Below are 56,156 nucleotides of genomic sequence, written 5' to 3'. Positions count from 1 at the left end.
CCTTGTTCGAGTAGAGGCTGATCGGCTCGAGGTGCACGTCGGCGACGGCGACGAGGTTGTCGACTCCGTTCTGCTTCTGCCAGTCCACGAGGTAGGGCTCGTGCTGGAAGAAGTTGGCGTCGACATCGCCGGCGACGAGCAGTTCGTTGGGGTCGATCTCACCGGTGACCTCGCGAATGTCGAGCGAGTAGTCGCCGAGTGCACCGCTGTTCACGACCTGCTCGAGGATCTCGACGTGCGGTGTGGAGGAAGCGGAGATGACCAGGGTGTTCTCGTCACCTCCCGACGACCCACAGGCCGCCAGGCCGAGACCGAGGACAACAGCTGCCGAGGCGGCGGCGGTGCGACGCAGGAACATCGTTTCTACCTTCCGTGGTGGAGACCGGTCCGCGGCGCGGTACCGGGTGAAACCGGCAATGGATCACCTGTCGAACGACCGCGCCAGATCTGTGTGATAGCGGTCCGTGACGTTGGGATGTGCCCGCAGTCGCGACTTCAGGGCGTTGAGTCCGTACACAGAATGCAAGGTACCGCCGTGGACGTCGGTACCCACGCCTTTCGCCGCAGCAGCCAGGTCGTCGGGGAGCTCGACAGTGGGCAGCGCCTTGTCGAGACCCGGGTTGAGGAAGAACGGCAGTGACACCCGGTCGGACCCTGCCGCCGGGGGCAGTACCCGATGCACGGTTGCCTTGAGATAGCCGCCGGTGGCGACTTCGAGGAGTTCGCCGATGTTGACGATGAAGTGCCCGGGCAGCGGGTCGACGTCGAGCCAGGCACCGTCACGTTCGACCTGGAATCCGCCGCTGCCGGGTTCGGGGTACAGCAGGGTGAGCGCACCGACGTCCTTGTGGCTGCCGACGCCCTGATTCGTGATTGCCCCATCGTGACCGGGATACCGGGCGATCTTGAGGAGCGGATCGGGTTCGGCGAACCCATCGTCGAAGAAATCGGCTGGGGCTCCGAGTGATTCGGCCCAGGCACGAAGCAGGCGCATCCCGACGTCGCTGCAGCGGGTGATCCAGTCGAGGGACTCTTCGCGCAGGTGCGGCACCTGCGACGGCCACTGATTGGGCCCGTGCAGCACGTCCCACGGGCGCGTCGGATCGATGTCCGTGACGGCGTCACGCTCCGGCCCGATGTCGAGCTGCTCCCGCCAGTCGATGTATCCCTGGGTGTGTTCGCCGCCGACGCGGGTGTAGCCGCGAAAGTGCGGAGAGTAGGAGTTCTCGATCTCGAGTTTGTCGGCCTCGGGCAGCGCGAAGAATTCACGTGAGGACGCGATCAGGCGGCGCGCGCTCGACTCCTCGATGCCGTGTCCGGCGAGGTGGAAGAATCCGATTTCGTGCGTGACCGTCCGAAGGCGGTCGAGGAGCGCCTTGCGCGCGTCGTCGCTCCGACCGAGGTCGGCGAGATCGATGATGGGCAATGTTGCCGAGTCGGGCATGAGATGGATCCTTTCTGGACGCGACGCGCCGTCGCATTCAGGAACGGGTTCGGCAGCGGGTTCATTCCGTGGACGAATGCGGGGCACGGATGACTGCGGGCGGAACCGGAACGTCGAGGAGATCCTGGAATCGCCCCGGGAGGCACCATCAGAGACTGCGACAACAACACGCGGGGGCATGGATGCCTACCCTGCGTGCGCTCACGAACTGCGCGAGATCATTGCCGAACATGGTGGTCAAGGCTAATCCGAGGAACAACCCGAGGGCAAATTGTCTCGTTCACCTCACCCCATGTTGACAGCATGCTGCCGTTTTGACAGACTGTTGTCATCAATGATTTCGACGCACCACGGACAGTTCACCTCGCCCTGTACGACACACTGGCCGACTGGGAGTACGGATACGCCGTCGCGGGAATCAACGATCCCGAATTCCAGAAACGACCGGGACATTTCACGGTGGCCACGGTCGGCGCGACACGCGATCCGATCACGACGAAAGGCGGCCTGCGGATCGTTCCGGACCTGACGCTCGACGAGATCCGACCGAGCGACAGCGCCATGCTGATCCTCCCGGGCAACGAAATCTGGAACACCGATGGCTTCACCTCGTTCACCGACAAGGCCCGCGACTTCCTCGACGCCGACGCCCCGGTCGCCGCGATCTGCGGCGCTACCGGCGCCCTGGCCGCCGCCGGACTCCTCGACGATCGCACCCACACCAGCAACGCCGCCGAGTTCCTCGAAGAAGTCGGCTACGCGGGCGGCGCCCTCTACCGCGACGAACCCGCGGTGGCCGATCGGGGCCTGATCACCGCCTCCGGTGTTGCTCCCGTCCACTTCGCGCGCGCCATCTTCGAACGGCTCGACCTCTACGAGCCGGAGGTCCTCGACGCATGGTTCGCGCTGTACGCGGACCGCAACCCCGTGGGCTTCTACACGCTGATGGAACAGCACCAGTGACCACGCAGGACCACGCCGATCAAGACTTGCTCAGCGGAGTCGCGCTCGCGTCGTTCCACCTCAACGGTCAGTTCCTGGCGCTTGCCGAGACGCTGGTGCGCCCCGTCGGACTGACCGCCGCATGGTGGCAGGTCCTCGGAGCGATCCTGCACGAACCGTTGTCCGTCGCCTCGATCGCACGCGAGATGGGTATCACCAGGCAGAGCGTGCAGCGCATCGCCGATCTGCTCGTCGAGCGCGGCATGGCCGAATACCGGCCGAATCCCGCGCACCGACGTGCAAAGCTCGTGGCTCCGACCCAGACCGGACTCGACGCCGTCACCGCGCTGGACCCCGCTCACGCGGCCGCCGCCGCGCGACTCGCCGAACTGATGGGGAGGGACGAACTGGACGCGGCGCTCGACTCGATGCGGCGACTCAGCGCGGCCCTCGACGCGATCGCCGAGGACTGACCCGGATCAGCGACAGCGCTCAGGAATCAGGAACGACGCGGGAAGTGCCGCACGAGCCCTTCCTGCACCACCGTCGCCACCAACTCACCTTCGAGGGTGAAGTAACGGCCCGTCGCCATCCCCCGCGAACCCGCAGCCACTGGAGACTCCGTGGCGTACAGGTGCCAATCGTCGAAGCGCAGCGGGCGGTGGAACCAGATCGAATGGTTGACCGTGGCGGCAACGATGCGGTCCAGACCCCACGAGAGACCGTGCGTTGTCAGAATCGAATCGAGCACCGTGGTGTCGGATCCGTAAGCGAGCGTCGCGACATGGAGCATCGGATCGTCGGGGAGGTCGCCGTCGGAGCGCATCCACACCCGGTTGTGGTTCAAGCGTTCTCCGGTTCCCTTGAGCACCCACGCGGGGTCGTTCGCGTAGCGCATGTCGATGGGCTTGAGCGCACCGACGAAGTGCGGCAGCTGCTCTTCGAACCCGCGAAGCCGATCGCCGATCGGTGGAAGTGCTTCCGGCATCGGCACTTCGGGCACCTCGACCGAATGTTCGAGGCCCTTGCCCCAGCGCTGGAATGCCACGAGCATCGCGCACAGTTCGCGGCCGTCCTGCACCGCGGTCACCATGCGGTTGGCAAAATCGCGACCGTCACGATGCGAGGTGACGTGATATTCGATCGGCTCTTTGACGTCGCCGCCCCGGATGAAATGGGCATTGACGGCATGCACCGGCCGGTCCCCCACCGTGCGCCCGGCCGCAATGAGACCCTGCGAGACGAGTTGGCCTCCGAACGTACGGGCCCCGGTCTGTTGCGGGTGCTGCCCCACGAAGACGTGCTCCTCGGTCTGCTCGAGATCGAGCAGACCGAGGAGCACATCGAGGTCGCGGGGCGCATCCCCGGTGGACTCGCGGTCTGTCACCGAGTGTCCTTCTCCCCCAGTCGGTGTACGTGGATGAGGTTCGTCGACCCGGACCGTCCCGGAGGCGCACCGGCGACGATGACGACGAGATCGCCACGCTGGTACCGGCCGAGCGACAGCAACGCCAGGTCGACCTGTTCGACCATCTGATCGGTGGTGTCCACCGGTTCGACCGAGAACGTCTCGGTGCCCCATGTCAACGCAAGCTGGTTGCGGATGTGCGGCACGGGCGTGAACGCCAGGAGAGGCAGCCTGGTGTGCAGTCGCGCGAGACGGCGAACGGTGTCGCCCGACTGGGTGAACGCCACCAGAGCCTTCGCGTCGAGGCGCTCGCCGATGTCGCGCGCAGCGTAGGAAATCACGCCGCGCTTGGTGCGTGGCACATGTGTCAGTGCCGGCACATCCGTCGAGTCCGACTCGACGGCGGAGACGATCCGCGCCATCGTCTTGACGGTCTCGATCGGGAACTTGCCGACGGATGTCTCACCGGAGAGCATCACCGCGTCGGCACCGTCGAGCACCGCGTTGGCGACATCCGACGCCTCCGCGCGGGTCGGCCGCGAATTCTCGATCATCGACTCGAGCATCTGCGTCGCAACGATGACCGGCTTGGCGTTCTCCCGCGCGATCTGGATCGCGCGCTTCTGCACGAGCGGCACCTCCTCGAGGGGAAGTTCCACACCGAGGTCGCCGCGCGCCACCATCACTGCATCGAAGGCGAGGACGACGGCCTCGAGGTTCTCGATCGCCTCCGGCTTCTCGAGTTTGGCGATGACCGGGAGGCGAAGCCCGACCCGGTCCATGACCTCGTGGACGAGTTCGATGTCGGCCGGGGACCGGACGAACGAGAGAGCGATGAAGTCGACCCCGAGACGCAGTGCGAACTCGAGGTCGGCAATGTCCTTCTCCGACAGGGCCGGAACGGATACGTTCATGCCCGGAAGGGACACACCCTTGTTGTTGCTGACCGGTCCGCCTTCCGTGACACGGCAGACCACGTCGTTGCCCTCGACGGATTCGACGACGAGGCCGACCTTGCCGTCGTCGACGAGGAGTCGGTCGCCCGCAGCGGCGTCCTCCGCGAGTTGCTTGTAGGTGGTCGACACCCGATCGTGCGTGCCCTCGACATCGTCGACGGTGATGCGCACGATCTCGCCGTTCTCCCACACGGTGCGTCCCTCGGCGAAGCGCCCGAGCCGGATCTTCGGTCCTTGCAGGTCAGCGAGGATACCCACTGCATTGCCGGTGGCTTCGGCGGCCGCGCGGACGCGGTTGAAGTGGCCCTCGTGTTCTGAATATTCTCCGTGGCTGAAGTTGAGTCGGGCCACGTTCATGCCGGCATCGACGAGTTCTCGTAGAACATCGGGATCGGCTGTCGCAGGGCCCATGGTGCAAACAATCTTGGTGCGTCGGGTCACGAGACGAGCCTAGTCCCCTCGACCCTGCGCCACCATTTCGCATCGGTTACCGGCCGGTAGCCGCTGCACTAAGGTTGCAGCGGACGCCCATGGTTGTCGCGAACCTTCCCGGTGAGCATCAGGATTCCGTCGATCAGCGGCCAGATTCCGCCGATCCCGCAGGTCAGCCACGTGACAGCGATCTGTGCGATCGCGATTCCGGGCTGATCGAGATAGAAGCGGCCGGCACCGAACGCGCCGAGCAGAATCTCGAGGAGACCCGCCGTGACCTTGGATTTGTCGGAGAACGGCTCGCCTGTGTAGGGATCGCGGCCATACGGCGCAGACGGGTCGACGAATCCGACCGGAACCCCGTGATATCCGGGCGGCGGACCGTACGCACCGTACGGCTGTGGGTTTCCGTACGGGTCCTGGGGCGCGCCCGGCGGGTTCGGCGGCAAAGCCCCGGGTGTGCCACCGATCGGGTACTGCGGATCGGGTGTGCCGTAGACCGGGCCCGGCATGCCGTACTGCGGCGGAGTGAATCCCTGTTGCGGACCGCTCGGATACGTGGGCGGTGCAGCCGCGCCGAACTCTGCGCTTCCGGGTGCCGGGTAGTCGGACTGCGGGTTCTCCGTCGGCGGCGGGTAACTCGGAGTGGTGCCCCAACCCGGTCCGTTGCCCACGCCCGAGTAGGTGTCCCAACCCGGCCCCGGCGTACCGACGGATCCCCCGAGCGATTCCGCAGTGGGCGGCTGCTCGGACAGCGATGCCTGTGCGGTCGCGTCGTAGTCGAAGGTCCGGCCGAATTCGTGGGTGGCCTCGGCGGCGTTCTCCGTGGGCGACGACTGTGCTGCAGGAGACGACTGTGCTGCAGCATCGGTCTCCTTGCGCAGATCCGGCTTGTCGACGGGATCTCGCCCCGACGTGTCGTCGCGCTTGTCCGAATTACCGGGATCGGGTGTGGTCACTACTTCTCCCCCTTGCTGGAGCCGGGCGTACCGTTTCCGACCTTACCGGCGGAATCGGACTCGTCCGGATCCGGTGTGTCGTCACTCCTCGTCGACTCCGTCTGCCCGCCGACTACCTCTTCGACATCAGCATCCCTGTCACCGGCGTTCTTGTCACCGGCGTCCTTGTCCGAACCCTCGGCTCTCGTTGCACCGGGGTCGAGTGCCTCGGGCGCTTCCCTGCCCTTACGCGCAAATATCACGTATGCGACGGCGAGCACGAACACGATGCCGGAGGTGAAGGTGTTGATGCGGATGCCTGCGATCTCGGTTGCGGTGTCGGCTCGCATGAGTTCGATCCAGAATCGGCCGGCGCAATACCCGGCCACGTAGAGCGCGAAGAGCCGGCCGTGACCGATCGCGAACTTGCGATCGATGAGCACCAGCAGAACGACGACCGCCACGTTCCACAGCAGTTCGTAGAGGAATGTGGGGTGGACGACGAACGCGACCTCACCGGTCGACACGCCGTCGATCAGCCCCGGTGCGCTCCGGCCGGCATCGTCGGTGCGCTCGTAGATCTCGAGGCCCCACGGCACCGTGGTCTCACGGCCGTAGAGTTCCTGGTTGAACCAGTTCCCCAGCCGGCCGATGGCCTGCGCGAGAAGAATCGCGGGTGCGAGTGCGTCACCGAAGGCCGGCAGCGGGATCCCCCGTCGGCGGCAGCCGATCCAGGCGCCGACCGCGCCGAACGCCACAGCCCCCCAGATCCCGAGGCCACCCTCCCAGATCTTCAGGGCATCGATGGGGTCGCCGCCCTCACCGAAGTACTTCTGCCAGTCGGTCGCGACGTGGTAGAGGCGCCCGCCGATGAGACCGAACGGCACCGCCCACACGGCGATGTCGAGGACGGTGCCCGCCCGCCCACCTCGGGCGACCCAGCGGCGATCACCCCACCAGATCGCGACGACGATGCCGACGATGATGCAGAGCGCGTAGGCACGGAGGGCCAACGGACCCACGTACCAGACGCCTTGTGGTGGGCTGGGCAGATAAGCCAGGACTGCTGCAGTCGAAGTCACGACGCCACGGTAGCGGAGCGCACGCCCTTCGCGAGATCCTGTGTCAGGGCCAGCAGCGCATCGGGCCCCTGAGCGACAGCGGTGACGAGCGCCGAACCCACGATGACGCCGTCTGCGTAGCCTGCGATCTCCGCTGCCTGAGCGCCGTTACGGACACCGAGGCCGACACCGACCGGGATGTCCGAATGCGCACGGACCCGGGCAACGAGTTCGGGTGCACGATTGTCGACGGTGTTGCGCGCACCGGTCACACCCATCGTGGAGGTGGCGTAGACGAAGCCGCGGCACTGCTCGAGGGTGTTCACCAGACGCTCGTTCGTCGACGACGGCGCCACGAGGAAGGTGCGTCCGAGTCCGTACTTGTCGGATGCGGCGATCCAGTCGGCGGCCTCGTCCGGAATCAGGTCCGGGGTGATGATGCCGAGTCCACCTGCGGCCGCGAGGTCGCGGGCGAAGTTCTCCACGCCGTACTTCAACACCAGGTTCCAGTAGGTCATGACGACGGCTGCACCACCGGCTGCGCTGATGGTTTCGACTGCCGTGAACACGTCGCGTACCCTGACGCCGTTGGCGATCGCCTCGAACGCCGCTTCCTGGATGGTCGTGCCGTCCATCACCGGATCGCTGTAGGGGATGCCGACCTCGATGAGGTCGCACCCTGCCTCGACGAGAGTGGTCATGGCCTCGATCGACTTGTCGACCGTGGGGTATCCGACGGGCAGATATCCGACGAGTGCAGCACGCTTCTCGGCGCGGCAGGTTGCGAAGATCTCGGTGAGGCGTTCGTGCGGGGCGCTCACTGCGCTGCTCCTTCGGTGCTGGTCTCGTTGTCGGCGGGGAGGTACCCGAACCACTTGGCTGCGGTATCGACGTCCTTGTCGCCGCGGCCGGACAAGTTCACGAGGACGATCGCACCCTCGCCGAGTTCCGGACCCAGCTTCAGTGCACCCGCGACGGCGTGCGCGGACTCGATCGCAGGGATGATCCCCTCGGTGCGGCACAGCAATTCGAACGCGTTCATTGCTTCGGTGTCGGTGATCGCGCGGTATTCGGCGCGCCCGATGTCGTTCAGCCACGAATGCTCAGGGCCTACTCCGGGATAGTCGAGGCCCGCCGAGATCGAGTGCGACTCGATCGTCTGACCGTCCTCGTCCTGCAGCAGGTACGAATACGCGCCGTGCAGCGCTCCATGGCTACCGCCGCCGATGGTCGCGGCGTGACGGCCGGTCTCGACCCCGTCGCCGCCGGCTTCGAAGCCGACGAGCTTGACCGACGCGTCGTCGATGAAGGGGTGGAAGATTCCGATCGCATTGGAACCGCCGCCGACACACGCGACGACAGCGTCGGGCAGACGGCCGGTCAGCTCACGGACCTGCGCGCGGGCCTCGAGCCCGATGATGCGCTGGAAATCGCGGACCATTGCGGGGAACGGGTGCGGTCCGGCAGCGGTGCCGAAACAGTAGTAGGTGTTGTCGGCGTTGGTGACCCAATCGCGCATCGCCTCGTTGATTGCATCCTTGAGCGTGCGCGAGCCGGTCTTCGCAGCGATCACCTCGGCGCCGAGCAGGCGCATCCGGGCGACGTTGAGTGCCTGACGTTCGGTGTCGACCTCGCCCATGTACACGCGGCATTCGAGCCCCATCAGTGCGCACGCGGTGGCGGTCGCGACGCCGTGCTGGCCTGCTCCGGTCTCGGCGATGACACGGGTCTTACCCATGCGCTTCGCGAGCAACGCCTGGCCCAGCACATTGTTGATCTTGTGCGAGCCGGTGTGGTTGAGGTCCTCCCGCTTGAGCAGGATGCGGGCGCCCCCGGCGTGCTCGCTCAAGCGGGCGGCTTCGTAGACGGGCGACGGGCGTCCCGTGTAATCGCGCTGAAGCCGGTCGAGTTCGGCAAGGAACCCCGGATCGTTGCGCTCCTTCTCGAATGCTGCGGTGACCTCCTCGATAACCGCCATCAGCGCTTCGGGGACGTAGCGTCCGCCGAATACACCGAAATGCCCTCCGGCATCGGGTTCATGCGCAGTCGAAGTCGAGACGGCTTCGCTCATCAGGGGAAGTCCGCGACCTTTGGCGGACAGTGCGGGATCGTCTGCAGTCACATGTCCAGTCTGCCCCACCGGTGGTGCATGTTCACCGCCGGGTTGGCGGTCCGTTCCCCGGTACGAAACGCGGGCGGAATCGGCCCTCAGCGCGCCGGCTTCGGGCACGACGGGTGGGTGCCCACCGTGACGAGTTCCGCGACGGCCTGACGTGGGTCACCGCTGGTGACCAGGCCTTCGCCGACGAGCACGGCGTCGGCTCCTGCCCCCGCGTATGCAAGCAGGTCGGCAGGCCCCCGAACGCCGGACTCGGCGATCTTGAGGACCTCGGAGGGCAGCCCCGGCGCGATGCGGCCGAAGGTGTTCTTGTCGACCTCGAGCGTCTTGAGATTTCGCGCGTTGATTCCGATGACGCTGGCGCCGGCCTCGAGGGCGCGGTCGGCCTCCTCCTCGGTGTGCGCCTCGACGAGCGCAGTCATGCCGAGAGATTCGACGCGCTCGATGAGCGAGTGCAGCACCGTCTGCTCGAGTGCAGCGACGATCAGCAGCACGATGTCGGCGCCGTGCGCGCGAGCCTCATGGATCTGGTACGGGCCGACCACGAAGTCTTTGCGCAGCACCGGAATACGCACAGCACGACGCACCGCGTCGAGATCGGCAAGGCTACCGCGGAATCGACGTTCCTCCGTCAGCACGCTGATCACACGGGCCCCGCCTGCCTCGTACGCCTTGGCGAGCTCGGCCGGGTCGCCGATATCGGCGAGCGCACCCTTCGACGGGCTCGCGCGCTTCACCTCGGCGATGACGGCGATACCCGGTTCGAGCAACGCCGCCTTGGCGTCGATCGGCGAGGGCGCGGCAGCCGCGGCAGCCTTGACGGAAGCGAAGTCGACGACCGCCTCCCGAGCGGCGACGTCTGCGCGCACTCCTTCGAGAATCGAGTCGAGAACTGTCATCGTGGCTCGAGTCCTTTCGCCCCATGTCAATCCCGATGTGATCAACTTCATCGGAAGTACTGCCCAGCCTAGTCCGCCCCGCGACGCCACTCAGCGGCGGGTCCCCGATTCGCCCGAATTCGTATCGGGGTCGTTATCCGCATCGTCGTCGTCGGCGGCGATGGTCGGATCGTGCCCCGCATCGATGCTGTCCCACAGGGTCCGCTCGGTCATCGGCTCGTCCGTTTCGGCGCGGCGCGCAGCAGCCTCGCGGCGCGCCGCGGGAGCGTCGTATTTCGAGGACAGGCCCGCCTGCGCACTCGGTGTGCGCCACAGTGCGACGGCTGCGGCGAGTGCCACACACGCACCGACACCGGCGATGATCGCGGGCAGCGGGAAGACCTCGGTGGCCACCACGGTGGCACGGTCGGGCAGCCCGGCGACCTGCTCGGCGGTATCCGGATCCACCGCGGAGGTGAACAACTGCACCACCGGAATCGCCGCCGCCACCGCTACGAGCGCTACTGCGGCGGCCACGACACGCACCGCACGACCGCGCACCGCAAACGCCGCGGCCACGGCAGCTAGCAGTGCCAGGGCGAGCGGCGTGGTCGCGGCTGCCCAAGTTCCGCCGTCCAGGTCCGTGATCCGGTCGGTGCCGAGCCCGTCGGCCGAATCCACCTGCACCCAGGTCATGCGACTCGATGCCCATAGGGCTGCGGCCGCGACGACGAGCAGTACCGCGGCGAGCGCGGTCGACCGGCGCCGGACCGGCCGGGTCGAGCGTTCCGCGGCGGGTTCCGGCTGTGTGTTCTCCGGCTGCACAGGTTTCGGGTCCGTCACTCGTCGCCCCCTCCGAACGGGGCCAGGGTGGCCGCCGCGGCGACCGCGGCGAGCGCGGACATCGCCTTGTTCCGTGCCTCCGTGTCCTCGGCCTCCGGTACCGAATCGGCCACCACGCCTGCACCGGCCTGCACGTAGGCCACCCCATCCTTGACGAGGGCCGAGCGGATCGCGATCGCGGTGTCTGCATCACCCGCGAAGTCGAGGTAACCGACGATCCCGCCGTAGATCCCGCGGCGAGTCGGTTCGAGTTCCTCGATCAATTCCATCGCGCGCACCTTGGGTGCGCCCGACAGGGTGCCCGCCGGGAAGCACGCGGTCACGGCATCGAGGGCGTGCTTGCCGTCGGCAAGATGCCCGGTAACGGTCGACACGAGATGCATGACGTGGCTGTAGCGCTCGATGTGCCGGTAGTCGTGCACCTTGACGGTGCCGGGCTCACACACACGCCCCAGATCGTTGCGACCGAGATCGACGAGCATGAGGTGCTCGGCGTTCTCCTTCTCGTCGGCGATGAGATCTTTCTCGAGGAGGATGTCTTCCTCTTCGTCCTTACCGCGCCAGCGGGTGCCTGCGATGGGGTGTGTGGTGGCAACGCCGTCGGCGACCGTCACGAGCGCTTCAGGGCTGGACCCGACGATCGAGAATGCCGTCCCGCCATCGGCATCGGGGACGTGCACCAGAAACATGTACGGGCTCGGGTTCGAGGCACGCAGCATGCGGTACACATCGAACGGTTCTGCCTCACAATCGATTTCGAATCGCTGAGACAGCACTACCTGGAACGCCTCACCCGCTTCGATGTCGCGTATGAGCTTGCGTACGTCGGAGCAGAACGACTCGGTGGTGCGCTGACGCCGATAGTCGGGCTCAGGTTTCGAGAAGGTGGTGACCGTCGACGACGCGGGAGCGGCCAGGTCGGCGGTCATGCGGTCGAGTCGCGCGACGGCGTCGTCGTATGCCTCGTCCACGCGCTCGTCCGAGCCGTCCCAGTTGACCGCGTTCGCAATCAGCCAGATCGTGCCCTCATGGTGGTCGACCGCGGCGAGATCGGTCGCGAGCAACATGACCATTTCGGGGATCTGCAGATCATCGGCGGCCAGCGAAGGCAACCTCTCGAGATGACGGACGACGTCGTACCCGAGATACCCGACCATTCCGCCGGTGAGCGGCGGCAGACCATGGATGCGATCGGTGTGCAGCAACGAGAGGGTCTCGTGGAGCACCTCGATCGGATTGCCGCCCGACGGCGCGCCGCTGGGTACGTGACCGAACCATGCGGCCTCACCGTCGACGACGGTCAGCGCTGCGGGGCTCCCCGCACCGATGAACGACCAGCGCGACCACGACCGGCCGTTCTCGGCAGATTCGAGCAGGAATGTGCCGGGCCGGTCGGCCGCGAGCTTCCTGTAGGCCGACAGCGGGGTCTCCGCGTCGGCGAGCACCTTGCGGGTCACCGGGACCACGCGGTGCTCGGCCGCGAGAAGCCTGAACTGCGCACGGGAGGTCGTCGTATCGGACCACCCCCCGGCCGACGTGGTCGTGGTGGCTGCGGGAATGGTGGTGGGCTCGCCGGACATGCGCCCATCATCCCAGGCACCATCACGACGGGCTGCGCCGCGGGTCGCTGCGGCGCGTCGGCTGCCCTACGCGACCTGGAACGAGCGCTTCGCCAAACCCAGCCAGAAACCATCGATGACCTGGTCGGGTCGTTGCCCTGGGTCGCCGGACGCGCCGAGCGTGACGAACAGCGGCGCGAAGTGTTCGATTGAGGGGTGGGCATACGGCATCCCGGGTGCACGACGCTGGAAGTCGAGCAACGAATCGACGTCGCCCGCGGCCAGTTTCTCGGCGGTCCAGTGGTCGAACTCTGCCGACCAGCCCGGCGCGGGTGCCTCTGGGCGCATATCCCTCAGGAACGGCAGACCGTGAGTGGTGAACCCGGACCCGATGATCAACACCCCCTCGTCGCGCAGCGGGCGCAGCCGCTCACCCAGCGCCAGCAGACGCTGCGGGTCGAGGCTGGGCAGCGAGATCTGCAGCACGGGTATATCTGCACCCGGATACATCACCGTGAGGGGGACGTAGGCACCGTGGTCGAGACCGCGGTGAGGTTGCTGCACCACCGGCTCGTCGTCCGGCATGAGCGCCGCGACCTTGCGGGCAAGTTCCGGTGCGCCCGGTGACTCGTAGGTGACTTCGTAGAAACGGCGCGGGAACCCTCCGAAGTCGTACACGAGGGGGGTTCCGGTGGTGGTCGCACCGATGGTGAGCGGTGCCGATTCCCAATGCGCGGACACGATCAGGATCACGGTAGGGCGCGGCAGGTTCGACGACCACGCCTCCAATTGGGATACCCACAACTCGCTGTCGACGAGGGGCGGGGCACCGTGGCTGACGAACAGGGCGGGCATCGCGTTCACGAGAACTCCTAAGATTGAAGCTTCAAGTATCATACAGGGAACGTGCCCCCGAACCGATTTCATTCCCCACCGCGGGACACAACCGCCCGGTTTGACAGGCTGGACAGATCAGGATGACCCGAAGAGAGGCTTGTTCGACGATGAGCAGCGACGAACCCCGGTGGCTCGACGACCGACAGCAGAAGGCCTGGCGTTCGCTCGTGGCAGTGATCACGCGGTTACCAGCGGCGCTCGACACCCAGATGCAGCGCGACGCCGACCTCACCCACTTCGAGTATTTCGTCCTCGCCGTCCTATCGGAGGCCCCGGAGCGTCGCCTGCAACTGTCCGCGCTCGCGGAGGACGCCAACGCGTCGCTGTCCCGGCTCTCTCACGTCATCACCCGACTCGCGAAACGCGGTTGGGTCTGTCGCGAAGCCATCCCGCACAGCCGTGGGTCGTATGCCGTCCTCACCGACGACGGGTACGCCAAAGTCGTCGACACCGCGCCCGCACACGTCGACACGGTGCGGAGACTCGTCTTCGACGGTCTCGACAACGAGCAGGTAAGCACCCTCGAGACCATCGGAACCGCCCTACTTACCCAACTCGACAAAGGCATCGCCGAAGGCACCGGCAAAGCGTGAGACCTGCGGTAGCTTGACCGAATGCAAATTCGGCCATTCAACGAGAACGATCGAACCGACCTGCGCGCCTTGTTCGCACGCGCAGGACAAGGATCGCCCACCGAATCACTTTGGGGGCACACCGATTCCGAAGCAGCGGTCTATCTCGATCCGTACATGGACCTCGAACCCGCATCACTGTTCGTGGCCGATCACGGCGGAGCACTCGTCGGGTACCTCACCGGATGCATCGACACCGAGGCATTCCCGAGCGAGGACACACTCATCACCGACTCCCTCCGTCGGCACCGGCCGTTTCGCAGCAGGCAGGCCGTCACATTCTTCGGGCGCAGCATGCTCGACGCGGCCGCAGCAGCAATCCGCCGGACACCGACGGCAGGCGAGATCCACGATCCACGGTGGCCTGCGCACCTGCACATCAACGTCGCGCCGGAGACGCGCGGCAGCGGAGCCGCCGCCGGACTGATGGACGCCTGGTTCGAACGCCTACGCTCGGAACAAGTGCCGGGTTGCCACCTGCAGACACTGGTCGAAAATGTCAGGGCAGCAAGATTCTTCGAGCGAATGGGATTCGCAGCACACGGCAGCACCCCACCGGTTCCCGGACTTCGCTACGAGGGCGCCCGCGTGCACCAACTCACCATGGTCCGATCATTCTGACCACTGGCCGCACTCACCCCAGCGGCGTCCCGCCGACGCCCCAGTTCTCGCGCGGCACCTCGGTAAGAGTCACCCACACCGACGACTCGCTCTTGCCGGCAGCCTCGGCGTAGGCGCGGGTCACCGCGGCAATCACCTCGGCCTTCTTCTCGCTCGTGAGTCCGGGCGTCTGGCTGATCTGGATAAGAGGCATGGACGCACTGTAATCACAGGGAGGGCGAAGCGGTGACGTCGCTGGCGATCGCCGTGTCGGGTTCGCTGTCGATCGAACCCCTATGCTCGCGCCTACGGTGCGAGCAGCACGTCGAGGCCCCGCTCGAAGTCGGCAATCCGACGAGTGAGGGCATGGTGACCGCCGTTGACGAGTTCGGACACCCGCACGATCCCTGCCGTGTCTGCAACTTTGTTGAGGTCACGCGACGTCCAATACCAGGCAGCACTGGCGAAGGCGTTCTCCGGCGCGGCGAGCAACTCGGGATTCGCAACGAAGTCGACTCCCGTGTGCTGGCTCAACTCCTCGTAATTGTGACGGCCGGTGACCTGGATCGCGCCGCGACCCTTGTAGCGCTCTCCGTCTCCGGGCTGGGTGTTGCCGAGATCGGCCCTGCCCTCGTAGGCGCGACCGGACGCATACTCCTCGAAGGTCCTGAAGGAGTCGGATTCGACGGCGAGCTGCGCGATGAACGCCGCCTGACGGATCGGCGTGTCTATGCCGTTGTGCACCATCGCGTCGTTCAGTGGAGCAATGTACTGGTCGATCCTCTCGGCCGGGATTCCCGGCACGATCCGCCTGAGATCGTCCGAGGTGACAGCAGGTGGCCTAGGCGCCTGATCCGCGGAATCGGCCGGGGTAGCCTCCGGTGCATCGTCGGAGTCGTCCGAGGACTCGGCAGGAACGGACGACGGGGAGGCCGACGACAGGGAGGCTCCGGGGCCGGCCCACTCGCCCCCGGCAAAGGCAGGGACCTCCAGCACCTCGAGCAGATTGCCGGGCTCCTCGTACCGAGTGGGCGCCGAGGTCACCGAATCGGCATTGGCGTCGGACGTACCGAGTCCTAGGACGGCGGTGCTTGCCGTGCCGATCAAGGCCGCAGCTGCGATCGCGACACGAAAATGGCGCGAATGTGAAAGAGACATTGGTCGTGCTCCAAAATTCGACCGAATTCGGTTCGGCCTCCGGGATGGCGGCCGCGCACGTGTACCGAAGGAAGTCGTCCATCCCTGACGGATCACAATTCGGCGGCCTTGAGGTCACAACCAGGTAACGCCGCAGGTGGAACACCTTCAAGCGATCGTGCCCGACGCCACTTCGGTGACGTCAATGTGAACCACGTCTCACCACGACCGATCCGACGGGTCAGGAACATCCCACGACGCCACCCGAGAGCCACACCTCGAACCAACCGGTCGCACCCGATCCGGACGCACCTCCGGCCGAATGATCCGGAGTGATCGCCTGCGTTGCAACTTAATTCGGCGGCCGTCGACCTCCGCCGACAACTCGACCGGTCTCGCCCGGCAGGGGGTGGCGCCGGCACATCCCGCCTCGGATCCGCCTCACGAGAAGACGGACGTCGTGTGGGCCCTCAGAGACGCAATCCGACATGCTTCTGTGTCACATCGCACAGATCAAGTTCGCTATTCCACGACACGTCACGACGGTGGGATGACATGGTCTCGCTCCCGCCCCCAGCGGGCATGAAACCACCTTCTGAAACAGGAGGGTCCAAAGGGGTCTAAAGGAGCACGTCGGTGTCGAAACACGTGTGCGTACCCGTGTGACATGCCGCGCCCACCTGATCGACGACAAGCAACACGGTGTCGCCGTCACAATCGAGGCGCACCTCGTGCACGTACTGGGTATGCCCCGACGTCTCGCCCTTGACCCAGTACTCGTTGCGTGACCGCGAGAAGTAGGTGGCCTTGCGGGTGGCGAGAGTGCGCGCAAGCGCTTCGTCGTCCATCCACGCCATCATGAGCACCGCGCCGGTGCTCTTCTCCTGCACCACCGCGGCGAACAGCCCGGCCTCGTTACGCTTGAGCCGCGCGGCGATCTCCGGATTCAGGATGTCGCTCATCTGACCACAATCCCTTCTGTACGCATCGCGTCCTTGACCTCGCCGATCGTGAGCTCGCGAAAGTGGAACACGCTCGCCGCGAGCACCGCGTCGGCGCCGGCCTGCACAGCCGGCGCGAAATGCTCGACGGCACCGGCGCCACCCGAGGCGATCACGGGCACATGCACGGCCGACCGCACGGATTCGATCATCTTCAGATCGAACCCGGCCTTGGTTCCGTCGGCGTCCATCGAATTGAGCAGGATCTCCCCCACGCCGAGCTCCGCGCCGCGGCGCGCCCATTCGACCGCGTCGATGCCCGTGCCACGACGACCACCGTGGGTGGTGACCTCCCAGCCCGACGGGGTGGGTTCCTGACCGTCCGGAACAGTGCGGGCGTCGACGGACAGCACGATGCACTGGGAGCCGAATCGCTCGGACATCTCGCGCAGCACTTCCGGGCGCGCGATCGCCGCAGTATTCACCGAGACCTTGTCGGCACCCGCCCGCAACAGCCGGTCGACGTCGTCGACCGTGCGGACACCACCGCCGACAGTGAGCGGAATGAAGACCTGCTCGGCGGTACGGGTGACGACGTCGAGCATCGTGCCGCGATCACCGCTCGAGGCGGTGACATCGAGGAAGGTCAGTTCGTCGGCGCCCTGGGCGTCGTAGAGGGCGGCGAGTTCGACGGGGTCGCCGGCATCGCGCAGGTTCTCGAAGTTGACTCCCTTGACGACCCGTCCGGCGTCGACATCGAGGCAGGGGATCACTCGCACGGCGAGCGTCATTGGGATTCTCCTTCTGAACGAGACTCCGTCCTCACGGATCTCAGAATGTCCGATATTTCGTCGTGGATACCGGGCGCTGCGGCAAGCACGGATCCGCATCCGATACGCCAGGGTTTGCCCTCGAAGTCGGTGGCGATCCCGCCTGCCGCGCGGACGAGGGCCACCCCGGCCGCGTTGTCCCACGGGTGGTGACCGAACACGACCGCTCCGCCGAGCGCCCCCGACGCCGTATAGGCGAGGTCGATACCTGTCGAGCCGTGCATGCGCAGCCGCGCGACCCGCCGGCTCAGTTCGGTGATGACGGACAGCCGGGTGCGTCCGGGAACGCGACCGCGACTGTCGACGTCGAAACTGCCGACGGCGATCATGTGGTCTTCGAGCCGCTGAGGCTCGAGCCGTTTGCGGGGCTCACCGTTGAACAGCAGCGGACCGTCGACCACCGCAGAGAACCTGTGGCCTGTCAGCGGCATCCACGTCAGGCCCACCACCGGCTCGCCGTCGTCGACGAGCGACAGCAGGATCCCCGCGGTGGGGAGTCCGGCCGAGTAATTGACGGTGCCGTCGATGGGGTCGAGCAGCCACACGGTCCCGCTGCTCGCAGACGGCCCCCCGAACTCCTCGCCGTGCACAGCGATACCCGTGCGCTCCGCGAGCTCGCCGCTGATGCGGCGTTCCAGTTCGAGATCGAGCTCGGTGGCGAAGTCGTTGCGCCCCTTGTCCACCGACCGCGGTGCTCCATGGCCGGTGACGAAACGTTCGGACACACCGTCGAGCACCTCGGTCGCCACAGCGAGGAGGTGTTCGCGGTCCGTGTTCGCGGCCATCGACGTCAGCGCGAAACCGCGTCGAGTGCTTCGGGCAAGGTGAAGCGGCCGGCGTAGAGCGCTTTGCCGATGATCGCGCCCTCGATGCCTTCGTCGACGAGCGCGGCGATCGCACGCAGATCGTCGACGGTCGACACGCCACCGGAGGCGACGACCGGAGCGTTGGTGGCGTTGCACACCGAGCCGAGCAGATCGAGGTTGGGGCCGCTGAGGGTGCCGTCCTTGGTCACGTCCGTGACGACATACCGGGAACAACCCTCGCTGTTGAGCCTCTCGAGTGTCTCCCACAGGTCGCCACCGTCGGACACCCACCCGCGCCCACGGAGACGCCATTCGCCGTCCATGAGCTTGACGTCCAGGCCGACGGCGATGCGGTCGCCGTGCTCGCCGATGACCCGTGCACACCACTCGGGATTCTCGATGGCGGCGGTGCCGAGGTTCACCCGCGCGCAGCCGGTCGCGAGGGCCGCTGCGAGAGTGTCGTCGTCGCGGATGCCACCGGACAGTTCGACCGACACGTCGAGTTCGCCGACGACCTGCGCGATGAGTTCACGGTTGTCGCCGCGACCGAAGGCCGCGTCGAGATCGACCATATGTACCCATTCGGCGCCTGCGTTCTGCCATTCGAAGGCGGCGTCGCGCGGAGAACCGTAGCCGGTCTCGCTGCCCGCCTCTCCCTGGACGAGGCGAACTGCTTCACCGTTGGCAACGTCGACTGCAGGCAAAAGGACCAGGCTCACTGCGCCTACAGTAGTGCCTGTCGTATCGAACCTCGAAAGCGACTCGGCGGGATCGAGCCACGGGGGACCGCCACCGGGCCCGGCGTCATCGACGCGGACACGCCGGTGCTCACTCAGAGGCGTCCGCCAGTGCACGACACGTAGGCGTGTCGTATCCGGTGTAGTCGGCCACGTGTCCCTCGAACAGGACCGTCCCACCGTGTCGGCCGGGCCCGGGGCCGAGGTCGATCAGCCAGTCGGCACGGCGGATGACGTCGAGGTTGTGCTCGATGACCACCACATCGTTCCCCAACTCGACGAGCCTGTCGAGAACGTGCAGCAAGGCGTCGATGTCGCTCATGTGCAGCCCGGTGGTCGGTTCGTCGAGGACATAGGTGGTGGTCTGTGCCACCTCCCGCAGTTCCTTGGCGATCTTGACTCGTTGGCATTCCCCTCCCGAGAGCGTGCTCAACGACTGCGCCAGGCGCAGATAGCCCAGGCCGACCGCCGCGAGCTGTTCCAGCGCACGGGCGATACCCTTGTCGGGCAATCGGGAAACGGCCTGCTCGACGGTCAGGTCGTCCACGTCCGCGATGGACAGCCCGTCGACTGTGTGCGCGAGGACCTCGGGTGTGTATCGGCGTCCGTGGCATGTCTCGCACACGACTTCCTGGCCCTCCATGAACGCGAGATCGGTGTAGATCACGCCGGTGCCCTTGCAGTCTGGGCACCCGCCGTCGGAGTTGGCACTGAACAGACTCGCGGGCACGTCGTTGCGGCGCGCGAACAGTCTCCGGATCGCGGGTGCAATACCGGTGTAGGTGATCGGGGTGGAACGCCGGTTGGTGCTCACAGGCTTCTGGTCGATCACGATTGCCTCGTGTTGGTCGACGAGTTCCGTAGCAAGACTGGACTTCCCGGATCCCGCAACGCCGGTGAGCACGGTCATCACGCCCCTGGGGATCTGCACGGTGAGATGCTGCAGATTGTTGCGTCGTGCGTCGGCGACGGTGAGGGACCCGGTCGCGGGCCGTGGTGCACGCTCGGGTAGTGCTCGTCGACGCAAGACACGTCCGGTCGGAGTGTCGGCGCGGCGCAGGTCGTCGAATGTCCCTTGGAACACGAGTCGGCCACCGGCCGCGCCGGCGCCCGGACCGATCTCGATCACCTCGTCCGCCCGGGCCATCACCGCGGGATCGTGTTCGACGACCAGCACACTGTTACCACTCCTGCAGAGGTGTTCGAGCAGTTCGACCATCGACTCGACATCGCTCGGGTGCAGCCCCACCGTCGGTTCGTCGACCACGTAGGTCATCTCGGTCAGGCTCGATCCGAGGTGTCGGACCGTCTTGATGCGCTGGGATTCGCCGCCGGACAGGCTCGTGGTCGGGCGAGCGAGCGTCAGGTACCCGAGTCCGATCTTCACCATGGCGTCGAGCCGTTCTGTCAGCGCGGTGACCACCGGCGCGACGTGGGCGGAATCGATGGTGCGGACGAGGTCGAGGAGTTCGGCGACCTCGAGGCGGGACATCTCGCCGGGGGTGCGGCCGAGCAAGACCGCGGTGCGGGCGGCTTTGTTCAGCCGGTCGCCGTCGCATTCGGGACAGGTCTGCGATCTCGTGAAGCGGCGGATGGTGTCTTGTTTGCGTTCGGACAGATTGTCGGAGGTGTGCAGGTAGATGCGTTCGAATCGCGGGACGACGCCCTCGTACTCCTTCGGCGTCCTGCGGCCCAGCTTCGCCGCGGCCTCACCGCCGTACAAGAGTGCGTTGCGTTCGGCCTCGCTCCATTGCCGGAGCGGGGTTCGAGCGTCGAACGTGCCGATATCGGCGTACAACGAGTACCAGTACCCACCGTGGCCGAAGCCCGGGAGCACGATGCCGCCGTCGGCGAGCGACTTGTCGAGGTCCAGGAAGCGTTCGACCGCACTGGCGACGACTTCCCCCAGTCCCGAGCAGGTGGGACACATTCCCGCGGGGTCGTTGAACGAGAAGCAATTCGATTCGCCCACGTGCGGTGTCCCGATGCGCGAGTACAGCAATCGCAAGTAGGTCCAGGTATCGGTGATGGTGCCGACGGTCGAACGGGCGTTTCCGCCGATCCTGCGCTGATCGATGACGATGACAGGGGTCAGACCCGCGATGTGTTCGGCGTCGGGCCGGCTCCATTTCGGCAGTCGGTTCCTGGTGAACGGCGGGAACGTCTCGCCCAGCTGGTATCCCGCCTCGGCGGCGATCGTGTCGAACACCAGCGACGATTTGCCCGAGCCGGACACCCCGACGACGACGACCAGCCGGTGCCGCGGGATGTCGAGGTCGAGGTCGGCCAGGTTGTTGGTGTGTGCCCGGCGGACGGTGATGTGTCGCGTTGGTGCCATACGTCGACGGTACGACCGGATGCGGCCGGATCCTGACCGCATTTTCGGGAAGAATCGGGAGATGGCCGATGTGACGGAACGGATGCTCGCGCTGCTGTCTCTCCTGCAGACCGGTCGCGCGATCGGCGGCGACGAACTCGCACGCCGGCTCGAAGTCAGTCCGCGGACGGTGCGCCGCGACGTCGACCGTCTTCGCGGGTACGGGTACCCGGTCGAGACACAGCCCGGCCCCGGCGGTTTCTACCGACTCGCCGCCGGGCGAACGATGCCACCGCTCGTTCTCGACGACGACGAGGCCGTCGCCACACTGCTGGCACTCGCCGCACTCGCCGCTGTGGGGCCCGCGGAAGGTGGCATCGTCGATGCCGCGCCGAACGGCATCGACGATGCCGCGACCCGCGCGTACGGCAAACTCGACCAGTTCCTTCCCACTCGACTCCGCCCGCTGCTCACCGCGATCCGTGCCGGACTGGAGACCAGCCCCCAGCAGGCACCGACGGTGACCGCACAGCACCTGAGCACTATCGCCGAGGCCATCACGCACCGGGAGACGATCACCTTCCGCTATGTCGACGCAGCGGGGAACACCACCGAGCGACGCGTCGACCCGTACCGCCAGATCCACCATCTCCTGCGCTGGTACCTGTTGGGCTGGGACACCCGCCGCAAGGACTGGCGCGTCTTCCGGGTCGACCGCGTGCACGAACCGGTCCGTACCGGCCACCGCTACCCGATACGGGATCTACCGGCCGACTCGGCGTCGGAATACCTTCGCCAGAACTTCAGCCGAGGTAAGGAAACGGTGCATCTGCTGGTCGATGCGCCGGCCGAGCACGTCGTCGACACACTGAAGTTCCAGGACGCTCGGATCCGCTCCGCGAACGACGATCACACCGCTGTCGGCCTCGATGTGGACTCGTGGCAGTGGCTCGTCCTCGTCCTGGCCTTCGTCGATGCCGACTTCAGGATCGATGGCAGCGAGGCGCTTCTACGCTCGTGCCGGCTGTTCGCGCAGCGATTGTCTGCCGCAACGGACGATTCCCGCACCGACCCGGCCTTGCGGCCCGATAAGCTCGGCGGATGGCACCACTGAACCCTGATCTCGCAGGTCGGGTCTTCCCACCGACGAACTATCTCGTCGGCCGCGAGAAGATCCGTGAATTCGCCCGCGCCGTGCGCTCGACGAACCCGCTCCATCATGACGTCGAGGCATCCCGCGCAGCCGGGTTCGCCGATGTGGTCGCACCACCGACCTTCAGCACCGTGGTGCTGGGTCCGGCCGTGACCCAGCTGATGGAGTCCCCCGGCACCGGCATCGAGCTGCACCGGGTCGTCCACGGTTCGGAGAAGATCGAATACCGCCGGCCCATCGTCGCAGGCGACGACCTGTCGACCACGTTGACCATCGTCGACGTGTCCGAGCGCGCGGGTAATTCCTTCCTCTCGACGATCTGCGAAGTCTGCGACGCGACCGGTGCACCGGTCGCGACGGTGACCTCGAGTTTCCTGCATCGGGGTGACGCATGAGCCTGCCCACCCGCCGCGCGTTCGGCGACCTCGAGGTCGGTGCCGTCGTCGCCAAGGCCGAACCGAGAATCACCCGCGACGACCTGGTGCGCTATGCGGGCGCATCGGTCGATTTGAATCCGATCCACTACAACGACGTCACCGCAGCCGAGGTCGGCCTCCCCGGGGTGCTCGCGCACGGGATGTTCACTGCAGCCCTGGCGCTGCAGGTGGTGGTGGACTGGATCGGCGATCCCACCGCGGTGATCTCGTACGAGACACGGTTCACGCGACCAGTGGTCGTCGACCCGGTCGACGGCGCGACCCTGTCGGTCTCCGCCAAGGTCGCCCGACTCGACCCCGACGGACACACGGCGCGGATCGACATCACGGTGAGCTACGAGGGCCGCACCGTCCTCGGGAAGACACAGGCCCAGGTCCGATTTTCGCCCTGATCCGAGCCCCGGTCCCGGTTCACCGCGTGAGCGGAGTCCTGTCCGTGAGACCGGACAGGATCTCCGGCAACGGTGCGCGGTGCAGGACCCCGAGACGCTGGGTGGCACGGGTCAGCGCAACATACAACTCCGCTGCCCCGCGCGGTCCCTCGGCGAGGATCCGTTCGGGTTCGACGACGAGGACCGCGTCGAATTCGAGACCCTTGGTCTCCGAGGGCAGCACCGCGCCGGGGACGTCCGGCGGACCGATCACGACGCTCGTCCCTTCCATGAGGGCTTCGTCCCTCACGAATTCTTCTACAGCGAGCCCTGATTCGTCACCGTTCACGAGTCTCGCCCAGGGCGCCGAACCCGAGGCACGGACCGATTCCGGCGGCGCGACGCCGGGTGCGAACTCGGCAAGCACACTCGCCGCGACCTCCATGATCTCGGCGGGTGTCCGGTAGTTCACGGTCAACGATCGGTACATCCACCGTCCGGGGACGTACGGCTCGAGCATCTCGCCCCACGACGTCGCCCCCGCCGCCGATCGACGCTGAGCGAGATCACCGACGATCGTGAAGGATCGCCCCGGACAGCGACGCATCAGCACTCTCCAGTCCATCTCGGACAGTTCCTGAGCTTCGTCGACGACGACGTGCCGGTAGGTCCATTCCCGATCCGCTGCAGCGCGTTCGGCGAGGTCGCGGGTGTCACGCTCGGCGAAACGACCCGCCAGATCGGAGCCGTAGAGCATGTCCTGCGCGAACAGGTGGTCCTCGTCGTCCATGTGGTCTTCACGGTTCACCAGGACGTCCAGCACTCCGGCTGCGTAGTCGGCCTCGGCCGCGAGTTCGCGTTCCGCGCTGTCGTCGACGGGGCCGGTACGTCCGAGGAGGTCGACGAGTTCGTCGAGCAGCGGTACGTCGGAGACCGTCCATGCGTGGCCGTCCGCGCGCCACAGCGCACTATCGGCACCGGCTGCGCGCAGCCGTGCCTCCGACGTGTAGAGCTGCGCCAACAACTCCTCCGGCGTCATGATCGGCCAGAGTTCGTCCAACGCGGTCGTAAACCGTTCGTGCTCTTCGAGTTCGACGCTCAGGTCCGAGCGCATGTCCTCCCATGCCTGCTTGTCGGACCGGTCCAGCCATCCGCGGCCGATCCGTGCGATGGCCCGTTCGGTGAGCACCCACGTGACGATGTCGGCGAAGACCGCGCGTGCCTCGTTGTGCGGCAGTCCGCTCGCCCGCGCTTCGTCGATCGCCCATTCGGCGGTCCCGGCGTCGATACGCACCGTGACGTCGGCCAATTCGATCATGATCGGGTCTTGCGGCTGCTGTTGCCTGTCGGCGATCGCTGCGGCGAGCACGTCGAGAATTGTCGACGACCCCTTGAGCCGCGCCACGTCCGGCGCGTCCTCCGCGGTGACGTGCAGTCCGGGAACCAGGTCTCCCGTGGTCGTGAACACCACGTCGGTCTCACCGAGCGACGGCAGCACGCGCCCGATGTGCTGCAGGAACTCCGGGTTGGGTCCGACGACGAGCACGCCGTGGCGCTCCATCCGTTCGCGCTGGGTGTAGAGCAGGTAGGCGACACGATGCAGCGCCACTACCGTCTTGCCGGTGCCGGGCCCTCCCTCGATCACGAGCACGCCCGGGTGGTCGAGTCGGATGATCTCGTCCTGTTCGGCCTGAATCGTCGCGACGATGTCGCGCATGCCGTCGCCGCGCGGCGCGGTGACCGCGGCGAGCAGGGCCGAGTCTCCGGTGTCGTCGTCCGACGGATGCCCGAGTGATTCATCGGTGAAGTCGACGATCTCCCGTCCACGGGTGTGGAACTGGCGGCGTCGACGCATGCCTTCGGGATTCGCCGCGGTTGCCACATAGAACGGCCGTGCAGCCGGTGCCCGCCAGTCGAGCAGCAGCGACTCGTAGTCGTTCGCCTCGTCGAGGAGCCCGATCCTGCCGATGTATGAGCGCTCGCCCGACGCTGCGTCCAGCCGTCCGAAGCACAGTCCGGCGTCTGCCACGTCCAATCGTGCGATCGCCCGGGCCTGCGCGCGCACCTCGACGTCGCGTTCCATGGGTGAGTGCCCGCTGTCACCCAGCGCCGCGTCGTATCGTGCCTTCGCTGCGGCCCGTTCCGAATCGAGCTGCGCGTGGAGCCGTGCCACGTACCGCTGTTCGGACTGTAGTTCCTTTTCGTGGTCCTGCTTCTCCTGCTGTTCGTGTCGAGTCGTGTGTGTGTCGTCGAGCGTCATGAAGATTTCTTCCCCTCTCCCGGCCGGGCACAACCGTGACGTGCACGGATCCGGCCAGGAGGATGATTCTGGGGGATACCCGGGGTCTTGCCGCAAGCCCCCGGGTGCGATATATGTTGAAGAGGGAAGGACCTGGCGGCGGGAACCAGGTCCTATTTCTTTTCCGGACCGAACGCTTTCCGCGTCATCCGCTTCGACACGATCCCCATCACGGCAATTGCGCCGGCCACTCCGACGAGGGCCACGATCAGACCGATCACCGGTTCGGGTTTCAGCACCACGATGACGAGGGTGGCGACGAGCAGCACCGCCGCGGCGGCACCGAGCGCGGACATCGCGAGTTTGCCGATCGACAGGTCGCCGGTCGGCTCATCGGGTCGGGTGCCCTCGTCGGGGACGTTCACAAGGAGCCCACCCAGTTCCGTAACAGGACGGCACCGGCGTCACCGGACTTCTCGGGGTGGAACTGCGTCGCCGAGAGCGGACCGTTCTCGACCGCGGCAAGGAACCTGCTGCCGTGCTCGGCCCAGGTCAGGCGTGGCGGTGCGAGTCGTTCGGGTTCGGGCAGTTCCCACGTCTGCGCCGCGTAGGTGTGGACGAAGTAGAAACGCGTGTCGGCGTCCATTCCGGCGAACAGGACGGAGTCCTTCGCCGCCTCGACGGTGTTCCAGCCCATGTGGGGCAGAACGGGGGCGTCGAGACGCTCGACGGTACCGGGCCATTCGCCGCAGCCTTCGGTCTCGATGCCGTGTTCGACGCCCTTCTCGAACAGGATCTGCATGCCGACGCAGATGCCGAGTACCGGGCGCCCCCCGGCCAGCCGGGTACCGATGATCTTCTCGCCGCCGACACTGCTCAGGCCTCGCATGCACGCGTCGAATGCACCGACGCCGGGGACGACGAGGCCGTCGGCCGCGAGCGCGACCTCGGGGTCCGAGGTGACCTCGACCTGTGCGCCGGTGCGGGCCAGTGCCCGGGTCGCGGAGTGGAGATTTCCCGAGCCGTAGTCGAGGACGGCCACCGTGGTTGCGCTCATGGTGTCGATTCTATGTGGAGGGACGGGGACGTTCGGACGGGCCGGCGAGCCGCGCGAGCAATGGGAGCGTGGGGACCAGCAGCGCGGCGACCGCGAAGGCCGCCGGGTATCCGGATGCGGCGGCCACTGCGCCGAGCGCGAAGGATCCGGCGCCGGTGCCTGCGTCGAAGCCGATGTTCCATGCGGCACTCGCGGATCCGATGTGCTCGGAGCCGGCGCGCCGGAACGCGACGAGCAGTGCCTCGTTCTGTACGATGCCGAAGCCGAGCCCGAAGCACACCGAGGCTCCGATCAGGGCGCCCGCGCCCGCTCGGTCGTCGGCGATGAGAGCGAACGGCACCATCGCCACCGCGGCGAGACCGAGGCCGACGGGCAGCATCCTGCCCGCACCGAAGCGGTCCGCGAGGGCACCCGCGCCGAAACGTCCGACGAGCGTAGACGCGCTGAGCACGGCCAGAGCGGTCGGGACGGGGAGATCGGCGACGGCAATGCGCAGGAGTGAGGTCAGTCCGCCGTAGGCGATGGCTCCCGCTCCGACCGCCACCATCGGGAACAGCAGCACCCGCAGCGGGATGCGGCCGCTCGGTGTGGCAGCGCGCTTCGGTGTCTGCGGCAGCCGGAACGCCGCGACGAGAGCAGCCGAGGTGACGATCGCGCCGAGGATGAACACCGGCGTGGTGGAGAAGCGTTCAGAGATCGCCAGGCCGGCGGGCAAGCCGATCATCTGCGACGCGGCGATCCCGACGCCGAGCGCCCCCGTCGCCCGGCCCAGCAGGCGTGGAGGTGCGAGTTCGCCCACGAGTGCGGACGCAGCGACGGTGATCATGCCGAATCCGATCCCGCGCACCGCGGAGATCCCGACGACGGCGGCCGGAGCCATCGACAAGAGGAACAGCAACGACGGCGGACCGAGCAGCAGGCAGCCGGCGATGAGCGTGGCACGGTGACCGTACGTCCGCATCAGGCGCGGCATGGCGATCTGAGTGAGAACCGTGGTGAGCATGAACACCGCCGTCACCGACCCGGCGAGCGTGTCGGATCCGCCGGCTTCGGCGATGGCCCAGGGCACGACGGGCAGCAGCAGGGAGAATCCGCCGAACGCTGCGGCGGCCAGCACCCATGCCGCGGGAAGCCCGCGCACTCTGAGCAGTGCCGGACTGTCTTGTGTCACGTCAGATCAACCTGAGTACACCCGCGATCACGGCGAGCACCGTGATCGCAAGGAGAACTCCCGCGAACAGCAGATTCCGGGACTTCCACATCGACCAGGTGCCGCCGGCCGTGATCCCCGCAACGATGAAACAGGCGTAGGTGACGAGAACATCCATCGCTTACAGACTGCCCTTGGTCGACGGCACACCGGTTACCCGCGGATCCGGTTCGACGGCCTCACGCAGTGCGCGTGCAACAGCCTTGAACTCGGCCTCGGTGATGTGATGCGGATCGCGGCCGTAGAGCACGCGCACGTGTAGTGCGATGCGCGCGTGGAATGCGAAGGATTCGAACACGTGCCGGTTGATGACGGTCGAGTAGGGCACGCCCGGGTAGCCGCCGATCACCGAATGCACCATATAGTCGGGTTCGCCGGTGAACACGCAGTACGGTCGTCCTGAGACGTCGACGGACGCGTGCGCGAGGGTCTCGTCCATCGGAATGAAGCAGTCGCCGAATCGGCGTATTCCACGCTTGTCGCCGAGAGCCTCGTTGAACGCCTGCCCCAGCACGATCGCGGTGTCCTCGACGGTGTGGTGCGCTTCGATCTCGACGTCGCCCTGGGCGTGCACGGTCAGGTCGAACGAGCCGTGCTGACCGAGCGCGTTGAGCATGTGGTCGTAGAACGGAATTCCCGTCGCGATGTCGGTGCGTCCACTGCCGTCGAGGTTCACCTCGACGGTGATGCTCGATTCTCTCGTGGTGCGTTCGACCTTGGCGATGCGGTCGCTCATCGGGTTGCCTCGATTTCGGTTGCGGCGAGTATCTCACTGACCCGCAGAAGTTCGTCGTTCTCGTGTGCGAGTCCGATCGTGGTGCGCAAGTACCCCGGGATGCCGACGTCCCGGATCAGGACGCCGTGGTCGAGGTACCGCTGCCATGTGGTGGCGGCGTCTGCGAAGCGGCCGAACAGGATGAAGTTGGAGTCCGACGGGACCACTTGGTATCCGACCCGGGTCAGTTCGGCTGCGACGCGGTCGCGTTGCGCGGCGAGTTCGGCAACCGAGCCGAGTGTGGCGTCGGCGTGCCGCAGTGCTGCCCTGGCGGCGGCCTGCGTGATCACCGACAGGTGGTACGGCAGACGAACCAACAGCAACGCGTCGATCACCGCCGGGGCCGCGGCGAGGTAGCCGAGCCGACCACCAGCGAAAGCGAAAGCCTTGCTCATGGTGCGCGAAACGATGATCTTCGCCGGGTACTCGTCGATCAGCGCGAGCGCACTCGGCACGGCAGAGAACTCGGCATATGCCTCGTCGACGATCACGATGCCCGGAGCTGCGTCGAGGACAGGGCGCAGCTCATCGAGCGGGATGCTGTGGCCCGTCGGATTGTTGGGGCTCGTGACGAACACGACGTCGGGCTGCCGGTCGCGGATCGCGGCAACGGAGGCCTCGATGTCGAGGGTGAAGTCGTCGCGCCGGTAGGTGGGTAGCCATTCGGTCTGTGTTCCGTCGGCGATGATCGGGTGCATCGAATACGACGGCACGAATCCCATTGCGCTGCGGCCGGGTCCGCCGAACGCCTGCAGGATCTGCTGCAGCACCTCGTTGGATCCGTTTGCCGCCCAGACATTCTCGAGACCAACTGTGATGCCGGTCTGCCGAGTGAGGTACGCGGCGAGGTCGGTGCGCAGGGCGACGGCGTCGCGGTCGGGATAGCGGTGCAGTTGTGCCGCTGCCTCACGAACCGATTCTGCGACGTCGTCGACGAGTGCCTTCGTCGGCGGGTGCGGGTTCTCGTTCGTGTTGAGCTGGACCGGCACCGTCAGTTGCGGAGCGCCGTAGGGCGATTTGCCACGCAGGTTCTGGCGCAGCGGCAGATCGTCGAGTGTGATTGCGCCGCCCGGGATCGCCGCGTTCACTTGAGAGCCTCGAAGCGCAGTCGCACGGCTTCGCCGTGTGCGGGCAGATCCTCGGCGTTCGCAAGAGTGATCACGTGGCCGGACACATCCTTCAGGGCTGCCTCGTTGTACTCGACGACGTGGATTCCTCGCAGGAAGGTCTGCACGCTCAGCCCGGACTGGTGCCGCGCGCAGCCGGCGGTGGGGAGTACGTGGTTCGAGCCTGCGCAGTAGTCGCCGAGTGAGACCGGAGCCCACGGACCGACGAAGATCGCTCCGGCGGCCCGAACCTGTGCGGCGACGTCCGACGCGTTCTCCGTCTGGATCTCGAGGTGTTCGGCCGCGTAGGCGTTGACCACGTTCAGGCCCTGAGCGATGTCGTCGACCAGCACGGTGCCGGACTGGCTTCCGGACAGTGCAGTGGCGACGCGTTCGCGGTGCTTGGTGAGTTCGAGTTGTGCGGCGAGCGCGGTGTCGACGGCGTCGGCGAGTTCGGGGCTCGTGGTCACGAGGACGGAGGCGGCCATGACGTCGTGTTCGGCCTGGCTGATCATGTCGGCGGCCACGTGCACGGCGTCGGCTGTGTGGTCGGCGAGGATCGCGATCTCGGTGGGGCCTGCCTCTGCGTCGATACCGACCACCGATCGGCACAGCCGCTTGGCGGCGGTGACGTAGATGTTGCCGGGGCCGGTGATCATGTCGACGGGGGCGAGTTCGGCGCCGTCGGTATCGGTGCCGCCGTAGGACAGCAGCGCGATACCCTGACCGCCGCCGACCGCCCACACTTCGTCGACGCCGAGCAAGGCGGCGGCCGCGAGAATGGTCGGGTGTGGCAGGCCGCCGAAGTCCTTCTGGGGCGGCGAGGCGATCACGAGCGACTCGACGCCCGCGGCCTGCGCCGGGACGACGTTCATGACGACGGACGACGGGTAGACCGCGTTTCCGCCCGGGACGTACAGTCCGACCCGGTCGACCGGTACCCAGCGTTCTGTGACGGTGCCGCCGGGCACCACCTCGGTGACGGTGTCGGTGCGTCGCTGGTCGGCGTGCACCTTACGGGTGCGTTCGATGGCAACCTCGAGCGCCGCGCGTACCGCGGGGTCGATCTCGGCGAGGGCTCGCTCGAGTTCGGCGGCAGGCACGCGGACACTGTCGGGTCGTACGCCGTCGAACTTCTCGCAGTAGTCGAGCGCAGCCTCGGCACCGCGGTCGCGGACATCGTCGACGACGGGACGAACGTGATGCAGCACCGCGTCCACGTCCACTCCGCCGCGGGGCAGTGCGCCCCTCAGCTCCGCAGTGGTGGGAGTACGACCGCGCAGGTCGGTGCGGGCAAGCATGAGCTGTCCTCTCTCGCTGATCAGGGAACGCCCCCTATTATCCGCGATAGTGGATGGTTGACCACACGCGGGTGCGCCCCGGCCGTGTCGCTCTCACCGCCCTCTCACCGGACGGGCCGATTCCGGTCGGCACCGACCTTATGCTGGCCTCATGAAGCAGGACGACGAGCGCCCGACAACTCTGGGCGAACTCATCCGACGTCAGCGCGAACTTGCGGAACTCCCGATGCGCCAGCTGGCGTCGATGGTGGGAATCTCGAATCCGTATCTGTCGCAGATCGAGCGGAACCTGCGGGCGCCGAGCGATCGGGTCCTCCACGCGATTGCGGAGCAATTGCATGTATCGGCGGACGCACTGGTGTCGCAGGTGACGCCGGAGACCGACGGGGAATCGGCGGTGACCAAGGCACTTCGCGAGGATCCGGATCTGACGAATGCCCAGCGGCGATCTCTGGAGGAGATGTACGAGGCTTTCCGGGAGGTCACGGTTGCAAAGCGCCGGCGTGGTGGTGGATCCCCGATTTCCGACGCCGAGTGAGGAGACTCACATCTTCGCAGGTCAGGGACTTTACTCACGGTTGGGGAGCAGGTCAGGAAGGTTCAGGTCGCACACAACCCAACGTGCACTCGGCATGTACCTTGCGGTAAGGTGCGCGCCCGCTGCGGAGATGTCAGCCTCGAGGTAACCACTCGACCCAGTTCTGGAGTTGCCCCGGTGCTCAACAATCTGCAGAAGAAGATCTCGTCGTCGCTCGACCCCATCGGGTGGGGTCCGGCGGTGGCGTCCGTCGCCGGCCGTGCCGCGAAGAATCCGCGTGCGATCGCCGAAGCGACCACGGAGTACGCCAACCGTCTCGCGCACATTCCGGCGGCGGCGACCCGCGTGTGGAGCGCGAGCGACCCTCAGGCTCCGGTGCCGCCCGATCCGAAGGATCGACGGTTCGCCGATGCGGCCTGGAAAGAGAATCCCGCGTACTTCTCGTTGCTGCAGAGCTACCTCGCCACCCGCGAGTTCGTCGACGAGATCGTCGACGCGGGCGAGGGGGATGCGCTGGCCGACGCCAAGGCACGCCAGTTCGCGAACCTGATGTTCGATGCGCTTGCACCGTCGAATTTCTTGATCAACCCGGGTGTGCTGGTACGCGCACTCGACACCGGTGGCGCAAGCCTGTTCCGTGGGGCCAAATTTGCCGTGGACGATCTTGTGCACCGCAAGGGAATTCCGCTGAAAGTGGACCGTGAGGCGTTCACCCTCGGCGAGAACATGGCGGCTACCCCGGGCAAGGTCGTGTTCCGCAACGATCTGATCGAGGTGATCCAGTACGCACCGCAGACCGAGAAGGTCCACGAGATCCCGATCCTGGCAGCACCGCCATGGATCAACAAGTACTACATCCTCGATCTGGCCCCGGGCCGGAGCCTGGCGGAGTGGGCGATCCAGCACAATCGCACGGTGTTCATGATCTCGTACCGCAACCCGGACGAGACGATGCAGGACATCACGATGGACGACTATTACCGGCTGGGCATCGCCACCGCCCTGGATGTGGTCGAGGAGATCACCGGCGCCCCTCGCATCGAGGTGCTCTCGATCTGCCTCGGCGGCGCGGTGGCCGCGATGGCAGCGGCGAAGATGGGCGCAATCGGCGACAAGCGGATCAGCGCGTTCACCATGCTCAACACGCTCCTCGATTACAGCGAGGTCGGCGAATTGGCTCTGCTGACCGACCCCTCGACTCTCGACAGGGTCGAATTCCGCATGAGCCGGCAGGGATTCCTGTCCGGGTCGGAGATGGGCGGCACCTTCGACATGATCCGCGCGAAGGACCTGATCTTCAACTACTGGGTATCGCGGTGGATGAAGGGCGAGAAGCCGGCCGCGTTCGACATCCTGGCGTGGAACGAGGACAGCACTCGGATGCCGGCTGCGATGCACTCGCACTACCTGCGAACCCTCTACGGGCGCAACGAACTCGCCGAGAAGAAGTACGAGTTGGACGGATCGGTGCTCGATCTGGCGGACGTCACCTGCGACACCTACATCGTGGGTGCGATCAACGACCACATCGTGCCGTGGACGTCGTCGTACAAGGCAGTGAACCTGCTGGGCGGCGACGTGCGGTATGTACTCACGAGCGGCGGACACGTTGCCGGCGCGGTCAATCCGCCGAACCCGAAGGCCTGGTTCGAGGCGGTCGGCGACCCCGATGACGAACCGACCGAACTCCCCTCCGATCCGAAGTCGTGGCACGAGACGGCCACTCGCCACGCGGCTGCGTCGTGGTGGGAGGACTGGACGGTGTGGTCGACGAAGCGCGCGGGCGCCCTGACCTCACCTCCGTCGATGGGCAGCAAGGACCATCCCGTTCTCGGCGATGCCCCCGGGACCTACGTCTTCAGCTGAAATATTGCGCGTTAGCATTCAGATTGCTAACCTGCTAACAGCGTCGTTCGCGGCGTACCGACCTCATACAGCGCTCCATCCCGCGCTCAACGAAGGGTAACCCCATGACTGCTCCCGCCAAGACCACTGCCCCCAAGGCCACCGAGACCGCCGCCAAGGCTTCCGACGCAGCCGCCAAGGCCACGGACGCTGCCACCAAGGCCGCAGCCGACGCCACCGCGACCGCTCAGAAGACCGCCGAGAAGCTCACGGCGAGCGCCACCGCCGCTGCCGAAAAGGCAGCTGCCGATCTCACCAAGACCGTCGACGAGACCACCGAGCGCGTCAACGAGTTCAACGCAAAGTTCGTCGAGGCTGCCAAGCAGAGCGGCAACCTCGGTGTCGACACCTACGAGAAGGCCGTCGGCAGCATCCTGGACCTGCAGGAGAAGTTCGCCGAGGCCACCCCGGTCGAGTGGGTCGCCGACATCGCCAAGGCTCAGGTGTCCTTCGCGCGCGAGCTCACCAGCACCGTTACCACCACGGCACGCGACCTTCTCAAGTAGGACACGATCGCGACGTGCGAACCGTAATTCCGCCCGCGCGCCCGAACGGCGTTCTACGGTGCGGTACATGACCCCGGTGACGCATACACAGATCGCCGCGACCCCGATTCGACTCGGGGTCGCGGCGATCGCCGGTTGGAGCTCGTACCTCCTCGGCCTTGCGCGCCGTGGCCTCACACCCTGGACCATCGCTTCGGACATCGGTCGCTACTACGAGGTCCTGACGGATACCACGCCGCCGTCCTGGGCGCACGCATGGCCGGTTCCCCTCCGATGGCCACTCGCGAACCTTCGCGACTGCAGTGCACCCGACGCCGCCGACCGGGAAACGGTGCCCACCCTACTGCTTCCGCCCCAAGCCGGCACCCACTCGTGCATCGTCGACCACTCCCCCGGCCGCAGCCAGATCGACGCGCTGCGAGCAGGAGGTCTCACCCGGCTGCATTGCCTCGAGTGGACTCCCGCGAGTGCCGCTACCGACTCGGCCTCGATCGACGAGCATCTCGCCGTGATCGCTGACGCCGTCGCTCATCTCGGCGGCCAGGTGAACATCATGGGTGACAGCCAGGGTGGATGGCTGGGCACGATCTACACTGCGCTACATCCCGAAGCAGTGCACACACTCACCGTGGCCGGCACGCCCATCGATTTCCACGCCGAGCAACCCGCTCTCGCGGCACTGGCGCATGCACCGACGGGCGCGGCGACCTCGGTGGTCGACCTCTTCTACGACACCGCACGGGCCTCAGGTCTGCCGTCCACCGATCCGATCGGCGAGATCGAACGGGCGATGGCCCTGCTCGGCGCCCTCGACGACCCGGACGAGGTGTCCCGTATGGAAGCCGAGCGGCGATGGTTCACCTGGCGGCAGGAGATTCCCGCCGCGTTCCGCGAATGGATCATCAGGCACCTGTTCATCCGCAACGAGCTCGTCGCCGGCACCCTCGAAGCCGAAGGCGCTGTCGTCGACCTGTCCAAGATCACGTGCCCGTTGCACCTGATCGCCGGCAGGTCGGACATGATCGCGACGCCCACGCAGGTCACGACGCTGGCGGATCACGTGTCCACCCCGCCCTCGGAGATCGTGGCGATGATCGCCGACACGGGCCACATCGGGTTGTTCATCGGACGTCGAGCCCTGACCGACGTGTGGACCCCGTTCGCCCGATCACTCGCCGCGGTCTCGTGAGGCTGCGGTGAGAGCGCTCCTTCAGGTGCTCGTTCTCACCGCAGCACTGGGCGCCCCGCAGGCGCCACCCGCTCACGCACAGTCGCACGAATTCCTCTGGGGTGTAGCGAGTTCCGGGTTCCAGTCCGAGGGATCGTCACCCGACAGCAACTGGCTGCGGTACTCGAACAGCCCACCCCACGAACAGATCGGGTCGTCCGTCGACTTCCGGCACCGCTACCGCGAGGACATCGCCCGTGCGGCGGAACTCGGAGTCGACGTCTACCGGATCTCCGTGGAGTGGGCGCGGATCCAGTCCACTCCGCACGGATGGGACGACACCGAACTCGACTACTACGACGACGTCGTGCGAGAGATCCGCGCCCATGGCATGACGCCGATGCTCACACTCGATCACTGGGTATATCCGGGCTGGATCGCCGACCGCGGCGGCTGGTCCGACCCCGGCACGGTGCGCTCCTGGCTCGCGCATGCCGAGACGGTCGCCGAGCGCTACGCCGACACAGGCGCCCTGTGGGTGACATTCAACGAACCCAGTCAATATGTGTGGCAAGAGGTGACGAACGGCGGTCTCGCACCGGCCGAGGTGCCGGCCATGTTCGATCGGCTGGTCGAGGCTCATCACGGCGCGTACCAGGCCATCCACCGTGCCGATCCGGACGCGCTGGTGACCTCGAATGCCGCATACATCCCCGGTGCACAGCCCTATCTCGACACCTGGTTTCTCGACCGGGTCCGCACCGGCCTCGACTACGTCGGCGTCGACTACTACTACGGTGTGACCTTGCAGAATCCGACGGCGATCCACGCCGCTGTGGGCGATTACGCGTCGGTCGTGCCGCACCCGCAGGGTCTGTACGACGCTCTGATGGACTACGCCGATCGATACCCGGGCGTCCCCCTCTACGTCGTGGAAAACGGAATGGCCACCGCCGACGGGGCTCCGCGCGCGGACGGCTGGACCCGGTCTCAGCACCTGCGTGAGCATGTCGACGCACTGGGTCGTGCGATCGCCGACGGCGCCCCGGTGTTCGGATACAACTACTGGTCCCTCACCGACAACTACGAGTGGGGCGACTACACAGCTCGATTCGGCCTGTACAGCGTCGATGTGCAGACCGATTCGAACCTCACTCGGCGGCCGACCGATGCGGTCGAGACCTACCGGACGATCATCGCCGAGACCCGGTTCTCGTAAACGCTCCACCGGTTCCGAGTGACCGCACCCACCCTCAGGTCTGCCCGCCCCCGCGCTGCGAGCACCCTTCCTCCCTCCTCGAACATTGCGGACTCTTACTTCACGAATAAGCCATTCACTTGACGCACTGTAACGCGAGTGCCATATTTGTCGCGCGGATCACAGCAGATACCGCCCTCGCATGCTCAAGGAGCCCCGCCACATGCACCCCGACATCAACGACACATCACCCACGCACCCACCGAGTCGAACTCCACTGACACGCCGGGCCGTACGCAGTATTCGCGGCACGTTGGCCGCAGCCTCGCTGGCAGTGATGGTTGCGCAGATTGCGAATGCACTTCCCGGCGCGCTCAACGGCGTATTCCAGGAGACGTTCGGCACCGTCGGGTCGCAACTGACGTGGATCACCGCAGCATTCATGATTCCCGTGGTCGTATTCGAACTGACTTTCGGCGTCCTCGGCGACAAGTACGGGCACCGCTCATTGGTGGTCGGCGGTGCGGGGGTCGTCATGATCGGCTCGCTCGTGTGCGCGGTGTCGCCGACGGTGGAGTGGATGTGGGTCGGTTCTGCGATCAACGGCCTCGGCGCGGGCGCAGTGTTCCCCGCATCACTCGCCCTCGTTGCGTCGGTCGCCGAAACGAGCCGGGAACGCATCCGCGGTATCGCGATGTGGGCGGGATTCCTCTCCGCCGGTTCCGCAGCATCACCACTACTCGGAGGCATCCTCGCGGGCTTCGGCTGGTGGCGTGGCGCGTACGTCGCGGTGGCCGTGTCGGGATTGGCAGCGTTGACCCTGGCCGGGTGGAAATCCCAGGACTCCGAACGTCAGCAGGGGCGCCGCCCCGACCTGTGGGGACAGACCACCTTCGCACTCGGCCTGATTCTCGTGCTCTTCGGACTTGTCCAGGGACCCGAAGAAGGATGGAGTTCCACCCGCGTGATGGGGGCGCTGAGCGTCGGCGCCGCCTTCCTCGTCGCATTCGTGGTCATCGAAATACGCGTTCCGTCACCATTACTGGACCTCAGGCTCTTCCGCATCCGGGAGTTCACCGTCTCCTCTGCGGTGGCCGTCATCGGCATGTTCGCATTTCTCGGCGCGTGCTTCGCGACGAGCATGTGGCTCGGCCCGGTCCAGCATCAGAATCCCCTCTACACCGGCCTGCTGTTCCTGCTACTCCAGGGACCGGCCTTTGCGATGATCCCGCTGATCTCGCGCCTGCAGAACCGGTTCGCCTCGCGAGGGCTACTCACAGCCGGATTCCTCACCATGGCCGCGGGTGGATTGCTGGCATCGAACAACGACGTGACGAACCGATCCGTCACCGGATTCATCCTGCCGTCGCTGCTCGTCGGTATCGGTTTCGCCTTGACGCTGTCGCCGATGACCTCGAGCGCGGTCAACTCCGTCCCGCGGCACCTGACGGGAACTGCCAGCGCTGCAACGAATCTGCTCCGTGATCTCGGCTTCGCACTCGGCCCGGTGCTGGTGGGCGCCGTCGCTCTCAGCACCGCCGCCAACGCCCTCGGGTCGGCACTGGCAGGTTCGACCTTGCCCTCCGGCGAACTCGAACCCGCCCGCGCGACAGCCGAGGCGGGTGGCCCGATCGCCCTCAACAGCCTCCCGGCGGGTGCGCCCGGATCGGCCGCTCGACCACTCGCACTCGAAGCGCTCGGACAAGGGTTCACCCAGGCCTTCGTCGTGGTCTCCGTGGCGGCACTGGTTGCCGCACTTCTGAGTTGGTTCGGCCTGCGTGGTATCGGCGCACACACCGGTCATGACGCCGATCGACCGGACGAGACTGTGACCACGGGTGACGAACCCGGAGATCTCATCCGCGCCTGAATTACCCTGCACCTGAGTACGGAGCAGCGAATAAGACGAGGACCACCACGGCATACGCGGGCAGGGTGACACCTGATCCTTGTCCACCACGCCCGAGGCCCGGCCATGCCGGCCGGGCCTCGTTCGACTGTCGCCTGAGGTGTCAACAGCAAGACGCGCCGGAGGTCTCGTCCACAGTGGATGCACAGCAGTCGCCGCCTGCCGCAGCTGGGTCTTCGAAGTGTTGCGGGCTCGTCCCGAATGTGTCGGAGTCGGCCAATACCGTGTACACCTCCCATTTCTCGCCCGACGGCCCGGTGACCCACACCTTGTCCTGGGTGGCAAAGCAGCAGGTGGTGCCGATCTCCTCGTCGGTGAACAGTCCCTCACCGGTGAGCCGCGCGATCTCGTCGTGGACTTTCGTGCTCGACTCCACCTCGACGCCGAGGTGATTGATCGTGCCACCCTCGCCGGGGTTCTCGAGCAGTACCAGCTCGAGCGGAGGTTCGGCGATCGCAAAGTTTGCGTATCCCGGCTTCACTTTCGTGGGTTCGGCGTCGAACAGTTTCGAGTAGAAGACGACGGCCTTCTGCAGGTCGTCGACGTTGAGTGCGAGCTGGGCTCGGGACATGGCGATCACCTTTTCTACATATATCGAATTATCGGCCGAGGTCAGGGTGCGCCGCTTTTCGATATAAGTCAAGACCCCTGCGTAGAGTGGAGACCATGCCGAAAGCACTGCCCGTCGTCGATGTCAGCTCGCCCATCTGCTGCACGCCGGTCTCCGCCGGACCGATCAGCGACGAGGCAGCCCTTCACCTCGCGCTACGACTGAAAGCCCTCGCCGATCCTACTCGGATCAGACTCGTGTCGATCCTGCTCACCGCCGGCGCGGGCGAAGTCTGCACCTGTGATCTCGCCACCGGAGTGGACCTCGCGGAGTCGACGGTCAGTCACCACCTGAGTCAGCTCAGGAAAGCCGGCATGGTCGTCTCCGAGCGTCGCGGGATGAACGTGTACCACCGCGCCAGAGCCGAATCCCTGGACGCACTCCGCGTGGTGCTCGACCCGAATTGCTGCACGTGAGGCCTGATCAGAACCCGGCTTCGGCAACATCCACCCCGGGAGAGATCCCGACGGCATGTTCGAGCGCGACGAGTTCGGCATCGAGGTGATCGAGCAGCGTTCCGAGATCCGGAACCGTACGACGACAAGCGGTGAGTCCGAACGCAATCCGACCGTCGGTACTGGTGCACGTGATATTCAGGGCCTGCCCGTCGAGCGGAACCGAGAGCGGATACACCGCGTCCACACGGGCACCGTTCCAATAGAGCGGGGTGTCCGGGCCGGGCACGTTGGAGATGATGACGTTGAACCCAGGACGCGACAGCACACGGTTCCCGGTCAGCACACCCAACGCCAACGGAGCCACACCGACTGCGCTGGCAGCCAGGCGGGACACAGTCGACATCCCACTCATCGACTTCTTCCCCTCCGACATCGAGGTGCGTACCCCGGCGAGTCGCTGCGCCGTCTCGGGACGATCGGTGCCGAGCGAGCACATCAGGACACCGAGGTCGTTCCCGCTGTCCTTGCCGTTCCGCAAGGCGACGGGCACCATCGCGACGAGCGACTCGTCAGGAAGTGAATCCCGTTCGGCCAGGAACGCGCGCAGCGCACCCGAGCACATCGCGAGCACTACGTCGTTGAGAGTCGAATCGGATGCCTTGGCGACCATCCGGAGGCGTTCGAGCCGCCAGGCGCGCGCCGCGAACCGCCGTGAACCCGCGATGGGCACGTTGAGAATCGTCTGCGGCGCCGCGAGCGACAACGACCCGCCCCGATCGTGCATGGCACGGTCGACGGTCCCGATGATCGTGGGCACGAGACCGAGCGCCTCCGAGATCACCCCGCGGGCAGCGCGCATCGCAGTGCTCGGCATCTCGATGGCGGCACCGACGACGGAGCGCTGCGGGTCCGAGGTGTCGGGGACCGCCCACGGCGCCGGCATTCCCGTCTCGTCGGGGTCCGAACTCAGTGCGCGGCGGAGCAACCGCATCGCACCCACACCGTCGGCGAGGGCGTGATGCATCTTCATGTAGAGCCCATACCTGCCGTCGTCGAGTCCCTCGATCAGGTACATCTCCCACAGGGCACGGGCGCGGTCGAGTAACGGCGCGTGCAGGCGTGACACCAGTTCACGCAATTCGGTGGTGGATCCCGGGCGCGGTAGCGCCGTGAATCGCACGTGGTATTCGAGATCGAACGACGGATCGTCCTCCCACGCCCACTGACCGAAAGTGGCCGGCGAACGCACGGCCCGCTTACGCCACAACGGTGCAGCATCCTCACCGTCGCTGCGGGCGATGGCGTCGACGAACATCTCCCGCAGATCGCTCGCTGTGCGTCCCTCCGGAGGTTCGAACATGACGAGACCGCCGACATGCATCGGATGCTCGCGAGTCTCACCGAGCAAGAACATCGAATCCGTCGGTGACATCGGCAGCCGCATGTGTCGTCCTTCTGTTCCCCTACGCGGCGAGCCCCCTGACCCGCCGATACCTCCGGTGACCGCGGTCACGCGAGGGCTACTCGTAGTTCTACGTCATGGTCTCCCGCTTCGCCACCGGAACCTACGAGCCCGCGCCCTCACACATGCCTGTGCTTCTGCACGTCCGAGGTTCACGTCCGAGGTTCACGTCCGAGGTTTCTGCCTCTTCCGAACGTCCTACATGTCCAAGCCGAGATCGAGCACCGTGACCGAGTGGGTCAAAGCGCCGACGGCGAGGTAGTCGACGCCGGTGCGCGCGTAGTCCGCCGCTACCTCGAGAGTGAGGCCCCCCGACGATTCCAGCCGCGTCTCGGGCGCGTGGGTGTTGCGGCGCTGCACTGCAATCTGGGTCTGCCACAGCGGAAAGTTGTCGAGCAGGATCAATTCGACGTTCTCGGCCAGGACCTCGTCGAACTGCTCGAGACTGTCGACCTCGACCTCACACGCGACGTCCGGGGCGTGCGTGCGCACCGCGCGCAGCGCAGCGACCACCGACCCGGCGGCGGCAACGTGGTTGTCCTTGATGAGCGCTTCGTCGCCGAGCCCCATGCGATGGTTGACCCCGCCGCCGACACGCACGGCGTACTTCTGTAGTGCCCGCATGCCGGGGAGGGTCTTGCGGCTGTCGCGGATCTTCGCCTCCGTGCCCGCGACCGCGTCGACCCAGTGCGACGTGGTGGTGGCGATGCCCGACAGGTGGCACACGAGGTTGAGCATCGTCCGCTCTGCGGTGAGCAACCCGCGTGTGGGCGCCTCGAGCGTGAGTACGGGTTCGCCGGACACCACCCGATGTCCGTCTTCGACCCGTCCGAGCACCGTGTAGTGGTCGGTACCGAGCACCTCGTCGAGCACGAGCAACGCCACGTCCAGTCCCGCGACGGTGCCTGCCTGCCGCGGAGCCATCGTCGCGGTGGTGACGGCATCTGCGGGCACTGTCGCGTCGGTTGTGACGTCGGGCCCGTACCGCAGGTCCTCGTCGAGAGCCTGTCGCACGAGAGCGCGGGTCTCGTCGACGTCGAGTCCGGCGGGCAGCACGGTGGCCATGTCAGTTCGCTCCTGTGAGTTGAGGTGTGATCACGACGAGTTCTCCGTCGTCACCCAGACGCTGATCGAAGGAATACGCCTGGTCGGGATCCGGGGTGGGATGGTCCCGCCGGGTGTGGCATCCGCGGGATTCGGTGCGGCGCACGGCCGCACCTACGAGAACTCGGGCAGCGAGGGTGAGGGCGGCATCCTCGAGGTCGGTGACGCTGTCGCACGACCGTGCGCTCGCGCCCGACAGGGTCGTGCCTGCGGCGAGGAGACCGGTCTCGTCGCGGACGACGAGCGCATCGCGCGTCATCGCGCGCTGCAGCTCCGTGCGGTCGAGGCGCGGAAGCACCGGAACGGTCGCGTCGAGCGCTTCGACTCGCAGACCGCCGCGTTCGCCGGCCGCCGCAGCGCCGGCTCGCTCCCCCGCCACGAGGCCTTCGAGCAAGCTGTTGGACGCAAGTCGGTTGGCGCCGTGCAGTCCGGTGCACGCGACCTCACCCGCCGCGTACAGGCCGGGTATCCCAGTTCGGCCGTGCACATCGGTGACGACGCCGCCGCACGAATAGTGCGCAGCCGGCGCGACCGGCAGCAGATCACTCGCGGGATCGAGTCCGGCCTCCGCGCAGGACGCGGTGATGGTCGGGAAACGCTCCACGAAACCCTCGAGGTGACGGGCATCGAGGAACACATGGTCGTCACCGAGTGCGGCGAGACGTTCGGCGATCGCTCGGGACACCACATCCCGCGGCGCGAGATCACCGAGCGGGTGGACTCCGTCGGTGACAGACCGGCCGCGCGAATCCACCAGGGTCGCGCCCTCTCCGCGGACCGCCTCGCTGATGAGCGGACGTCGCCCGACGCTCCCGGCAGCGAACAGCACTGTGGGGTGGAACTGGACGAACTCGATGTCCGCGACCACGGCACCGGCGTGCAGCGCGAGGGCGATGCCGTCCGCGGTGGCCCCCGCGGGGTTGGTGCTGCAAGCGTACAGCTGCCCGAGTCCGCCCGTCGCGAGCAGGACCGCGGGGGCGTGGACCACGCCGAATCCGCGCTCGTCGAGGACGAGTACCCCGGTGACGCCGTGCTCGTCGGTGAGGACCCTCGCCACCGCCGCACCGAAGAGCACCGGGAGTCCGGCTGCTCCGAGTGCACGCTGCACCTCGGCGCCGGTGGCGTCGCCTCCGGAATGGATGATCCGGCGGGTGCTGTGCCCACCTTCGCGGGTCCGGGCCACGACGCCGTCACGCCCGCGGTCGAAGACCGCTCCGAGATCGGTCAAGGCCGCGATCGCGGCCGGTCCTGCAGCCACGATCGATCGGACGGCATCCTCGTCACAGAGCCCGCCGCCCGCGGCGAGCGTGTCCGCGACGTGGGATTCGACGCTGTCGCCCGTCGGCGCGACCACGGCGATGCCACCCTGCGCATATTGCGTCGCGGTATCCGCGGGACCGCCTTTGCTCACCGTGAGCACCTGCAGGCCCCGTCGCGACGCGGCACGTGCTGCCGTGAGACCGGCGACGCCGCCGCCGACCACGACGAGGTCGGTGTGCGCCTCCCAGCTCACCCCGACGCTCACGGTGGGCGTCACTCGCCGCTGCCCGGATTGCCGATGGAGATCATCCGCTGCACCGACAGCCGGGCCCGCTCCGCGACCTGCGGGTCGACGTGGACCTCGTCCTTGCGCTCACGGAGGCAGCGCAGCAGCGCGGCCGGGGTGATCATCTTCATGTAGGGGCACGACGCGCGCTCGTTGACCGGCTGGAAGTCGATACCCGGTGCGGCCTTGCGCAGCTGGTGCAGCATCCCGACCTCGGTGGCCACCAGCACCTGCTTGGCACCGGTTGCGCGCGCAGCATCGATCATGCCGCCGGTCGAGAGGATCTTGACCTTGTCGTCGGGAACGAATCCCTCACCGGCGAGGTAGAGCGCCGACGTGGCACATCCGCATTCGGGGTGGACGAACAGGTCGGCGTCGGGGTGCGAGCGGGCCTGCGCGGCGAGCTCCTCGCCGTTGATACCCGCGTGCACGTGGCATTCACCGGCCCAGATGTGGATGTTGTCGCGGCCGGTGACGCGCTTGACGTGTGCGCCGAGGAACTGGTCGGGAAGGAACAGCACCTCGCGGTCGGGGGCGATGGAGGCGACGACGTCGACGGCGTTCGACGACGTGCAGCAGATATCCGTCAGGCCCTTCACCTCGGCTGTGGTGTTGACGTACGACACGACGACGGCGTCGGGGTGGTCGGCCTTCCACTCACGCAGCTGATCCGCGTTGATGGAATCCGCCAGTGAGCACCCCGCACGCTCGTCGGGGATCAGCACGGTTTTGTCCGGGCTGAGGATCTTGGCAGTTTCCGCCATGAAGTGCACCCCGCAGAACACGATGGTGCTCTCTTCGGCCTCCGCGGCGATGCGCGACAGTGCCAGGGAGTCTCCGACGTGGTCGGCGATGTCCTGAATGGCAGGTAATTGGTAGTTGTGCGCAAGCAGTGTCGCGTTCTGCTCGCGGGCAAGCCTGCGAACTTCGTCGGCCCACTCCGGCGTCGCCTCGATGCCGGAGTAGCCACCCGGTCCGTCGACGATTGCGGCGGTTCCCGCCCACTCGGTCGTGGTCATGGCGTTGCTCCTTCGTGGAGTGCAATCCGGGCGGGCTGTGCTCGGATTTCCGTTCTCGGGGTTTTCGACTTAGGGTCGAAAACATGCCATATAGTAACACCGGTCACGAAGTGCTCATCGTGGTGTTCCAGGTTCGCCACTTCTCCGACACCTCGAATACCCCCCGAGATGCTCCCGAACTCGGCGTGCTGCTATGGCAACGCGCCCTCGACCCCCAGGCGGGGACCTGGTCCCTGCCCGGCGGCCGACTCCGCGACGACGAGGACCTCACATCCTCGGCGCGACGCCAGCTCGCCGAGAAGGTAGACGTGCGCGAAGTGGCGCACCTCGAGCAGCTCTCGGTGTTCTCCGCTCCGGATCGGGTGCCCGGCGCCCGCACCATCGCGTCGACCTACCTCGGCCTGGTGCCGATCACGTCCGACCCGCAACTACCCGACGACACGACGTGGCACCCGGTAGCAGATCTGCCCGAGATGTCGTTCGATCACAGGATCATGGTCGCCAACGCACACGCCCGTCTGGCCGCGAAACTGTCGTACACCAACATTGCATACGCACTCACCCCTTCCGAGTTCTCGATGTCCACCCTGCGCGAGATCTATTGCGCTGCACTCGGTTACCAGGTCGATGCCACAAACCTTCAACGCGTACTCGCGCGGCGGGAGGTCCTCACCCGAACCGGCACCACAGCACCGTCGGGAAAGAGCGGGGGCCGGCCACCCGCACTGTATCGATTCACCGACTCCCGCCTGCGGGTTACGGACGAATTCGCGGCGCTGCGCCCACCGGGATGACCGAGCCGGCGTTCGGGCGCTCCGGGAGTAAGGTGCGCGTGGAACATCATGCCGACGACGGGAGCGCAGTGGCAACAATCGGAAATTCCGAGCTCGATATCCACCCTCTGGCATTGGGCGGCAACACGCTCGGTTGGACAGCGGATGAGACCTCCTCGTTCGAGATCCTCGACGCGTTCATGGCCGCAGGCGGTAATTTCGTCGACACCGCCGACTCGTACTCCGCCTTCGCCCCCGGCAACTCCGGCGGCGAATCCGAGACCATCCTCGGAAACTGGAAGGCTGCTCGCGGCATCGGCTCCGAAATGATGGTGGCGACCAAGGTTGCCCATCACCCCGATTTCAGGGGCCTGGCGCCCGAGAATGTCGCAGCCGCCGCCGACGCATCTCTCAAACGTCTGCAGTCCGATCACATCGACCTGTACTTCGCGCACTCGGACGACCCCGAGACGCCACTGGACGAGACAGTCGCGGCGTTCGACGCACTCGTCCGAAGCGGCAAGGTCCGTTACGTCGGCCTGTCGAACTACTCCCCCGCGCGCGTCGCCGAGTGGCTCGCGATTGCAGACGAGGGCGGCTACGCGCGGCCCGTGTCGCTGCAGCCGCACTACAACCTGGTGCATCGCGCAGAGTACGAACAGGAGTACGCCCCGCTCGTTGCCGAGCACGACCTGGGTGTCCTGCCGTACTACGGACTCGCCGCAGGGTTCCTCACCGGCAAGTACCGGACGTCGGAGGATCTCGATGCCGGGGTTCGCGGACGGATGGCGTCGCAGTACTTCTCCGAGGCCGGGCTCGCGGTGATCGACGCTCTCGCCGAGATCGCGACCGCCCACGCCGTAGAGATCCCCACGGTGGCGCTCTCGTGGCTGTCACGGCGTCCCGGCATCGTCGCGCCGATCGCGAGCGCCAGCCGCATCGAGCAGCTTCCGGCGCTACTCGACTCGACGAGGCTGGTTCTCACCGACCTCGAAACCGACCGCCTCACTTCTCTGTCGAACGCCGTCGAGGCGTAGGAACGATACGGCAGCCCCGCGACGACCACTGATGTCGGTCCCCGCGGGGACTGCCGTTCCGGTGTTGATCCGGATCAGACTGCACCGAGAACCAGCCCACTGGTGGGAACCGCGGTTCCCGCCGTGACCATCACATTCTCGACGCGTGCCGGCTGGTTGGTGGACGTGCCCCGCAGCAACCGCACCGCCTCCGCGATGCCGTTGACTCCATGCAGATACGCCTCACCGACCTGGCCGCCGTGCGTGTTGCTCGGCAGCCGTCCGCCGATCTCCAGATTGCCCTCGCGGATGAAGTCCTTGGCCTCGCCGACTCCGCAGAAACCCAGTTCCTCGAGCTGCGGAAGCACCAGGGGCGTGAAGTGGTCGTAGAGGATCGCGGCGTCGATGTCGTCCGGTGTCAGGCCGGCCTGGGCGTAGAGCTGGCGGCCGACCAGACCCATCTCCGGAATGCCGGTGATGTCAGGACGGTAGTAGCTCGTCATCATGTGCTGATCCTTACCGCTGCCCTGCGCCGCACCCTTGATGATCGCGGGCCTGTTGCGCAGATCCTTCGCACGCTCGGCGGACACGATGACGAGCGCCTGCCCGCCGTCGGTCTCCTGGCAGCAGTCCAGCAGATGCAGCGGCTCTGCGATCCACCGGGAGTTCTGGTGATCTTCCAGCGTGATCGGCTTGCCGTAGAACCACGCGGCGGGGTTGTTCGCGGCATGCTTTCGCGCCACGACGGCAACCCGGCCGAAATCCTCGCTCGTCGCTCCGAACCGGTGCATGTACCGCCGGGCGAACATCGCGACCCACTGAGCGGGGGTCGCCAGGCCCTGCGGGGTCAGCCACGCGTACGCGGCACGGTCCGCGGTCGAATCCATCGGACGGTCGTGCTGGCCCGCGCCGAAGCGCATACCGGAGCGTTCGTTGAACGCCCGATAGGCCACCACGACGTCCGCAACACCGGTCGCCACGGCCATCGCCGCCTGTTGCACCGACGCACACGCCGCGCCACCGCCGTAGCCGATACGCGAGAAGAACTTCAGCTCACCGAGGCCGCAGTTGCGAGCGACGAGGATCTCACCGTTGGTCTCCATCGTGAAGGTCGTCAGGCCGTCGACCTCGGACGGGTCGATCCCGGCGTCGGCGAGCGCAGCAACAACCGCCTCGCACGCGAGCTGCAATTCCGAGCGACCGGATCTCTTCGAGAACTCGGTCGCACCGATACCGACGATCGCGGCGACACCCGAGAGCGGGCTGACGGCCATCAGGCTTCCTTCCCTTCACTCGCGAGGTAGGCGACGGTCACCGAACCCGCGAGGTGGTTGCCGAGGCTGTTCGCGCCCTGGACCTTCACCTCCACGAGACCGTTGTCTTTCGAGACGACCTCGCCGGTCATGGTCATGGTGTCGCCCGGGTAGTTCGGCGCGCCGAGCCGGATCGTCACGCGGCGCACCGTCGCGCGGGGACCCGCCCAGTCCGTCACGAACCGGCCGGCCAGCCCGTTGCTGGTGAGGATGTTCATGAAGACGTCCTTCGAGCCGCGCTCGCGCGCCGACTCGGGATCGTGATGGACGTCCTGGAAGTCGCGGGTCGCGATCGCGGTGGCGACGATCAGCGTGCGGGTCAGCGGAATCGGTAGCTCCGGCAACACCTCGCCGACTGCAATGTCGTCGTAGCTACGGCCTGGGACAGTGACGGCGGCGGTCATGCGACCACCTCGACACCGGCCGCGAGCTGCGCACCCAGGCGCGCCAGATCGGACGCCGAGCCGCCGAGAGTGGCACCGATCTGCTTGCCCCACAGCAGGTGCCGGTGCACCGGATAGTCGGTGTCGACGCCCATGCCGCCATGGACGTGGGTGGTACGGTGCACGATTCGCTGGCCACCGTCGGTGGCCCACCACTTGGCGACGAGCACGGACGTACCGGGCTCGTGTCCCTCGGCGAGCAGCCACGCGGCCTGCCACAGCGTCACACGCATCGCCTCGAGATCGATGTAGCAGTCGGCCAGCTGGTGGTTGACGGCCTGGAAGGTCGCGAGCGGACGTCCGAACTGGTAGCGGCCGTTGAGGTATGCGACGGCCTGTGCGACGGCTCCGGAGCCGACGCCGAGCGCGAGTGCGGCGAGCGCGAGCTCGACCCGGTCGAGCAACCATTGCGCGGTGCTGCCGTCGGCGGTACCGAGCACCTCCGCAGGAGCCCGATCCAACACGAGGTTGCCGCAGATCTCCCAGTTGGTGGACTGTGTCTGTTCCACCGACACACCCGGCGCAGACGGGTCGACGACGAACAACGCAGCGCCGGTGGGCGTGGTCGCCGAAACGATCACACGGTCGGCGACGTGCGTGATCGGGACGACGGCCTTGGCGCCGGTCAGGATCCACCGGCCATCGGCTTCCGTGGCCGTGGTCCGCGGGTCTCCCCCGACGAACGGACCGAACTCTTCGAGACCGATCGTGAGGAAGCTGCTGCCGTCGGCGACACCGGGAACCAGCGCGGTGCGCTGGGCGTCGGTGCCGAACTCGGCGACCGCGAGTGCTGCGAGAACCGACTGCCAGATCGGTACCGGTGCGACGTGGCGACCCTGTTGTTCGAGCAGAACGTACAGCTCGGCCAGGCCGAGCCCACCGCCGTCGAGGTCTTCGGGCAGCGCGATACCGAGCAGACCCGTGTTGACCAGTTCGTGCCACAGTTCACGATCGATGCGCTCGTCACTCCGTTCGACCTGCTTGACCCGGTCGATGTCGGCGCAGCCGGTGAAAACGTCGCGGGCGAGGCCACGAATCGTCTCTTGCTCTTCGCTGAAGTCGAAATCCATCAGTACTCCTCCCGTGCGGCCGGACGGAACGCGGGCAGCGTCAGATCCGGGTCGGCGTCTATCCAGTCCAGTTCCACAGGCATGCCGATCTCGACCTCGTCCGGCGTCACACCGGTCATGTTCGCGATCAGGCGGGTGCCCTCGTCGAGTTCGATGGTTGCCACGATCAGTGGATATTCGAAGCCGGGGATCTGCGGATGATGGTTGACGACGAAGCTGTAGACGTGGCCACGACACGACGCGTCGACCGTGTCCCACTCGAGCGACCTGCACTGACCGCACATCGGTCCGGTGGGGTGCCGCAGGGTGCTGCAGGCCGTGCAGCGCTGGATCACCAGGCGGTGTTCCTTGGCAGCCTCGAACCAGAAGGCGTTGTCGGCGTTGAGCGCCGGGCGCGGGCGCAATCCCGTGGGCTTCTCGACGGCCTTCGGCCGGAAGCGGAGCGTGCGCCACCGCTGGGTCGCGACGACCTCGTCATCACCGTTGCGATAGGTCTTGAGGGTGGTCACGAAATGTCCGACACCGAGTCCGGTGGACTTCTCTCCGGAGATGTCCTCGATCACCTCGGTGAACGACACCCGGTCGCCGGGACGCAGCTCGGTGAAGAACTCGAAGTCGGAGTCGGTGGCGACGACAGAGCTGAATCCGGCACCGTCGAGCGTGGCGATCAGATCCGTCCACACCTGGGACGGATCGTTGTTCGCCATCTTGTCGGCGAAGGTGCGCATGATCCACACCTGCGTCATGAGTGCGGGCGCGACGGCACCGTCGCGTCCGGTGGCGCGGGCGGCGTCGTCGTCGAGGTAGATGGGGTTGGTGTCGCCCATGGTCTCGACCCAGTGCCGGATCATCGGGGTGTTGACCTCGTCCGGGCCCCACGTCGTGGGGACGAGGGTTTTTCCCTCGAATGCCTCGAGTTCGCTGAGGGATTCGCTCATTTGGTCCTCTTCTCACGCACGAGCCCGAGACCCATCGTGCCGACCATGTCGCGCAGGACCTCGTTGACACCGCCGCCGAAGGTGTTGACCATGCCCTGACGGGAGATCTGTTCGATCTGACCGGCCAGCAGCGCGCCCGGCGACTCCGGCCGGATCCGTCCGGCCGCCCCGAGAATCGCGAGCAGTGTGCGGTAGACGTCGATGTGAGTTTCGGTGCCGTACACCTTGGTGGCGCCCGCATCCGCGCCGGAGAGCGTGTCCGCGGCCACGGCCGCGGTCATTTTCCAGTTCAGGAGACGCATGGCCTCGAGTTTCGCGTGGGTGCGCGCGAATTCCTGCTGCACCCAGGGGATCTCGATGACGCCGTACTCCTTGGCCCAGTCGAGGGTCTGGTGCCACAGGCCGTAGGTGCGGCCGCCGATCGCGGCGAGGCCGACGCGCTCGTGGTTGAGCTGCGCGGCGATCAGCTGCCAGCCACCGTTGATGTCACCGATCACGTTCTCGGCACCGATCCGGATGCCGCTGTAATACGTGGAAGTGACCATCAGTCCGCCGACGGTGTCGATCGGCGACCACGAGAAACCTGGATCGGCGGTCGGCACGACCAGGATCGAGATGCCCTTGTGCTTGGGAGCCTCAGGATCGGTGCGGCACGCGAGCCACACGTAGTCGGCCGTGTTGGCGCCGGAGGTGAAGACCTTGTTGCCGTCGACCACGAACTCTTCGCCGTCGAGGACGGCGCGGGTCTCGAGCGAGGCGAGGTCGGTGCCGGCCTCGGGCTCGGTGTAGCCGATCGCGAAGACGATGTCGCCTGCCAGGATGCCCGGCAGGAAGCGCTTCTTCTGCTCGTCGGTGCCGTACTTCATCAGTGTCGGGCCGACCGTGTTGACGGTGACGAACGGGAACGGCAGACCCGCGCGCTGCACCTCGTCGAAGAACACGAACTGTTCCTCGATGGAACGGCCCTGCCCGCCGTACTCGGTGGGCCAGCCGATACCCAGCCAGCCGTCCCGACCCAGCAGAGTGACGACCTCGCGGAAATACTCGCCGCCCACACCCTGCTCACCGGCCTTACGCCGCTTCTCCTCGGGCAGCAGGCCCGCGAAATACGCGCGCAATTCCCGTCGCAACTCCAGCTGCGCCGGCGACTCTCTCAACTCCATCGGTGCTCTCCCATTCATCGCCATCCGCGGAACTCGGACGCTAAAGACGTGTCCGCATCAGGTCCCACCCGGTCTCACTGAGCGGTAGATTCCGCTGAGCGGGTTCAGCGGCCGGCTGCAGACCCGATGACTGCATACTCGTCGCCATGAACACCCCGTCGGATCTGGCCGGCCGCTATGCGCTCGCGGTCGATGATCGAAACCGTGCCGCTCTGGCCTCCTTGTTCACCGCGGACGCCGAATTCGTCCAGCCTCCCGCAGTGACCCGCGGCACCGAGAATGTGATCACGGTCGGTGCCGAGGCGATCGTCGCGGTCGTGCTCGACGGCACCGCACACCTGCATTCCACCCATCACGCCGTACACCAGCAGGTTCTCGATGTGGCCGGTGACAACGCCACCGGGTGGGTCTACTGCCTGGCGCATCACCTGTATCGCAGTCGTGACGGCATGCGCGACAACGCGATCGCCATCCGCTACCGAGACGACTACAGGCGGGTGGACGACGGTTGGAAGATCGCGCGACGAGAACTCGTCGTCGACTACATCGAGGACCATGCCGTCACTGTGCCCGGCTTCTGAGCCCGGCCGTCCGCCCGTAGCCGTGTCCGTCAGTCGTTGAGGAACCGCTGCCGCCCGGACGCAGCGAACTGCGCTTCGAGCTCGTCCTTGTCCTCCTCCGACATCAGGACGTAGTCGGGCGCGCCTCGTCCTTCCCAGCGGTACACAGGCTCGTCGCACCGCCACGCGTGGGCCTGCAGTTCCCTCTTGAGCACCTTGTTCGATCCGGTCACCGGAAGATCGGTCGACACGCGCAGCAGCCGGGGCGCTGATTTGGTTCCGAGATCGTCCTGATCGGCAAGGAACTCGGCGAATTCGACCGGATCGAAATCCGTGGGGTCTGCGACCTCGATCGCCGCCATCACCTGATCGCCGGAGCGCGGGTCCGGTACCGCATACACACCGGTCGCAATCACCTTCGGATGTCGACGCACGATCCGTTCGATCATCAACGCGGAAGTGTTCTCCCCATCGACGCGGATCCAATCACCCTTCCGGCCGGCGAAGTAGATGAAGCCGGCCTCGTCGATGTAGCCGAGGTCGCCGGTCCAGTACCAGCCGTGTCTGATCCGGTCGGCGATGGCCTGCTCGTTCTTGTAGTACCCCTCGAACCGCTTCGCGCCGCCCTTGTCGATCATCTCGCCTATCGCTTCGTCCGGATTCAGGACTCGGCCGTGCTCGTCGAGCTTCGCGCGGACACAGTCGACACGGGTCTCCGGGTCCACGACGGCGACATCGTCGTGCGCGGGTCGGCCGAGCGCCCCCTCGGGCGCCTCCGGGTCGAGCTTCACCGAACCGGCGCCCTCGGAGGAGCCGTAGCCTTCGAACAGCTGCGCCCCGAATCGGCGGACGAACTCGGCCTTGTCCTCGGGGGACGCCTCGGTGCCGAATCCACGCACGAGGGTGTTGTCGATATCGTCGGGACGTTCCTCGGTCGTCATCAGATACGACAGCGCCTTGCCGACGTACGTGAAGAACGTTGCGCCGAAGTATTTCACGTCGGGCAGGAAACCCGAGGCCGAGAACTTGCGCGCATGCGGCAGGCAGATGGTGGCGCCGTTCGCCAGTGCGGGCGCCCACAGCGCCATGAGCGCGTTGCCGTGAAACAGCGGCATGCAGCAATAGTCGACGTCCTCGCGCACATGCCCGTATTTCGCGGAGTTCGCATACGCCAGCCGCGCAAGCCGACCTTGGCTGCAGCGCACCGCCTTCGACATACCCGTGGTGCCCGATGTGAACAGGAGCAGGAACAGCGACGAATCGTCGATCGACGGGTCCGCGGCCGGCTCCTCGACCCGGTGCGCTGCCACGGTCTCGGCGTAGGCCGGATCGTCGACGAGGACGAATCGGTCCTCGGTGAGGCCGAGGTCGAGTCCCCGCAGTTTCGCCATGCCGTCGATGTCGGTCACGATGAGCTGGCAATCCACGTAGCGGATCTCGGCTTCGAGTTCCGCACCACGACGCGTCGGGTTGATCCCCACGATAGTTGCACCGCTCAATGCGGCGCCACCGAGCCAGAACAAGAATTCGGGGACATTCTCGAGCAGCACCCCGATGTGGAACGGCCCTTCTGTCCGCCGCGACGCAGCCAACGCGCCGCGCGCCGCGCTTTCACGAATCGTCTCGTCCCAGGTCCAGTCCCGTTCCCCGGTCCGGGTGCCGAGATGTTCGTCCCCGAGCCGGTCGAGCAACATCTCGGCGATCGTCGCGCGTTCCAACTTCACTCCTGCGTTCGGCTTGTGTGGTGCGGCAGTCGTGACGCACCACCAGCGGGTTCTCGGGCTACGGCCCCGTTCACCGTGGATGCCCGTGGATGCCCGTGGATGCCCGTAGACACCGCACGCTAGTCAGCCCACGGAACGGGATCCGGGCCGGTCCCGTTCAGTGGAAGTAGCTTCCGTGCGGAACTGCACCCGTGTGATCCTTCGCGGAAATCCGAGTATGCGAGAAGGGTTCCGACATTGGACGTCTCCACCGATCCATCGAGGTACAGCATCGATCCCGGCCGCGGGACGCATAGGATGCACGCGCGGTGAGCAGGCTGGAAGTCGGGCTCAACCTCCTCGGCGCGGAGGCGCTCTACGACGGACGGATCCGGTCGGTGCTGGACCTGGCCGCCGAAGCCGACCGGGCAGGAATCGATCTGATCTCCACCGGCGATCACCTCGGCTTCACTGCGGACGCGCACTCGGAGCGGGTCGCCACCCACGGCTTCATGTTCGCACTGGACCACCCGTGGTTCGAACCGATCTCGCTGCTGTCGTCGGTTGCGGCAGTGACCCGGCGGGCCCGGCTCGGGGTCTCGGTGCTCATTGCGACACTTCGTCCCCCAGTTCTGCTTGCCAAGCAGATCGCCACCTTGGATGCACTCTCGGACGGTCGGGTCGCGATCGGGATGGGTGTCGGCTGGCAGGAGGCCGAGTACACGGCGACGGGTATGCCGTTCGATGCTCGATTCAGCCGCATGGAGCAGACCGTCGCGGCGTGCCGGGAACTGTGGAAGCCGCCACCGGCCGCGTTCACAGGACGCGGCTATTCGTTCGAAGATTTCCACTCGTACCCGCTACCGGTGCAACCTCGCGTGCCGGTGTTGTTCGGGTTCGGCCCGAGCCGGCGCAACTTCGAACGGATCGCCCGGGTGGCAGACGGCTGGACGGTCAACCCGACCGACATGACGACCTTTCCCGAGTCTGTCGCCCTGCTCCGGCAATGCTTCTCGGAGCAGGGGCGTGACCCCGAGTCCATCAGGATCCAGGTGTCGGTGACACCGGTCCGCGACCGTTCCGGCGAAGTCGATCTGTCGGCCACCGCGGATCGGGCCCGCGAGTGGCACGCGCACGGCGCGACCGTTGTGGTGTTCCGACCGACGGCATTCGACATCACATCCGACCGCGTGCAGTCACTGCTCGACTGGATGGTCGGACTCGAGGAGGACAGACCGTGACCGACACGTCGCGAGCGTTACAGGATCTGCTCGACAAGCAGGAGATCCGGGAGGTGGTCTTGCGGTACTGCCGCGGCATCGACCGACTCGACTTCGCTCTCGTGCACGACTGCTATCACCCGGACGGTATCGATCACCACACCGGTTTCGATGGCAACGTCGACGAGTACATCGCCTGGGTACAGCCGAGACTCGAGGTGCTCGGCGGCACGATGCACCACGTCGGCAACCATCTCGTCGAACTGTTCGGTGACGTCGCGATCAGCGAGGCATATTCCACCAACACACACTGGGGCCACCCTGATCGCGGCGATTTCACCAGCGGCGCTCGGTTCGTCGACCTGATGGAACGGCGGCAGGGACGGTGGGCGATCGCCGAACGGTGGGCGGTACGGGAATGGACCCGCTCGGACGCCGGCCGAATGACCTCGCCGGAAGCGGTCGGTCCGCGCGGCAGCCGAGACGAATCGGACGTGCTGGCGCACCTGCGGTCCAGGATCGCAAACCGACACTGAGTTCGTACCGGGTCGTTCGGTCGGTCTCGGCGTCACCGCGCTGCGGTGCTCAGCGTTCCTCGTCACGCCACGAGTCGATCGTGCCGTGCCGTGAACACCGCGCCCACCATCCGTCCGGGGCGATCTGCACGATCATCCGCCGTCCGCACCGGGCGCAGTAGCGTGGCGGTTCGAGGCCCAGTCGGGCGGCTGCGGGGAGCTCCGCAGTGTCGCCGGCGGTGGTCGCGGCACCGGTGAAGGGATCGAACATGCTCAGATGCTCTCGCCGAGCGCTTTGATGGGCATCTTCAGTTCGTCGAGCAGGTCGAGATCGGTCTCGGCGCGCCGCCCCAGCGTGGTCAGGTAGTTCCCGACGATGACGGCGTTGATTCCACCGAGGATGCCCTGCTTCGCACCGAGGTCGCCGAGAGTGATCTCTCGCCCTCCGGCGAATCGGAGAATCGTGCGAGGCAAGGCAAGACGGAACGCCGCCACGGCCTTGAGTGCCTCCGATGCGGGAAGGACTTCGAGATCGCCGAACGGGGTGCCGGGCCTCGGGTTGAGGAAGTTGAGGGGGACCTCGTCGGGTTCGAGTGCGGCGAGGTCGGCGGCGAATTCGGCGCGCTGTTCGAGTGTTTCGCCCATTCCGAGGATTCCGCCGCAGCACACCTCCATCCCGGCTTCGCGGACCATGCTCAGTGTCTCCCACCGCTCCTCCCACGTGTGTGTCGTGACGACGTGGGGAAAGAACGATCTCGCGGTCTCGAGGTTGTGGTTGTAGCGATGCACGCCGAGTGCGGCGAGCTGGTCGACCTGGTCCTGAGTGAGCATGCCCAGTGAACACGCGACCTGGATGTCGACCTCGCCCCGGATGGCCTCGACACCAGCTGCGACCTGCGCCATCAGCCGGGCATCGGGACCGCGGACCGCGGCGACGATGCAGAATTCGGTCG

The 56,156-nt window shown here is 66.5% G+C and carries 59 protein-coding genes (2 of these 59 running past the window's edge); 19 read left to right on the top strand and 40 right to left on the bottom strand.

The genetic code is table 11. From position 1 onward, the window contains the following. Positions 1–358, bottom strand: partial view of a MetQ/NlpA family ABC transporter substrate-binding protein gene (locus Q7514_RS20860; RefSeq protein WP_330135164.1) — the start only. The gene continues 479 nt to the left of window position 1, outside the view; the window shows 358 of its 837 coding nt (coding positions 1–358); the start codon lies at positions 356–358; its stop codon lies off the left edge, out of view. A gap of 63 nt (positions 359–421) precedes the next feature. After that, positions 422–1,444 carry an isopenicillin N synthase family dioxygenase gene (locus Q7514_RS20855; RefSeq protein WP_330135163.1) on the bottom strand — a complete coding sequence of 341 codons (1,023 nt, stop codon included), beginning with the start codon at positions 1,442–1,444 and terminating at the stop codon, positions 422–424. A 330-nt stretch (positions 1,445–1,774) separates the two neighbouring features. Here Q7514_RS20855 and Q7514_RS20850 point away from each other — a divergent pair, with 330 nt between their 5' ends. Further along, positions 1,775–2,407 (top strand): DJ-1/PfpI family protein, encoded by a 633-nt coding sequence (locus Q7514_RS20850; protein WP_330135260.1) that lies wholly within the window; start codon positions 1,775–1,777, stop codon positions 2,405–2,407. Continuing rightward, a complete protein-coding gene (locus Q7514_RS20845; RefSeq protein ID WP_330135162.1) occupies positions 2,404–2,859 on the top strand; it encodes a MarR family winged helix-turn-helix transcriptional regulator in 456 nt (151 codons plus the stop codon). The genes Q7514_RS20850 and Q7514_RS20845 overlap by 4 nt, the downstream gene beginning before the upstream one ends. Before the next feature lie 26 nt (positions 2,860–2,885). On the opposite strand, the gene Q7514_RS20840 is transcribed toward Q7514_RS20845, so the two are convergent. The 10 genes from Q7514_RS20840 to Q7514_RS20795 form a co-directional block, all read right to left on the bottom strand. Then, positions 2,886–3,773 carry an acyl-CoA thioesterase gene (locus tag Q7514_RS20840; protein WP_330135161.1) on the bottom strand — a complete coding sequence of 296 codons (888 nt, stop codon included), beginning with the start codon at positions 3,771–3,773 and terminating at the stop codon, positions 2,886–2,888. Continuing rightward, positions 3,770–5,191 (bottom strand): pyruvate kinase, encoded by a 1,422-nt coding sequence (gene pyk, locus Q7514_RS20835; protein ID WP_330135160.1) that lies wholly within the window; start codon positions 5,189–5,191, stop codon positions 3,770–3,772. The genes Q7514_RS20840 and pyk overlap by 4 nt, the downstream gene beginning before the upstream one ends. 68 nt (positions 5,192–5,259) lie before the next feature. Further along, entirely contained in the window at positions 5,260–6,141 is an 882-nt protein-coding gene (locus Q7514_RS20830) for a TM2 domain-containing protein (RefSeq protein WP_408016142.1), read from the bottom strand. Continuing rightward, entirely contained in the window at positions 6,141–7,202 is a 1,062-nt protein-coding gene (gene lgt, locus Q7514_RS20825) for a prolipoprotein diacylglyceryl transferase (RefSeq protein WP_330135159.1), read from the bottom strand. Before lgt ends, Q7514_RS20830 begins: the two co-directional genes overlap by 1 nt. Continuing rightward, complete coding sequence (gene trpA / locus Q7514_RS20820; protein WP_330135158.1) at positions 7,199–8,002, bottom strand: tryptophan synthase subunit alpha; 804 nt, start codon at positions 8,000–8,002, stop codon at positions 7,199–7,201. The genes lgt and trpA overlap by 4 nt, the downstream gene beginning before the upstream one ends. Then, complete coding sequence (gene trpB / locus Q7514_RS20815; protein WP_330135258.1) at positions 7,999–9,252, bottom strand: tryptophan synthase subunit beta; 1,254 nt, start codon at positions 9,250–9,252, stop codon at positions 7,999–8,001. The genes trpA and trpB overlap by 4 nt, the downstream gene beginning before the upstream one ends. Positions 9,253–9,389: 137 nt before the next feature. Next, positions 9,390–10,199 carry an indole-3-glycerol phosphate synthase TrpC gene (trpC, locus tag Q7514_RS20810; RefSeq protein WP_330135157.1) on the bottom strand — a complete coding sequence of 270 codons (810 nt, stop codon included), beginning with the start codon at positions 10,197–10,199 and terminating at the stop codon, positions 9,390–9,392. Between the two features lie 90 nt (positions 10,200–10,289). Then, complete coding sequence (locus tag Q7514_RS20805; RefSeq protein ID WP_330135257.1) at positions 10,290–11,003, bottom strand: TIGR02234 family membrane protein; 714 nt, start codon at positions 11,001–11,003, stop codon at positions 10,290–10,292. A gap of 14 nt (positions 11,004–11,017) precedes the next feature. Then, the gene (locus Q7514_RS20800) at positions 11,018–12,601 is read right to left on the bottom strand and encodes an anthranilate synthase component I (RefSeq protein WP_330135156.1); all 1,584 of its coding nucleotides are present in this window, start codon (positions 12,599–12,601) and stop codon (positions 11,018–11,020) included. Between the two features lie 66 nt (positions 12,602–12,667). Next, positions 12,668–13,435: a dioxygenase family protein gene (locus Q7514_RS20795; RefSeq protein WP_330135256.1), complete on the bottom strand. Its 768-nt coding sequence runs from the start codon at positions 13,433–13,435 to the stop codon at positions 12,668–12,670. Between the two features lie 149 nt (positions 13,436–13,584). On the opposite strand from Q7514_RS20795, the gene Q7514_RS20790 reads away from it, so the two are divergent. After that, positions 13,585–14,070 (top strand): MarR family winged helix-turn-helix transcriptional regulator, encoded by a 486-nt coding sequence (locus tag Q7514_RS20790; protein WP_330135155.1) that lies wholly within the window; start codon positions 13,585–13,587, stop codon positions 14,068–14,070. 21 nt (positions 14,071–14,091) lie between these two features. After that, entirely contained in the window at positions 14,092–14,730 is a 639-nt protein-coding gene (locus Q7514_RS20785; protein WP_330135154.1) for a GNAT family N-acetyltransferase, read from the top strand. Positions 14,731–14,743: 13 nt separating this feature from the next. On the opposite strand, the gene Q7514_RS20780 is transcribed toward Q7514_RS20785, so the two are convergent. The 7 genes from Q7514_RS20780 to Q7514_RS20750 all read right to left on the bottom strand — a co-directional run bounded on the left by Q7514_RS20780 (position 14,744) and on the right by Q7514_RS20750 (position 21,498). After that, complete coding sequence (locus Q7514_RS20780) at positions 14,744–14,923, bottom strand: tautomerase family protein (protein WP_330135153.1); 180 nt, start codon at positions 14,921–14,923, stop codon at positions 14,744–14,746. A 92-nt stretch (positions 14,924–15,015) separates the two neighbouring features. Further along, entirely contained in the window at positions 15,016–15,867 is an 852-nt protein-coding gene (locus Q7514_RS20775) for a glycoside hydrolase family 19 protein (protein ID WP_330135152.1), read from the bottom strand. 599 nt (positions 15,868–16,466) lie between these two features. Further along, a complete protein-coding gene (gene hisI / locus Q7514_RS20770; protein WP_330135151.1) occupies positions 16,467–16,808 on the bottom strand; it encodes a phosphoribosyl-AMP cyclohydrolase in 342 nt (113 codons plus the stop codon). Then, complete coding sequence (gene hisF / locus Q7514_RS20765; RefSeq protein ID WP_330135150.1) at positions 16,805–17,578, bottom strand: imidazole glycerol phosphate synthase subunit HisF; 774 nt, start codon at positions 17,576–17,578, stop codon at positions 16,805–16,807. Before hisF ends, hisI begins: the two co-directional genes overlap by 4 nt. Beyond that, the gene (locus Q7514_RS20760) at positions 17,575–18,402 is read right to left on the bottom strand and encodes an inositol monophosphatase family protein (protein WP_330135149.1); all 828 of its coding nucleotides are present in this window, start codon (positions 18,400–18,402) and stop codon (positions 17,575–17,577) included. The genes hisF and Q7514_RS20760 overlap by 4 nt, the downstream gene beginning before the upstream one ends. 5 nt (positions 18,403–18,407) lie before the next feature. Beyond that, entirely contained in the window at positions 18,408–19,142 is a 735-nt protein-coding gene (gene priA, locus Q7514_RS20755) for a bifunctional 1-(5-phosphoribosyl)-5-((5-phosphoribosylamino)methylideneamino)imidazole-4-carboxamide isomerase/phosphoribosylanthranilate isomerase PriA (protein ID WP_330135148.1), read from the bottom strand. A gap of 109 nt (positions 19,143–19,251) precedes the next feature. Further along, positions 19,252–21,498 carry an ATP-binding cassette domain-containing protein gene (locus Q7514_RS20750; protein WP_330135147.1) on the bottom strand — a complete coding sequence of 749 codons (2,247 nt, stop codon included), beginning with the start codon at positions 21,496–21,498 and terminating at the stop codon, positions 19,252–19,254. Positions 21,499–21,559: 61 nt separating this feature from the next. On the opposite strand from Q7514_RS20750, the gene Q7514_RS20745 reads away from it, so the two are divergent. Genes Q7514_RS20745 through Q7514_RS20735 form a run of 3 tightly spaced genes read left to right on the top strand, consistent with a single transcriptional unit; the run spans position 21,560 to position 23,459 of the window. Beyond that, positions 21,560–22,591: a helix-turn-helix transcriptional regulator gene (locus Q7514_RS20745; RefSeq protein ID WP_330135146.1), complete on the top strand. Its 1,032-nt coding sequence runs from the start codon at positions 21,560–21,562 to the stop codon at positions 22,589–22,591. Then, positions 22,579–23,025 carry an FAS1-like dehydratase domain-containing protein gene (locus tag Q7514_RS20740; RefSeq protein ID WP_330135145.1) on the top strand — a complete coding sequence of 149 codons (447 nt, stop codon included), beginning with the start codon at positions 22,579–22,581 and terminating at the stop codon, positions 23,023–23,025. The genes Q7514_RS20745 and Q7514_RS20740 overlap by 13 nt, the downstream gene beginning before the upstream one ends. Then, positions 23,022–23,459 carry a MaoC/PaaZ C-terminal domain-containing protein gene (locus tag Q7514_RS20735; protein ID WP_330135144.1) on the top strand — a complete coding sequence of 146 codons (438 nt, stop codon included), beginning with the start codon at positions 23,022–23,024 and terminating at the stop codon, positions 23,457–23,459. The genes Q7514_RS20740 and Q7514_RS20735 overlap by 4 nt, the downstream gene beginning before the upstream one ends. 19 nt (positions 23,460–23,478) lie before the next feature. On the opposite strand, the gene helR is transcribed toward Q7514_RS20735, so the two are convergent. The 8 genes from helR to hisD form a co-directional block, all read right to left on the bottom strand. Further along, positions 23,479–25,698 carry an RNA polymerase recycling motor ATPase HelR gene (gene helR, locus Q7514_RS20730; protein ID WP_330135143.1) on the bottom strand — a complete coding sequence of 740 codons (2,220 nt, stop codon included), beginning with the start codon at positions 25,696–25,698 and terminating at the stop codon, positions 23,479–23,481. A 152-nt stretch (positions 25,699–25,850) separates the two neighbouring features. After that, complete coding sequence (locus Q7514_RS20725; RefSeq protein ID WP_330135255.1) at positions 25,851–26,033, bottom strand: hypothetical protein; 183 nt, start codon at positions 26,031–26,033, stop codon at positions 25,851–25,853. Between the two features lie 65 nt (positions 26,034–26,098). Continuing rightward, complete coding sequence (gene hisH / locus Q7514_RS20720; RefSeq protein WP_330135142.1) at positions 26,099–26,734, bottom strand: imidazole glycerol phosphate synthase subunit HisH; 636 nt, start codon at positions 26,732–26,734, stop codon at positions 26,099–26,101. Positions 26,735–26,744: 10 nt separating this feature from the next. Continuing rightward, positions 26,745–27,875 (bottom strand): MFS transporter, encoded by a 1,131-nt coding sequence (locus tag Q7514_RS20715; RefSeq protein WP_330135254.1) that lies wholly within the window; start codon positions 27,873–27,875, stop codon positions 26,745–26,747. A gap of 31 nt (positions 27,876–27,906) precedes the next feature. Beyond that, positions 27,907–28,062 (bottom strand): hypothetical protein, encoded by a 156-nt coding sequence (locus tag Q7514_RS20710; RefSeq protein WP_330135141.1) that lies wholly within the window; start codon positions 28,060–28,062, stop codon positions 27,907–27,909. 3 nt (positions 28,063–28,065) lie between these two features. After that, positions 28,066–28,680 (bottom strand): imidazoleglycerol-phosphate dehydratase HisB, encoded by a 615-nt coding sequence (gene hisB, locus Q7514_RS20705; RefSeq protein WP_330135140.1) that lies wholly within the window; start codon positions 28,678–28,680, stop codon positions 28,066–28,068. After that, the gene (locus Q7514_RS20700) at positions 28,677–29,807 is read right to left on the bottom strand and encodes a histidinol-phosphate transaminase (RefSeq protein ID WP_330135139.1); all 1,131 of its coding nucleotides are present in this window, start codon (positions 29,805–29,807) and stop codon (positions 28,677–28,679) included. The genes hisB and Q7514_RS20700 overlap by 4 nt, the downstream gene beginning before the upstream one ends. Further along, positions 29,804–31,126 (bottom strand): histidinol dehydrogenase, encoded by a 1,323-nt coding sequence (gene hisD, locus Q7514_RS20695; protein WP_330135138.1) that lies wholly within the window; start codon positions 31,124–31,126, stop codon positions 29,804–29,806. The genes Q7514_RS20700 and hisD overlap by 4 nt, the downstream gene beginning before the upstream one ends. Positions 31,127–31,277: 151 nt before the next feature. Here hisD and Q7514_RS20690 point away from each other — a divergent pair, with 151 nt between their 5' ends. The 6 genes from Q7514_RS20690 (at position 31,278) to Q7514_RS20665 (ending at position 38,311) form a co-directional block, all read left to right on the top strand. Continuing rightward, positions 31,278–31,664: a helix-turn-helix domain-containing protein gene (locus tag Q7514_RS20690; protein ID WP_330135137.1), complete on the top strand. Its 387-nt coding sequence runs from the start codon at positions 31,278–31,280 to the stop codon at positions 31,662–31,664. A 177-nt stretch (positions 31,665–31,841) separates the two neighbouring features. After that, positions 31,842–33,530: a PHA/PHB synthase family protein gene (locus tag Q7514_RS20685; protein ID WP_330135136.1), complete on the top strand. Its 1,689-nt coding sequence runs from the start codon at positions 31,842–31,844 to the stop codon at positions 33,528–33,530. A 104-nt stretch (positions 33,531–33,634) separates the two neighbouring features. Beyond that, positions 33,635–34,075 carry a hypothetical protein gene (locus tag Q7514_RS20680; protein ID WP_330135135.1) on the top strand — a complete coding sequence of 147 codons (441 nt, stop codon included), beginning with the start codon at positions 33,635–33,637 and terminating at the stop codon, positions 34,073–34,075. 67 nt (positions 34,076–34,142) lie between these two features. Beyond that, the gene (locus Q7514_RS20675) at positions 34,143–35,264 is read left to right on the top strand and encodes an alpha/beta fold hydrolase (protein ID WP_330135134.1); all 1,122 of its coding nucleotides are present in this window, start codon (positions 34,143–34,145) and stop codon (positions 35,262–35,264) included. A gap of 7 nt (positions 35,265–35,271) precedes the next feature. Further along, positions 35,272–36,462 (top strand): glycoside hydrolase family 1 protein, encoded by a 1,191-nt coding sequence (locus tag Q7514_RS20670; RefSeq protein ID WP_408016141.1) that lies wholly within the window; start codon positions 35,272–35,274, stop codon positions 36,460–36,462. Positions 36,463–36,643: 181 nt separating this feature from the next. Beyond that, positions 36,644–38,311 (top strand): MFS transporter, encoded by a 1,668-nt coding sequence (locus tag Q7514_RS20665; RefSeq protein WP_330135133.1) that lies wholly within the window; start codon positions 36,644–36,646, stop codon positions 38,309–38,311. Between the two features lie 142 nt (positions 38,312–38,453). Here the strand turns inward: Q7514_RS20665 and Q7514_RS20660 are convergent, their stop codons facing one another. Continuing rightward, entirely contained in the window at positions 38,454–38,921 is a 468-nt protein-coding gene (locus Q7514_RS20660) for an ArsI/CadI family heavy metal resistance metalloenzyme (RefSeq protein ID WP_330135132.1), read from the bottom strand. 95 nt (positions 38,922–39,016) lie between these two features. Between Q7514_RS20660 and Q7514_RS20655 the strand changes: the two genes are divergently transcribed. Continuing rightward, positions 39,017–39,376, top strand: a complete 360-nt coding sequence (locus Q7514_RS20655) for an Rv2640c family ArsR-like transcriptional regulator (RefSeq protein WP_330135131.1) — start codon at positions 39,017–39,019, stop codon at positions 39,374–39,376. Positions 39,377–39,383: 7 nt separating this feature from the next. Here Q7514_RS20655 and Q7514_RS20650 read toward each other — a convergent pair whose 3' ends face one another. The 4 genes from Q7514_RS20650 to nadA form a co-directional block, all read right to left on the bottom strand. Further along, positions 39,384–40,802 (bottom strand): WS/DGAT/MGAT family O-acyltransferase, encoded by a 1,419-nt coding sequence (locus Q7514_RS20650; protein WP_330135130.1) that lies wholly within the window; start codon positions 40,800–40,802, stop codon positions 39,384–39,386. A gap of 216 nt (positions 40,803–41,018) precedes the next feature. After that, the gene (nadC, locus tag Q7514_RS20645) at positions 41,019–41,885 is read right to left on the bottom strand and encodes a carboxylating nicotinate-nucleotide diphosphorylase (protein ID WP_330135129.1); all 867 of its coding nucleotides are present in this window, start codon (positions 41,883–41,885) and stop codon (positions 41,019–41,021) included. A 1-nt stretch (position 41,886) separates the two neighbouring features. After that, on the bottom strand, positions 41,887–43,461 hold the full coding sequence (locus Q7514_RS20640; protein ID WP_330135128.1) for an L-aspartate oxidase: 1,575 nt from the start codon (positions 43,459–43,461) through the stop codon (positions 41,887–41,889). Beyond that, positions 43,458–44,489 (bottom strand): quinolinate synthase NadA, encoded by a 1,032-nt coding sequence (gene nadA / locus Q7514_RS20635; RefSeq protein WP_330135127.1) that lies wholly within the window; start codon positions 44,487–44,489, stop codon positions 43,458–43,460. Before nadA ends, Q7514_RS20640 begins: the two co-directional genes overlap by 4 nt. 83 nt (positions 44,490–44,572) lie before the next feature. Here nadA and Q7514_RS20630 point away from each other — a divergent pair, with 83 nt between their 5' ends. Both Q7514_RS20630 and Q7514_RS20625 read left to right on the top strand, forming a co-directional pair. Next, on the top strand, positions 44,573–45,283 hold the full coding sequence (locus Q7514_RS20630) for an NUDIX hydrolase (protein ID WP_054714491.1): 711 nt from the start codon (positions 44,573–44,575) through the stop codon (positions 45,281–45,283). 68 nt (positions 45,284–45,351) lie between these two features. Continuing rightward, positions 45,352–46,299 carry an aldo/keto reductase gene (locus Q7514_RS20625; RefSeq protein WP_330135252.1) on the top strand — a complete coding sequence of 316 codons (948 nt, stop codon included), beginning with the start codon at positions 45,352–45,354 and terminating at the stop codon, positions 46,297–46,299. Positions 46,300–46,373: 74 nt separating this feature from the next. On the opposite strand, the gene Q7514_RS20620 is transcribed toward Q7514_RS20625, so the two are convergent. Genes Q7514_RS20620 through Q7514_RS20600 form a run of 5 tightly spaced genes read right to left on the bottom strand, consistent with a single transcriptional unit; the run spans position 46,374 to position 51,205 of the window. Beyond that, positions 46,374–47,552, bottom strand: a complete 1,179-nt coding sequence (locus Q7514_RS20620; protein ID WP_330135126.1) for a lipid-transfer protein — start codon at positions 47,550–47,552, stop codon at positions 46,374–46,376. Continuing rightward, complete coding sequence (locus Q7514_RS20615) at positions 47,552–47,995, bottom strand: MaoC family dehydratase (RefSeq protein WP_330135125.1); 444 nt, start codon at positions 47,993–47,995, stop codon at positions 47,552–47,554. Before Q7514_RS20615 ends, Q7514_RS20620 begins: the two co-directional genes overlap by 1 nt. Further along, the gene (locus Q7514_RS20610) at positions 47,992–49,104 is read right to left on the bottom strand and encodes an acyl-CoA dehydrogenase family protein (protein ID WP_330135124.1); all 1,113 of its coding nucleotides are present in this window, start codon (positions 49,102–49,104) and stop codon (positions 47,992–47,994) included. Before Q7514_RS20610 ends, Q7514_RS20615 begins: the two co-directional genes overlap by 4 nt. Then, positions 49,104–50,042, bottom strand: coding sequence for a bifunctional MaoC family dehydratase N-terminal/OB-fold nucleic acid binding domain-containing protein (locus tag Q7514_RS20605; protein WP_330135123.1), 939 nt, complete (start codon positions 50,040–50,042; stop codon positions 49,104–49,106). The genes Q7514_RS20610 and Q7514_RS20605 overlap by 1 nt, the downstream gene beginning before the upstream one ends. Then, the gene (locus tag Q7514_RS20600; protein ID WP_330135122.1) at positions 50,039–51,205 is read right to left on the bottom strand and encodes an acyl-CoA dehydrogenase family protein; all 1,167 of its coding nucleotides are present in this window, start codon (positions 51,203–51,205) and stop codon (positions 50,039–50,041) included. Before Q7514_RS20600 ends, Q7514_RS20605 begins: the two co-directional genes overlap by 4 nt. 146 nt (positions 51,206–51,351) lie before the next feature. Between Q7514_RS20600 and Q7514_RS20595 the strand changes: the two genes are divergently transcribed. Then, positions 51,352–51,786 (top strand): nuclear transport factor 2 family protein, encoded by a 435-nt coding sequence (locus Q7514_RS20595; protein WP_330135121.1) that lies wholly within the window; start codon positions 51,352–51,354, stop codon positions 51,784–51,786. A gap of 29 nt (positions 51,787–51,815) precedes the next feature. On the opposite strand, the gene Q7514_RS20590 is transcribed toward Q7514_RS20595, so the two are convergent. Next, a complete protein-coding gene (locus tag Q7514_RS20590; protein WP_330135120.1) occupies positions 51,816–53,489 on the bottom strand; it encodes an AMP-binding protein in 1,674 nt (557 codons plus the stop codon). Between the two features lie 317 nt (positions 53,490–53,806). On the opposite strand from Q7514_RS20590, the gene Q7514_RS20585 reads away from it, so the two are divergent. Both Q7514_RS20585 and Q7514_RS20580 read left to right on the top strand, forming a co-directional pair. Then, entirely contained in the window at positions 53,807–54,709 is a 903-nt protein-coding gene (locus tag Q7514_RS20585) for a TIGR03619 family F420-dependent LLM class oxidoreductase (protein WP_408016150.1), read from the top strand. Beyond that, positions 54,706–55,224, top strand: coding sequence for a nuclear transport factor 2 family protein (locus tag Q7514_RS20580; protein WP_330135118.1), 519 nt, complete (start codon positions 54,706–54,708; stop codon positions 55,222–55,224). Before Q7514_RS20585 ends, Q7514_RS20580 begins: the two co-directional genes overlap by 4 nt. Positions 55,225–55,273: 49 nt before the next feature. Here the strand turns inward: Q7514_RS20580 and bsaP are convergent, their stop codons facing one another. Then, positions 55,274–55,474: a biotin synthase auxiliary protein BsaP gene (gene bsaP / locus Q7514_RS20575; RefSeq protein WP_330135117.1), complete on the bottom strand. Its 201-nt coding sequence runs from the start codon at positions 55,472–55,474 to the stop codon at positions 55,274–55,276. Positions 55,475–55,476: 2 nt separating this feature from the next. Then, on the bottom strand, positions 55,477–56,156 hold the 3' portion of the coding sequence (gene bioB / locus Q7514_RS20570) for a biotin synthase BioB (protein ID WP_330135116.1). 334 nt of this gene lie beyond the right edge of the window; only the last 680 of its 1,014 coding nucleotides appear in the window; its start codon lies beyond the right edge, outside the window; the stop codon is at positions 55,477–55,479.

The organism is Rhodococcus artemisiae, assembly GCF_036327795.1.
Classification (GTDB): domain Bacteria; phylum Actinomycetota; class Actinomycetes; order Mycobacteriales; family Mycobacteriaceae; genus Rhodococcus; species Rhodococcus artemisiae.
This window is presented reverse-complemented; position numbering and strand designations above follow the sequence as displayed.

Excerpts from the sequence above, each read along its gene's own strand:
- Q7514_RS20790 (WP_330135155.1), top strand. The coding sequence starts at position 13,585 with ATGAGCAGCGACGAACCCCGGTGGCTCGACGACCGACAGCAGAAGGCC.
- Q7514_RS20650 (WP_330135130.1), bottom strand. The coding sequence starts at position 40,802 with ATGCGGCTGCCGATGTCACCGACGGATTCGATGTTCTTGCTCGGTGAG.
- Q7514_RS20605 (WP_330135123.1), bottom strand. The coding sequence starts at position 50,042 with ATGAGCGAATCCCTCAGCGAACTCGAGGCATTCGAGGGAAAAACCCTC.
- Q7514_RS20680 (WP_330135135.1), top strand. The coding sequence starts at position 33,635 with ATGACTGCTCCCGCCAAGACCACTGCCCCCAAGGCCACCGAGACCGCC.
- Q7514_RS20600 (WP_330135122.1), bottom strand. The coding sequence starts at position 51,205 with ATGGAGTTGAGAGAGTCGCCGGCGCAGCTGGAGTTGCGACGGGAATTG.
- Q7514_RS20620 (WP_330135126.1), bottom strand. The coding sequence starts at position 47,552 with ATGGCCGTCAGCCCGCTCTCGGGTGTCGCCGCGATCGTCGGTATCGGT.
- Q7514_RS20750 (WP_330135147.1), bottom strand. The coding sequence starts at position 21,498 with ATGGCACCAACGCGACACATCACCGTCCGCCGGGCACACACCAACAAC.
- hisB (WP_330135140.1), bottom strand. The coding sequence starts at position 28,680 with ATGAGCGACCGCATCGCCAAGGTCGAACGCACCACGAGAGAATCGAGC.
- Q7514_RS20760 (WP_330135149.1), bottom strand. The coding sequence starts at position 18,402 with ATGGCCGCGAACACGGACCGCGAACACCTCCTCGCTGTGGCGACCGAG.
- Q7514_RS20855 (WP_330135163.1), bottom strand. The coding sequence starts at position 1,444 with ATGCCCGACTCGGCAACATTGCCCATCATCGATCTCGCCGACCTCGGT.
- Q7514_RS20615 (WP_330135125.1), bottom strand. The coding sequence starts at position 47,995 with ATGACCGCCGCCGTCACTGTCCCAGGCCGTAGCTACGACGACATTGCA.
- Q7514_RS20735 (WP_330135144.1), top strand. The coding sequence starts at position 23,022 with ATGAGCCTGCCCACCCGCCGCGCGTTCGGCGACCTCGAGGTCGGTGCC.
- trpC (WP_330135157.1), bottom strand. The coding sequence starts at position 10,199 with ATGACAGTTCTCGACTCGATTCTCGAAGGAGTGCGCGCAGACGTCGCC.
- hisI (WP_330135151.1), bottom strand. The coding sequence starts at position 16,808 with ATGAGCGACATCCTGAATCCGGAGATCGCCGCGCGGCTCAAGCGTAAC.
- Q7514_RS20785 (WP_330135154.1), top strand. The coding sequence starts at position 14,092 with ATGCAAATTCGGCCATTCAACGAGAACGATCGAACCGACCTGCGCGCC.
- nadA (WP_330135127.1), bottom strand. The coding sequence starts at position 44,489 with ATGACCACGACCGAGTGGGCGGGAACCGCCGCAATCGTCGACGGACCG.
- Q7514_RS20595 (WP_330135121.1), top strand. The coding sequence starts at position 51,352 with ATGAACACCCCGTCGGATCTGGCCGGCCGCTATGCGCTCGCGGTCGAT.
- Q7514_RS20690 (WP_330135137.1), top strand. The coding sequence starts at position 31,278 with ATGAAGCAGGACGACGAGCGCCCGACAACTCTGGGCGAACTCATCCGA.
- Q7514_RS20745 (WP_330135146.1), top strand. The coding sequence starts at position 21,560 with ATGGCCGATGTGACGGAACGGATGCTCGCGCTGCTGTCTCTCCTGCAG.
- Q7514_RS20630 (WP_054714491.1), top strand. The coding sequence starts at position 44,573 with ATGCCATATAGTAACACCGGTCACGAAGTGCTCATCGTGGTGTTCCAG.
- nadC (WP_330135129.1), bottom strand. The coding sequence starts at position 41,885 with ATGGCCACCGTGCTGCCCGCCGGACTCGACGTCGACGAGACCCGCGCT.
- Q7514_RS20775 (WP_330135152.1), bottom strand. The coding sequence starts at position 15,867 with ATGTCTCTTTCACATTCGCGCCATTTTCGTGTCGCGATCGCAGCTGCG.
- Q7514_RS20780 (WP_330135153.1), bottom strand. The coding sequence starts at position 14,923 with ATGCCTCTTATCCAGATCAGCCAGACGCCCGGACTCACGAGCGAGAAG.
- Q7514_RS20660 (WP_330135132.1), bottom strand. The coding sequence starts at position 38,921 with ATGTCCCGAGCCCAGCTCGCACTCAACGTCGACGACCTGCAGAAGGCC.
- bsaP (WP_330135117.1), bottom strand. The coding sequence starts at position 55,474 with ATGTTCGATCCCTTCACCGGTGCCGCGACCACCGCCGGCGACACTGCG.
- Q7514_RS20725 (WP_330135255.1), bottom strand. The coding sequence starts at position 26,033 with ATGTCCGCGCTCGGTGCCGCCGCGGCGGTGCTGCTCGTCGCCACCCTC.
- helR (WP_330135143.1), bottom strand. The coding sequence starts at position 25,698 with ATGACGCTCGACGACACACACACGACTCGACACGAACAGCAGGAGAAG.
- hisH (WP_330135142.1), bottom strand. The coding sequence starts at position 26,734 with ATGAGCGCAACCACGGTGGCCGTCCTCGACTACGGCTCGGGAAATCTC.
- Q7514_RS20795 (WP_330135256.1), bottom strand. The coding sequence starts at position 13,435 with ATGCCCGCCCTGTTCGTCAGCCACGGTGCCCCGCCCCTCGTCGACAGC.
- Q7514_RS20800 (WP_330135156.1), bottom strand. The coding sequence starts at position 12,601 with ATGTCCGGCGAGCCCACCACCATTCCCGCAGCCACCACGACCACGTCG.
- Q7514_RS20610 (WP_330135124.1), bottom strand. The coding sequence starts at position 49,104 with ATGGATTTCGACTTCAGCGAAGAGCAAGAGACGATTCGTGGCCTCGCC.
- Q7514_RS20665 (WP_330135133.1), top strand. The coding sequence starts at position 36,644 with ATGCTCAAGGAGCCCCGCCACATGCACCCCGACATCAACGACACATCA.
- Q7514_RS20655 (WP_330135131.1), top strand. The coding sequence starts at position 39,017 with ATGCCGAAAGCACTGCCCGTCGTCGATGTCAGCTCGCCCATCTGCTGC.
- hisD (WP_330135138.1), bottom strand. The coding sequence starts at position 31,126 with ATGCTTGCCCGCACCGACCTGCGCGGTCGTACTCCCACCACTGCGGAG.
- trpB (WP_330135258.1), bottom strand. The coding sequence starts at position 9,252 with ATGAGCGAAGCCGTCTCGACTTCGACTGCGCATGAACCCGATGCCGGA.
- Q7514_RS20740 (WP_330135145.1), top strand. The coding sequence starts at position 22,579 with ATGGCACCACTGAACCCTGATCTCGCAGGTCGGGTCTTCCCACCGACG.
- Q7514_RS20710 (WP_330135141.1), bottom strand. The coding sequence starts at position 28,062 with ATGGATGTTCTCGTCACCTACGCCTGTTTCATCGTTGCGGGGATCACG.
- hisF (WP_330135150.1), bottom strand. The coding sequence starts at position 17,578 with ATGACGCTCGCCGTGCGAGTGATCCCCTGCCTCGATGTCGACGCCGGA.
- Q7514_RS20675 (WP_330135134.1), top strand. The coding sequence starts at position 34,143 with ATGACCCCGGTGACGCATACACAGATCGCCGCGACCCCGATTCGACTC.